The following is a 56570-nucleotide window of genomic DNA, read 5'->3' on the forward strand; positions in this document are numbered from 1 at the left end:
CCTTGCTGTCTTCGATGAAACCGGCGGCGCCTGCCTGCTGCGCCATAACCCCAACGGCCACAGCCAGGGCCAAGGTGGACTTGTTCATGTATCGCTCCTCTCGTTCTAATTCTTGTGTTCCTGGTTCGGGGTCGATTTGCCCTGAATCCTAAGATTCGCGATTAGCGCCAGACCGTGACTGCCAAGTCAATCGTAACCTTGTATGTCTACGACCATCGTCTAATCGCTAGTGATTTGGTCCCTGCAGCGTAAAGACTTCCTGATAATCCCAAAAAGAATTTATTCATTCTTTTTCATACCATTCGGGTATATGGCCCATTAATGGCCATACGCGCCGGGAAACAGCGTATCGGCGCCTAAGCTCATTCCTAAATGGTATTTGTTGACCTTTTTTTAGATCGATTAGCTTTGCCGTACTCCCAACACGGCAAATCCCATCGAAAAGGCGACGCATCATGGCGAAACGCGCACTATCAAGTCAATTTGTTACAGTTTGTGTGTCGGCACTGTTTTGTTTTTCCGCACAGGCCGCCGGTCTGACTGTGGGCTATCAAACCGGCATCGACCCGAGCAAGGTGCCGCAGGCCGATGGCGTCTACGAAAAAACCATTGGCGAGAAGATCGACTGGCGCCGCTTCAACAGCGGCCCGGAAGTCGTCACAGCCATTGCCTCCGGCGACGTGCAGATCGGCAACCTCGGCTCCAGCCCTCTGGCTGCGGCGGCCTCACGTAATCTGCCCATCGTGGCGTTCATTGTTTCGGCGCAGATCAATGCCGCCGAAGCCCTGGTGGTGCGCAACGGCAGCGGCATCGACACGCCGCAGGACCTGATCGGCAAGACCATCGCCACGCCGTTCGTGTCGACCTCGCACTACAGTCTGCTCGGCGCACTCAAGCACTGGGGCCTGAATACTTCGCAAGTCAAAGTGGTCAACCTGCAACCGGCGGAAATCGCCGCCGCGTGGAAGCGTGGCGACATCGACGGGGCGTTTGTCTGGTCGCCGGCGCTAGGCGAGATCCGCAAGACCGGCAAGACCCTGACCGACGCCGCCCAGGTCGGCCAGTGGGGTGCGCCGACCTTTGAGGTATGGGTAGCGCGCAAGGATTTTGCCGAGAAGCATCCCGAGGTCGTGGCCAGGTTTGCCAGGGTCACCCTGGAGTCGTTCGCTGATTACGCCGCACACAAAGACAGCTGGACGGCTGACTCGGTGCCTGTGCAGAAAATCGCCAAATTGACCGGTGCCAATACAGCAGATGTGCCGGAACTGCTGGCCGGTTCGGCGTTCCCGGATGCCAAGGCGCAGCAAAGCACGGCGCTGCTGGACGGCGGCACCGCCAAGGCCATTGCCGAAACGGCGAAATTCTTGAAGGAACAGGGCAAGGTCGAGACGGTGCTGGCGGATTATTCGCCGTACGTCAGCGCCAAGTTCATCACTGACTGAATGCAACCCCGTGGCGAGGGGATTTATCCCCGCTGGACTGCGCAGCAGTCCCCTTGCGTTTCCAAGTGAAAACATAGGGGGCCGCTATGCGACCCAGCGGGGATGAATCCCCTCGCCACAGGACACCTCGCTGTTGTTCAGAGGGTCTTTTCGAAGATCTTCGAGTTGCGCTGATAGTTGTACAGCGACGCCCGTGCCGCTGGCAGGCGTTCCACGCTGCTAGGCTCGAACCCACGCTCGCGGAACCAGTGCGCAGTACGCGTGGTGAGCACGAACAGGGTTTTCAAACCCTGCGCCCGCGCCCGGGTCTCGATGCGTTCGAGCAATTCGTCACCGCGACCGCCGTGGCGGTATTCCGGGTTCACCGCCAGACACGCCAGCTCGCCGGCATCGGAATCGGCAATCTGATACAGCGCCGCACAGGCGATGATCATCCCTTCACGCTCGACCACGCTGAACTGCTCGATCTCGCGCTCCAGCACTTCCCGCGAACGGCGCACCAGAATGCCCTGCTCTTCCAGCGGACTGATCAGGTCGAGCAGGCCACCGACGTCTTCAATCGCCGCCTCGCGCACCAGTTCGAACTGCTCCTGCGCCACCAGCGTACCGCCACCGTCACGGGTGAACAGTTCGGTCAGCAGTGCGCCGTCTTCGGCGTAACTGACGATATGACTGCGCGCCACGCCGCCACGGCAGGCTTCGGCGGCGGCATCGAGCAACTCCGCTTGATAGTTGCTCATGCCCAGACGCTGCAAATGTGCCGGCACTTGCTGCGGGCGCAGTTCGCGCACCAGTTTGCCGTTCTCGTCGATCAGGCCGAGCTCGGCGCCGAACAACAGCAGCTTGTCCGCGCCCAGATCAATCGCGGCGCGGGTGGCGACATCTTCGCAGGCGAGGTTGAAGATTTCGCCGGTCGGCGAATAGCCCAGCGGCGACAGCAATACGATCGAGCGTTCATCGAGCAGGCGATTGATGCCCTTGCGGTCAACCCGCCGCACTTCACCGGTGTGGTGATAGTCGACACCTTCCAGCACACCGATCGGCCGCGCGGTGACGAGGTTGCCGCTGGCCACGCGCAGGCGCGAGCCCTGCATCGGCGACGAAGCCATGTCCATCGACAGGCGCGCTTCGATGGCGATGCGCAACTGGCCGACCGCATCGATCACACATTCCAGCGTCGCGGCATCGGTGATGCGCATACCGTGATGGTAATGCGGGGTCAGGCCACGGGCGGCGAGGCGGGTTTCGATCTGCGGGCGCGAGCCGTGCACCAGCACCAGACGCACGCCCAGACTGTGCAGCAAGACCAGGTCGTGGACGATATTGCCGAAATTCGGATGCTCGACGCCGTCGCCGGGCAGCATGACGACGAAGGTGCAATCGCGGTGGGCATTGATGTAGGGAGACGCGTGGCGAAGCCAATTGACGTATTCGGGCATGAACCTGGGCCTGTAATAAAGAGCAGCCGAAAAAAGGGGCGAAACGAAAAACGCACAGCGGGCTGATGGTTATCGTCGGAACAGGCTTGGCGACACGCGCGCTCTCCTCATGAATACGGGTTAGATTCCCGGTAATTTAACTGTGCCCTGTCGGAGCTGCCGCAGGCTGCGATCTTTTGATGTTGCTTTAAAGATCAAGATCAAAAGATCGCAGCCTTCGGCAGCTCCTACGAGGAATGCGTTCAATCCTTCAGGCAGTAATGTTCAATCAACTGCCGAATCAGATGCACGGTAGGCTGCAAACGTGACATTTCAAGGTACTCGCCGGGTTGATGCGCGCAGGCAATGTCGCCGGGGCCGAGGACGATGGTTTCGCAGCCGAGGCGCTGAAGATAAGGCGCTTCGGTGCCGAACGCTACTGCTTCGGCGCAATGGCCGGTGAGCTTTTCAGCGATGCGCACCAGTTCGGCATCCTCGGACTGTTCGAACGGCGGTACTTCCGGGAACAGCGGTCGGTAATCGATCTTCACCTTATGCCGCTCGGCCACCGGATTGAGCTTGCGCAGGATTTCCGCGCGCAGCAGGTTCGGGTCCATGCCCGGCAGCGGCCGCAGGTCGAACTCCAGCGAACACTGGCCGCAGATGCGATTGGGATTGTCGCCGCCATGAATGCAACCGAAGTTCATCGTCGGTTGCGGCACGCTGAATTGTGGATTGCTGAATTCGCGCTGCCACAACAGGCGCAAACCACGCAGTTCGCCGATGGCATCGTGCATCGCTTCAAGCGCGCTGTGGCCCAGACGCGGATCAGACGAGTGGCCGCTCTGCCCGAGGATGTCGATGCGCTCCATCATGATGCCTTTGTGCATGCGAATCGGCTTGAGCCCGGTCGGCTCGCCGATCACCGCCGCGCGGCCCAACGGTTGCCCGGCCTCGGCCAGTGCGCGGGCGCCGGACATCGAGCTTTCTTCGTCGCAGGTGGCGAGGATCAGCAGCGGTTGCTTGAACGGCTGATCGAGCAGCGGCCGCACGGCTTCGATGATCAGCGCGAAGAAGCCCTTCATGTCACAACTGCCCAGCCCGACCCAGCGACCGTCGACTTCGGTGAGCTTCAGCGGATCGGTCTGCCACAACGCATCGTCGTACGGCACGGTGTCGCTGTGCCCGGCCAGCACCAGGCCGCCGGGGCCGCTGCCGAAACTGGCGAGCAGATTGAATTTGCCGGGGCTGACCTGCTGGATATCGCAGCTGAAACCCAGGTCACCGAGCCAGCCCGCCAGCAGATCGATGACGGCGCGGTTGGACTGATCCAGGTTCGGTTGGGTACAGCTGACCGATGGCGCGGCAATCAGCGCGGCGAACTGGTCTTGCATGGACGGCAATGGCATCACTGACTCCAGGTCCCGGATTGAGGCCCACTATAGAACCATCCGGCGCGCGGAATAAACCGCCGCAGGGCGTAGGAAGTTTGACTCCTGTACACTGCACGGCCTTGGCAGCCACCCATTCCCCCGGCTGCGCTCCCGATTCTGGATGTTCCGGCCATGCAAAAAGAAACTGAAATCAAACTCCGCGTCAGCCGCGAAACCCTCGCCGCCCTGCGCGAGCACCCGCTGCTGAAGAAACGCAACAAAAGTGGCTGGGAACGCCGTGAGTTGATGAACCAGTACTTCGACACCCCCGAGCGCGACCTCGCCCAGGCCAAAGTCGCCCTGCGCCTGCGCAAGGACGGTGACGAAGTGATTCAGACCCTAAAGACCCGTGGCCAGAGCGTCGCCGGTCTGTCCGAGCGTAACGAGTACGACTGGAAACTCCCGAAAGCCAAGCTCGACGTAAAGAAACTCGACGGCGAATGCTGGCCCGAGGCACTGGCCGAGCTGGACAAGAAAACCCTCAAGCCGATCTTCACCACCGATTTCGTCCGCGAGCGCGCCGAAATCGCCTGGGGCCGTGGCAAGACCAAAGTGGTCATCGAAGCCGCGCTGGACCTCGGTCACGTGGTGGTTGGCAAGCAGAAGGAAGAAATCTGCGAGCTCGAACTGGAGCTGCGCGAAGGCGAGCCTGCCGCGTTGCTGGAACTGGCTGCCGAACTGGCCGAAACCCTGGCGCTGATGCCATGCGATATCAGCAAGGCCGAGCGTGGTTATCGCCTGCACGACGCCAACAGCTACTCGCTGAGCCTGCCAGCGCCGCAGCTGACCACTGAAACCCGTCTCGACGACGCCTTCGCCGCGCTGAGCTGGCATCTGCTCGGCAGCAGCCAGCGTCTGGCCGAACAATATCGCTTCAACGGCCACTGGCGTCTGCTGCAGGACTGGGTCGAGAACCTCGCGGAAATGCGCGCCCTGCTCAGCAGCCTCGGCCAGGCGGCGCCGCGTCAGTCGACCCACGATTTGCGCGTGGCCCTCGATGCCTTGCTGGAAGACTGGCGCCCGTTGGTACAGGTCGGCATCGAAGACGAAGATGTGCGCAAAGCCGCGCCTGAGCAGTTCCTCGAAGAGTTGGAAGACCCGCGCTGGGGCCAGTTCTCGCTGAACGCTTCACGCTGGCTGCTGGCCCGCACCTGGACCGCCGAACGCAATACTCGCGGTAATCGTCAGGGGGACGCGCAACTGCACAGCTGGTTGCCGCGTCTGCTGGGCGAAGAAGCCACTGCTCTGCAGCTGCAACGCTATCAGCAGCAGCCGGAAGATCTTGCTGAACAACTGCCGCGTATCGAACGCATTCAGGTCTGGTTGCACCATGCGCGCAACGTGCTGGACATCCCGGAAATGGATCGCCTGTACGGTGAGCTGAACAAACTGGCGCAACTGGCCAACGAGCCGACCATCACCGACGAACTGCTCGATGCGCGCAAGCATCAGGCGATTGCGGTGTACCAGAACCGCGCCTGGAAAATCCTTCTGCGCATGTGATGCCCCTGTGGCGAGGGGATTCATCCCCGCTGGGTCGCAAAGCGGCCCCGCTCTTGAAAAAGCGGGGACTGCTGCGCAGTCCATCGGGGATAAATCCCCTCGCCACAGTAAATACCCCCGCCACAGTAAAATCCCCTCGGCACAAAGGCCATCCGCACTAGACCGGCAGGCTGGTGGTGGACTTGATCTCCGACAGCGCCACGATCGAATTCACTTCCTGTATCCCCGGCACCAGCGACAGCTTCTCGAAAAAGAACCGCTCGTACGCCTCGATATCCGCCGCGACAATGCGCAGCATGAAATCCACCGCCCCCATCAGCACATAACACTCCAGCACTTCCGGAAAGCCGCGAATCGCCTCGGTGAACTCGGTGAAGTTCGAGCGGCCGTGGGCGTTGAGTTTGATTTCGGCGAAGATCTGCGTGTTCAGGCCGATCTTCTTGCGATCCAGCAAGGTCACCTGGCCGCGAATGATGCCCTCCTCCTTCATCCGCTGAATCCGCCGCCAGCACGGCGATTGCGACAGGCCCACCTGCTCGGCGATCTGCGCGCTCGACAGCGAAGCGTCTTCCTGGAGCAAGGCGAGAATCTTGCGGTCGTAGGCGTCCAGCTCGCTGTGCATAAAAAATCCTCAAAGATCGACTTCAGCGAATCATATCTTTCGATATTTCGCTTTGGACGCCGATCATAGCCAAGAAATACCCCACGCCGAATGTAAAAATTTCTCCAGTGACTTTGGAGACTCGCCATGCCGCACCTTGAAGCCGTGAACAGCCCCGCCGCCCGCGCTGATGTCTGGAACGTCAATAACGCCCACTGCCGGGCGCAGTACCAGATCCTCGCCGAGGCGGAGCCGGATCTGCTGGTGCGGGTGCTGAATCTGTTCGCCTTGCAGTTTCTGACGCCGGAGCAGGTCAACGTCCAGCGCCAGGACGATCTGCTGTCGATCGATCTGCTCATGAGCGGCCTGAGCTGGCATCGCGCGCAAGTGATCGCGGAAAAACTGCGCAACCTGATCAGCGTCTGCGCGGTGGATCTGCACAACGCCGACGCGGCGTGGCAGGCGCCCGCACAGGCTGCCGGCTGACAAATCCGGCAACGGCTTCGTCGGGTAGTGGCCCAACGGTCAGCGGGGCCACGACTATCCTTTTGCGCATGACGCTCAAAAAGGAAAGCCACATGTCCGTTCAATTTGTCACTCAGGACCGCTGGCTGGACCTCAACGATGTATTACGGGAACTGGTCGCCCAAGGCTTCATCTGCCAGGACGCGGCGGAACAGGCGCTCAATGCCCGCCGTCGCCATGCTGCTCACGGGCAGATGCATCCGCTGGAATTCATCGCCAGCCAGCAACTCGACGACCTCAGCCGTCCGGGCAAACATCTGGATCTGGAAAGCCTGACCCTGTGGCTGGCGCAACAGGCCGGTCAGCCGTATTTGCGCATTGATCCGCTGAAAATCAATGTCGCGGCGATCACGCCGCTGATGTCCTATGCCTTCGCCCAGCGCCACAAGATTCTCGCCGTCGCCGTGGACCGCGACTCGGTCACCGTGGCCAGCGCTCAGCCCTACGTCAGCGGTTGGGAAGCTGACCTGACCCACGTATTGAAGCTGCCGATCAAACGTGTCGTGGCCAACCCGGTCGACATCCAGCGCTTTAGCGTCGAGTTTTTCCGGCTGGCCAAATCGGTCAGCGGTGCCAGCAATGCCGACGCCCAGGGCGGCAATCTCGGCAATTTCGAACAACTGCTCAATCTCGGTGCCAGCGATCAGGAGCCGGACGCCAACGACGCGCACATCGTCAACATCGTCGACTGGCTGTTCCAGTACGCCTTCCAGCAGCGCGCCAGCGATATCCACATCGAACCGCGCCGCGAGCACGGCACCGTGCGCTTTCGCATCGACGGCGTGCTGCACAACGTCTATCAATTCCCGCCGCAGGTGACCATGGCGATCGTCAGCCGCCTGAAAAGTCTTGGCCGCATGAACGTCGCGGAAAAGCGCAAACCCCAGGATGGCCGGGTCAAGACCAAGACTCCGGATGGCGGCGAAGTGGAGCTGAGGCTATCGACCTTGCCGACCGCGTTCGGCGAAAAAATGGTCATGCGGATTTTCGATCCGGAAGTGCTGCTGAAGAATTTCGACCAGTTGGGTTTCAGCGCCGACGACCTGCGCCGCTGGCAGGACATGACCCGCCAGCCCAACGGCATCATTCTGGTCACAGGGCCGACCGGCTCGGGCAAGACCACCACCCTGTACACCACGCTGAAAAAACTGGCGACGCCGGAGGTTAACCTCTGCACCATCGAAGACCCGATCGAAATGGTCGAGCCGGCCTTCAACCAGATGCAGGTGCAGCACAACATTGAGCTGACTTTCGCCGCCGGGGTGCGCGCGCTGATGCGGCAGGACCCGGATATCATCATGATCGGCGAGATCCGCGATCTGGAAACTGCGGAAATGGCGATTCAGGCCGCGCTCACAGGGCACTTGGTCCTGTCCACTCTGCACACCAACGATGCGCCGAGCGCCATCAGTCGCTTGCTCGAACTGGGCGTACCGCATTACCTGATCAAAGCCACCGTGCTCGGCGTCATGGCTCAGCGTCTGGTGCGCACGTTGTGCCCGCACTGCAAGGCGCCGCTGACGCTCGAAGATGAAGACTGGCAAACCCTGACCCGGCCCTGGCAGGCGCCGCTGCCGAGCAATGCGCAACGGGCGATCGGGTGCCTGGAATGCCGCGACACCGGCTATCGCGGCCGCGCCGGCGTGTACGAAATCATGCAACTGAGTGACAGCCTCAAGGCGCTGATCACCCCGGATACCGACCTCACCGCGATCAGGCGCCAGGCGTTCAAGGAAGGCATGCGCAGCCTGCGCCTCTCCGGCGCGCAGAAAGTTGCGGCGGGGCTGACCACGGTGGAGGAAGTGCTGCGGGTGACACCGCAAAGTGAGTTGAAATGAGTCGGCACGGAACTGGATTGGGGATCGGCTATCCAACGCCGTAGTCAATCCCAGGAGTCACCTCATCATGCGTCTCAAACTCGCTGTCGCCACCTTGGCCCTGCTGTCGCTTCCCGTTGGTTCGGCCATGGCGGACAGCTTTTGGCGTAACGTCATCTCCTCCGGTGCCACCACCGGTTCGACCTACCTGACGTTCAAGGATCACAAGCTGATCGTCGCCGCCCAGGACGACGCCGGCAGCTTCGTCGCCAGCGACGGCGGCATCCGTGGCCCGTACCTGGAAGCAGCCATGCAGAAAGTCCGCGCCGACAACCCGGGCCTGCAGGCTTCGGACATGGAACTGGCGAACGCAATCCTGGCGAAGAACGCCGTGGCTTCCGAGTAAGGCTCGCGCCATGAAAAATGCCGCTCGATCGAGCGGCATTTTTTTGCCCGGATTACCGCCTCACCACCATCCCTTGTGGGAGCGAGCCTGCTCGCGAAAGCGGTGAGCCAGTCACCGAAAATGCTGGCTGGACGATTGCTTTCGCGAGCAGGCTCGCTCCCACACGGACGGTGGTGGATTTAGAGATCAGCGGTAATCCTCCACCGGGACACAGGCGCAATACAGATTGCGATCGCCATAAACGTTATCCACCCGATTCACCGCCGGCCAATATTTGTGCAATCGAGTGTGCGCATCCGGGGTGATGCCCTGTTCGATGCTGTAGGGCCGTTCCCAGATTCCAGTGACATCGGCCAGGGTATGCGGCGCGCGTTTGAGCGGGTTGTCTTCGCCCGGCCAGTTGCCCTTCTGCACTTCATTGATCTCGGCGCGAATGCTCAGCATCGCCGCGATGAAACGGTCGAGTTCTGCCTTGGATTCGCTCTCGGTCGGCTCGACCATCAACGTACCCGGTACCGGGAAGGACATGGTCGGCGCGTGGAAGCCGTAATCCATCAGCCGCTTGGCAACGTCTTCCTCGCTGATGCCGGTCTGCGCCTTCAGTGGGCGCAGATCAAGAATGCACTCATGGGCCACGCGGCCATTGCGCCCGGTGTAGAGCACCGGGAACGCGCCGGATAAATGCTGCGCCAGATAATTCGCCGCCAGAATCGCCACCTCGCTGGCGTCCGCCAGTTGCGGGCCCATCATGGCGATGTACATCCAGCTGATCGGCAGAATGCTCGCACTGCCCCACGGTGCTGCGCTGACTGCGCCGTTCTGTGCCAGCGGTCCGTCAATCGGCACCACCGGATGGTTGGCGACGAACGGCGCCAGATGCGCGCGAACGCCGATCGGGCCCATGCCCGGCCCGCCGCCGCCATGGGGAATGCAAAAGGTCTTGTGCAGATTCATGTGCGACACGTCGGCGCCAATGTCCGCCGGCCTGGCCAGGCCGACCTGGGCATTGAGATTGGCGCCATCCATATACACCTGGCCGCCATGCTGATGGATCACTGCGCAGATTTCGCTGATGCCTTCCTCGTAAACGCCGTGGGTCGACGGATAGGTTGCCATCAGGCACGACAACTTGTTCCCGGCCTCGGCGGCTTTCAGCTGCAAATCATCCAGATCAACGTTGCCCGCCTCATCGCATTCGACAATGACCACACGCATCCCGGCCATCTGCGCCGAGGCCGGATTGGTGCCGTGGGCCGACGACGGAATCAGACAGATATCCCGCGCGCCCTCCCCTCGGCTCTCGTGGTATTTACGGATCGCCAGGAGCCCGGCGTACTCGCCCTGGGCGCCGGAGTTGGGCTGCATGCAGATCGCGTCGAAACCGGTAATCGCACACAGCCAACGCTCAAGTTCGCCGATCATCAGCGTGTAGCCGACAGCCTGCTCCCTGGGCACGAACGGGTGCAGATTGGCGAACTGCGGCCAGGTGATAGGGATCATCTCGCTGGTGGCGTTGAGTTTCATCGTGCACGAACCCAGCGGGATCATCGATTGGTTGAGCGCCAGATCCTTGTTTTCCAGCTGTTTGAGGTAACGCAGCATCTCGGTTTCGCTGTGGTGAGCGTTGAACACCGGATGTTGCAGGTACGGCGTACTGCGCTGGAGTTCGTCGGGAATTCCCGAGGCGATGTCCTGCGCATCAAGCGCATCCACGCTCAGGCCGTGATCGGCGCCGAGCAGCACATCGAACAGTTTCGCCACGGTGTGTTCATCACAGGTCTCGTCCAGACTCAGACCGACGCGGCCGCGCCCAAGAATGCGCAGGTTGATCTGCGCTGCCTGAGCACTTTCGATGATCGCCGTTTGCGCACCGCCGACCTCCAGCGTCAGCGTGTCGAAGAACTGCCTGTTGAGCCGTTTGATGCCGTTGCGCTCAAGGCCGGCGGCGAGGATGCAGGTCAGGCGATGCACGCGCTGGGCGATACGCTTCAAACCCTCGGGGCCGTGATACACCGCATAACAACTGGCGATATTGGCCAGCAGCACCTGCGCGGTGCAGATGTTCGAATTGGCTTTCTCGCGGCGAATATGTTGCTCGCGGGTTTGCAGGGCCATGCGCAGCGCCACGTTGCCGCGAGCATCTTTCGACACACCGATGATCCGCCCCGGAATCGCTCGTTTGTATTCCTCGCGGCTGGCGAAGAACGCCGCGTGCGGGCCGCCATAACCCATCGGCACACCGAAACGCTGGGACGAACCGAGCACCACATCGGCACCCAACTCACCCGGCGGAGCCAGCACCAGCAGGCTGAGCAAATCGGTGGCGACACAGGCCAGCGCCTGTTGCGCGTGCAGGTGGTTGATCAAGGGTTTGAGATCGCGGATTTCGCCGTGGGTGTCGGGGTATTGCAGCAGCGCGCCGAATACCTCGTGCTGCGCCAGGTTATCCACCGTGTCGACGATCAGCTCGAAGCCGAAACCTTCGGCGCGGGTCTGTACCACGGAGAGAGTTTGCGGATGGCAATTTTCATCCACAAAAAACAGATTGCTCTTCGACTTCGCCACGCGCTTGGCCAAAGCCATGGCTTCGGCCGCTGCGGTAGCCTCATCGAGCAGCGAGGCGTTGGCCAGTTCCAGGCCGGTGAGGTCGATGGTCAGCTGCTGAAAATTCAGCAGGGCTTCGAGCCGGCCCTGGGCGATCTCTGGTTGGTAGGGGGTGTACGCGGTGTACCAGCCGGGATTTTCCAGCACGTTGCGCAAGATGACGGTCGGCGTGACAGTGCCGTGATAACCCATGCCGATCAGGCTGGTGAACAGCTGATTCTGCTCGGCATAACCGCGCAGCTTCGCCAGTGCAGCCTGTTCGTCCAGAGCCGGCGGCAGATCCAGTGCGCGATTGAAGCGAATGCCCGGCGGCACGGTCTGCTCGATCAGCTCGGCGCGACTGCCAAGGCCAAGGCTGTCGAGCATCGCCTGCTGCTCGGCGGCATCCGGGCCGAGGTGGCGGCGCAGAAAGGCTTCGGGATCGCGTAACTGGCTCAGGGACGGCGACTGGGACATGACGGGCTCTCCTGGCTGGCGCTTGGCGTCAATCGACACGGTCAAACCAGCATAGCAGGCGAATTTTCAAGATCACGCCGCCCCTGTGGGAGCGAGCCTGCTCGCGAAAGCAGTGTTTCAGACACATTGGCATCGACTGATATGGCGCTTTCGCGAGCAGGCTCGCTCCCACAAAGGGATATTCGTCGCCCATAAAAAAGCCCCGACGAATCGGGGCTTTGGGTGTTGCCGGCGACTTACTCGCCGATTGCAGCCTTGTACCCAGCAGCATCCAGCAGCTTGTCCAGCTCGGCCTTGTCGCTTGGCTTGAGCTTGAAGATCCACGCGCCGTACGGGTCGGAGTTCAGCAGTTCGGGCGAGCCGCCCAGCTCTTCGTTGATCGCGATGACCTCACCGCTGACCGGGGCGTAGATGTCGGAGGCGGCTTTCACCGACTCGACCACGCCGGATTGGTCACCGGCGGCGAACACCTTGCCGACTTCGGTCAGTTCGACGAACACCACGTCGCCCAGCGCTTCCTGCGCATGATCGCTGATGCCCACGGTGACGGTGCCGTCGGCTTCCAGACGCGCCCATTCATGACTTTCGGCAAATCGCAGTTCGGCAGGGATATCGCTCATCTTCGGTTCCTCGGAAATTGGTCAGCGGTCATGCCCGCCAGAAAAGGTTAGATCAAGGTTTTGCCATGGCGCACGAAGGTCGGTTTGACCACCCGTACCGGGTACCACTTGCCACGGATTTCCACTTCGGCGCGGTCGGCGGTTGCCATCGGTACACGCGCCAGGGCAATCGATTTGCTCAGCGTAGGAGAGAAACTACCACTGGTGATCTCCCCTTCGCCAACATCGGCGATGCGAACCACTTGGTGAGCGCGCAAAACGCCGCGCTCTTCCAGTACCAGACCGACCAGTTTGTGCGCCACACCGGCGGCTTTTTCCGCCTCCAGCGCCGCGCGGCCGATGAACTGCCGCGAGGCCGGCTCCCAGGCGATGCTCCAGGCCATGTTCGAGGCCAGTGGTGAAACGTCCTGATGAATGTCCTGACCGTACAGGTTCATTCCGGCCTCGACGCGCAAGGTGTCGCGAGCACCGAGGCCGATTGGCGAAATACCCGCACCGACCAAGTCGTTGAAGAAGCCCGGCGCCTGATTCGCCGGCAGGCAGATTTCCAGGCCATCCTCGCCGGTGTAACCGGTGCGAGCGATGAACCAGTCGCCGTCGATGGCGCCTTCGAAAGGTTTGAGTTGCTGGATCAGCGTGGCGCGCGACTGGGTGACCAGTTCGGCGATCTTGTGCCGGGCCTGCGGGCCCTGGATGGCGAGCATCGCCAACTCGGAGCGCTCGTGCAGTTGCACCTCGTAATTGCCGAGCTGGGCGTTCATCCAGGCCAGATCCTGATCGCGGGTCGAGGCGTTGAACACCAGCCGGTACGCGTCCTCGAGGCGATAGACGATCATGTCGTCGACGATGCCGCCGCGCTCATTGAGCATGGTGCTGTACAACGCCCGGCCGGGGCGGTGCAGACGTTCGACGTCGTTGGCCAGCAAATGCTGGAGCCAGGCCTTGGCCTGAGCGCCGGTGACATCGATCACGGTCATGTGGGAAACATCGAACACCCCGCAATCGCGGCGCACTTCGTGGTGCTCCTCGACCTGCGAGCCGTAATGCAGTGGCATGTCCCAACCGCCAAAATCGACCATCTTCGCGCCGAGCGCGAGGTGCAGGTCATACAGAGGCGTACGCTGTCCCATGGGTTTCTCCTTCCGGGCGTGGCGAGGGTGCGGACCGCCGCTATACGGCGGAAAGCCTTGATGAATAAGGCTTGCAGCCGATTCCAGCGCACGGGTCTGTCAGACGAACCGCACCGAATGCCGCGCATTGTAGCCGCATGATGTAGGACTCACTACTAAGTGTTTCGGTGCGCCGAACGTCGAATCAATCCGATCACCGGCAACAACCCGACCAGCACCAGCGTCAATGCCGGCAAGGACGCCCTCGCCCATTCGCCTTCACTGGTCATTTCAAAAATGCGCACCGCCAGCGTGTCCCAGCCAAACGGGCGCATCAGCAGGGTCGCAGGCATTTCCTTGAGCACATCGACGAACACCAGCAACGCGGCGCTCAAGGTGCCGGGCAGCAGCAGCGGCAGATACACTTTGAAAAACAGTCGCGGCCCACTGACACCCAGGCTACGTGCCGCTTCGGGCAAAGATGGCCGTATACGCGCCAGACTGCTTTCCAGCGGCCCATACGCCACGGCAATGAAGCGCACCAGATACGCCATCAGCAACGCCGCGAGACTGCCAAGCAACAACGGTTTGCCCGCACCGCCGAGCCATGACGAAAGCGGAACCACCAGCTCACGATCCAGATAACTGAAGGCGAGCATGATCGACACCGCCAGCACCGAACCGGGCAAGGCGTAGCCGAGATTGGCCAGACCGACGCCGGAGTTGATGGCTGGGGTCGGCGCCAGACGCCGGGCAAATGCCAGCAACAGCGCAACGCTGACGGTGATCAGCGCGGCCATCGCCCCCAGATACAGGGTGTGCAGGATCAGCCCGGCGTAGCGCTCGTCCAGATCGAAGCGTCCGCGCTGCCAGAACCACACGATCAGTTGCAGCACCGGGATAAGGAAGGCGCAGGCGAACACCAATCCACACCAGCCTGTCGCCGCGAACGCCTTGAGCCCGCGCAGGTGATACAGCGCCTTCACCCGTGGCCGCTCGTTGCTGGCCCGATTCGCCCCGCGTGCCCGGCGCTCGCCGTACAGCACCAGCATCACTACCAGCAGCAACAGACTGGCCAGTTGCGCAGCGCTGGGCAGGCTGAAGAAGCCGTACCAGGTTTTGTAGATGGCCGTGGTGAAGGTGTCGAAGTTGAACACCGACACCGCGCCAAAATCGGCGAGGGTTTCCATCAGCGCCAGCGCCACGCCCGCGCCAATCGCCGGACGCGCCATCGGCAGCGCAACCCGCCAGAACGCCTGCCACGGCGACTGGCCGAGCACCCGCGCCGCTTCCATCAAACCTTTGCCCTGCGCCAGGAACGCGGTACGCGCCAGCAGATAAACGTAGGGATAAAACACCAGCACCAGTACCACGATCACCCCACCGGTGGACCGCACTCGCGGCAGGCGCAGGCCGCTGCCGAACCATTCGCGCAGCAGGGTTTGCACGGGGCCGGCGAAATCGAGCAGGCCGACGAAGACGAACGCCAGTACATAGGCAGGGATGGCGAAGGGCAGCATCAGCGCCCAGTCGAGCCAGCGCCGACCGGGAAATTCGCAGAGGCTGGTCAGCCACGCCAGGCTGACACCCAGCAGGGTCACGCCGACACCGACGCCGAGGATCAGCGTCAGGGTATTGCCGAGCAGACGCGGCATCTGGGTTTGCCACAGGTGCGACCAGATCTGCTGATCGATGGTCTGCCACGACAGCAGCAGCACGCTCAGCGGCAACAGCACCAGCGGGGCGATGGCGAAGACGATGGGGTACCAGCGGCGTTGGGCGGGGTGGGCCACTTTTGGGTCTCTGGAGGGATTGGGGTGTTCTTGGATTGCGTATTTCAGGTTGGGATTGCTGCCCTCACCCTAGCCCTCTCCCGGAGGGAGAGGGAACTGACCGAGGTGCTCATGCAAACTACATCGACCTGAGATATTGAGTCGAACTCAAGTTTCGAAAGAAACACAAGTTGGCTCCCTCTCCCTCCGGGAGAGGGCTGGGGTGAGGGAGCGATCTTGAAAGATCAACAGTTACACGAAACGCCTCAGTTCCACCCCGCCCGATCCATCATCCGGATCGCCTCCGCCTGACGCTTGCCCGCCACTTCTACCGGCAAGGTATCGGCAACAAACTTGCCCCACGCCGCCACTTCTTCCGAAGGTGGCACCGTCGGGTTGGCCGGGAATTCCTGGTTCACATCGGCAAAAATCTTCTGTGCCTCAGGCGTGGTCATCCATTCAACCAAAGCCTTCGCGGCTTCCGGGTGCGGCGCGTGTTTGGTCAGGCCGATGCCCGACAGGTTCACATGCACACCACGATCGGCCTGATTTGGCCAGAACAGCTTCACCGGCAGTTCAGGCTTCTGCTTATGCAGGCGACCGTAATAGTAAGTGTTGACGATGCCGACGTCGCACTGCCCGGCGTTGATCGCTTCCAGTACTGCAACGTCATCGGAGAACACGTCGGTGGACAGGTTGTTGACCCAGCCCTTGAGGATTTTCTCGGTCTTCTCGGCGCCGTGAACTTCGATCATGGTCGCAGTCAGCGACTGGTTGTAGACCTTCTTCGCCGTGCGCAGGCACAGGCGGCCTTCCCAATTCTTGTCGGCCAGCGCTTCGTAAGTGGTCAGTTCGCCCGGTTTCACCCGCTCGGTGGAATAGGCGATGGTCCGCGCGCGCAGGCTCAGGCCGGTCCAGGCGTGGGTGGACGAGCGATACTGCGCGGGAATGTTGGTGTCGATGGTTTTCGAGGTGAATGGCTGGAGGATGCCCATCTGCTCGGCCTGCCACAGGTTGCCGGCATCGACGGTGAGCAGCAGGTCGGCGGTGGCGTTTTCACCTTCGGCCTTGATGCGCTGCATCAGCGGCGCTTCCTTGTCGGTGATGAACTTGATCTTCACCCCGGTCTTGGCGGTGTAGGCATCGAATACCGGTTTGATCAGCTCATCGATACGCGACGAGTAAACCACCACCTCATCGGCGGCCTGGGCAGTGGTGCTGCCGATCAGGGTCAAGGCCAGTGCGGTCAGAAGACGCTTGGGTGCCAACATGGGAGTGGTCTCACGGTCGGGAAAGGTGGGCCAAATGATAAGGACTCACATTTACCACCACAATCGAACACTGGGGGAAGGCGTTACCAGATGTTGCACGGCTCAAAACTGGGGTAAGTGGGCGGACGCTTTCGCGAGCAGGCTCGCTCCCACATTGGAATGCATCTCAACAGTGGGAGCGAGCCTGCTCGCGAAGGGGCCATCAGCCTCAATGAGGCGGTCAGGGCTTTGCCAGAGCTGGAAGATCCCCAGTCAACCCCAGCGCCTCGCGCACAAACAACGCCTTCGCCTCGGGCATCTGCTCGACCAGCTTCAACCCGGCATTGCGCAACCAGCGCAGTGGCAGCGGGTCGGCCTGGAACAACCGCTCGAAGCCTTCCATCGCCGCCATCAGCGCCAGATTGTGTGGCATGCGCCGGCGCTCATAACGGCTCAACACTTTGACATCCGCCAGTCGCTCACCACGCTCAAGCGCTTGCAGCAGCACTTCCGCCAGCACGGCGGCATCGAGGAAGCCAAGGTTCACACCCTGCCCCGCCAACGGGTGAATGGTGTGCGCTGCATCACCGATCAACGCCAGGCCCTCTGCGACATAACGCTTGGCGTGACGCTGACGCAGCGGTACGCACAACCGCGGATCAGAGCTGATGACCTCACCGAGGCGTCCCTCGAAGGCTCGCTGCAGCTCAGCGCAAAACGCAGTCTCTTCCAGCGCCATCAAGCGCTCGGCTTCAGCCGGTGTGGTCGACCAGACGATCGAGCACCAGTCCTGCTGACCATCACGCTCCAGCGGCAAAAACGCCAATGGCCCGTGATCGGTAAAGCGCTGCCAGGCGGTTTTGCGGTGCGGCTGGCTGCAGCGCACGCTCGTCACGATGGCGTGATGCAGATAATCCCACTCGCGGGTCGCCACCCCAGTGAGACGGCGCACCGCTGAATTGGCGCCGTCCGCCGCGATCACCAGCGGCGCGCGCAAGGTGCGGCCATCGGCCAGGGTCAGCAGCCAGTCGTCGCCGGAGCGACGCATCTGCTCCAGCCGCGCATTGGCCAGCATGCCGAGGTCGCAGTCATGCAAACGCTCGAGCAGCGCATCCTGGACCACGCGGTTTTCGACGATGTGGCCGAGCACCTCGGCATGTACGCTGCTCGCCGAGAAATGAATCTGCCCGGTGCCGCTGCCGTCCCAGACGTGCATGTCGGTGTACGGGCTGCTGCGCCGTTGGGCGATGCCCACCCAGACGCCGAGGCGTTCGAGGATGCGCTGGCTCGCCGCCGACAATGCACTGACGCGCGGTTCGAACGCCGCTTCGATATCGAACGGTTTCACGCTCAACGGGCTGCCGTCGAGCAGCAGCACTTCCAGCCCACTGTCCTGTAGCGCCAGCGCCAGGGCGCTGCCGACCATTCCGGCTCCGACAATCAGCAGATCTGCGCGCATTTCCATGCTTTAGGCCTGTCTCGCTTGCGGCTTGCGCCGCATGTAAAGGGTTTTACCGAGCGCGCCTGTTGGTGGCGCGATCCTGAAAATGAAAATGCCGGCCAGCCACTCAAGCATCCGGACGGGTTCCCAGACCCATCGCCTGCCGCGCGAACCAGCGCTTGGCCGGTGGCAGCAGGTCGAGGCCGAGCAGGCCGAGGTTGCGCCCCAGCGACACCAGCGGTTGGCTGCTGCCGAACAGGCGCGTGACCTGATCGGAGAAGCCCACCGTCATGTCCTGATCAAGGCGCTGCCGCTCGCGATAGGCCTGCAACGTGGCGAAGTCGCCCAGCGGCTTGTCGCTGGCCAGCAGCGCAGCAGCCAGGGCGTCGGCGTCACGCAGCGACAGGTTGAAGCCCTGGCCGGCGATCGGGTGCAGGCTGTGTGCGGCGTTGCCGAGCACGGCCAGATGCGAGCGCACCTGTTCTTCAGCTTCGATCAGTGACAGGGGATAAAGATGCCGTGCGCCGACCTGTTTCAAAGTGCCGAGGCGGTAACCGAACACGCCTTGCAGCTCGCTGAGAAAATCACGCTCGCTCAACTCGGTCAGACGCTTTGCGTCCATGCCCAGCCGCGTCCACACCAGTGCGCAGCGATTGTCCGGCAGCGGCAGCAGGGCCATCGGCCCCTCATCGGTAAAGCGCTCGAAGGCCATGCCGTTGTGCGCTTCACTCGGGGTGATGTTGGCGATCAGTGCGCTCTGGTTGTAAGGGCGCGTGCGCACGTTGATGCCCAACTGTTCGCGCAGCCCGGAACGGCCGCCATCGGCGAGCACCGCGAGGTCGCATTCCAGCGTGGTTTCATCGTTGAGGGTCAGGCGATAGCCCTCGGCCAACGGTTCCATGCGCGTGACTTCCGCCGGGCAGCGCCACGTGATCACGTCTTTGTCCAGGTGTTGCCACAGGCACTGGCCGAGCCAGGCGTTTTCCACCACGTAACCGAGCGCTGGAACCCCTTCTTCCATCGCCGACAAACGCGCGGTGGAGAAGCGGCCACGGTCGGAGACGTGAATCTGTTTGATCGGCTCGGCGCGGCGGGAAATTTCCTGCCACACGCCCAGGCGCTGATAAATCTGCCGCGAGCCGAACGACAGTGCCGAGGAGCGGGCGTCGTAGCTCGGTTGCCAGCTGTCGCCGGGGGCGAACGGTTCGATCAGGACGATCTTCCAGCCCTGCGCCTTGGCCCCGGCCTGCAACGCCAACGCCAGACTGGCGCCGACCAGACCGCCACCGATGATTGCCAGATTGACTCGACTCATGCTGCGTGTGTCCTTGCTTGTGCCATCAGCGCTTCGATCTCGGCGACGGTTTTCGGCACGCCGCTGGTGAGGATTTCACAGCCGGACCGGGTCACGACCACGTCATCCTCGATGCGCACGCCAATGCCACGCCATTTCTTCGCCACGTTCTGATTGTCCGCCGCGATGTAGATGCCCGGCTCCACGGTCAGCGCCATGCCGACCTCCAGCACGCGCCATTCGCCGCCGACCTTGTACTCGCCGACGTCATGCACATCCATACCCAGCCAGTGGCCGGCACGGTGCATATAGAAAGCCTTGTAGGCTTCGCTGGCGATCAACTCGTCAACCTCACCGTGCAACAAACCAAGCTTGACCATACCCGTAGTGATCACCCGCACCGTGGCTTCGTGCGCCTGGTTCCAGTGCTTGTTGGGGGCGATCTCGGCGAACGCCGCTTCCTGCGAAGCCAGCACCAACTCGTAGATCGCCTTCTGCTCCGGCGAAAACTTGCCGTTGACCGGCCATGTGCGGGTGATGTCGCTGGCGTAGCAGTCGATCTCGCAACCAGCGTCGATCAACACCAGATCGCCATCCTTGAGCAGCGCGTCATTCTGCTGGTAATGCAGGATGCAGCTGTTGCGCCCGGCGGCGACGATCGAACCGTAGGCCGGCATCTTCGCCCCGCCCTTGCGGAATTCGTAATCCAGTTCGGCTTCGAGGCTATATTCATACAGCCCCGGACGACTGGCCTGCATCGCGCGGATATGCGCTTGCGCCGAGATCCGCGCGGCTTCGCGCATCACCTTCACTTCTGCCGCCGATTTATACAGGCGCATGTCGTGCAGCAGATGATCCAGGGCAACGAATTCATTCGGCGGCTGCGCGCCGAGGTGCGCCTTGGAGCGGATCACGTTGATCCAGTCCATCAGGTGCCGATCGAATTCGGGATTGCTGCCCATCGCCGAATACACCCGGTCGCGGCCTTCGATCAGGCCCGGGAGGATGTCGTCGATGTCGGTAATCGGAAAAGCATCGTCGGCGCCGTACTCGCGGATCGCGCCTTCCTGCCCTGCGCGCAGGCCATCCCACAATTCGCGTTCGGCGTTGCGTTCACGGCAGAACAGGATGTACTCACCGTGCTCGCGACCGGGCATCAGGACGATGACGGCTTGTGGCTCGGGAAAACCGCTGAGGTACTGGAAGTCGCTGTCCTGGCGGTAGACATGCTCGACGTCGCGGTTGCGGATGGCCACCGCGGCGGCGGGCAGGATCGCGATGCTGTTGGGTTCCATCTGCGCCATCAGGGCCTTGCGGCGACGGCTGTATTCCGCTTTGGGGATATGGGTCATGGGCAGATGGCTTTCCCTGGCACGCGATTAATGCAACGACGGCTTGGCGGCTGGCGGCACATCGGCTTTTTTGGTTTCCGAGAACAGCAGCAACGGCGCGACGCGCAGGTATTCCATGACTTCCATGTAGTCGGATTCGCCGTCTTCGGATTCTTCCAGCGCGTCCTGCACCTGGGAAATGGCGGCCAGATCCTGCAGCACTTCGGTGGCTTCGGTGCTGAGCATGCTGCTGTCGCGGCAGTTCAGGCCGAAACCGCTGAGGAAGCCCCGGCACCATTCGCCCAGTGCAGCAGCGCGGTCGGCCAGCGGCGCATCGTCGGTCGGCAGCAGCAGCACGACAGTGACGTCGTCGCCGGTCAGCTCGCCTTTGACCATCTCCTGCAGGCCGATCAGGGCGTTGCGGACGTTGTCCTGGATCTCGCCTTCGAGCAGTTCGGCGGCGTCGATCAGCCAGCCTTCGTGATCGAAGCCGGCCCCGGCGCAACTGCGCCCGAGCAGCACGCCGTGCAGTTCGGCAGGCGAGACGTTGTGGCCGCTGGCAGTCAGCAGGGTGGCAAAGGCTTGGTACGGGGAATTCGCAATGGTCATGGGCAGCTAGGCGCCAGACGGCGCTATGTCTAGAATGAAGGCCTTGTATCCTACATCGACAGCCCAGCCAAGACCATTAAAGGCTGTCCGCCAGTCACCACCCATCAGACGAACACGTGGACCCAATGGAAGACACCGACCTGCAAGCGCTGATGGCCAGACTCGAACTGCTGATTGGCCGAGTCGAGCAACTTAAGAGTCAAAACGCACTCTTACTAGCTCAGGAAAAAACCTGGCGCGAGGAACGCGCTCACCTCATTGAAAAAAACGAAATCGCCCGGCGTAAGGTCGAATCGATGATTTCGCGCCTCAAGGCCCTGGAGCAAGACTCATGAGTTCAAGCAATAGCGTTACCGTGCAGATCCTCGACAAAGAGTATTCGATCATCTGCCCGCCGGAAGAACGCAGCAATCTGGTCAGCGCCGCCCGCTACCTGGACGGCAAGATGCGCGAGATCCGCAGCAGCGGCAAAGTCATCGGCGCCGACCGCATTGCCGTGATGGCCGCGCTGAACATCACCCACGACCTGTTGCACAAAGAAGAGCGCCCGGACATCCAGGCCAGCGGTTCGACCCGCGAACAGGTGCGCGACTTGCTTGATCGTGTCGATCTGGTCCTGGCCGACGATCAGAACACCGCCAAGGGCTGATTCGACTGGCAGCTTGAGGTATACTCGCGGCACTCCCTGGGGTGCTTGCCAGTTGACGATGTCCCGGAGCCGATTCGCACTACCCTGGAAGTTGCACGTTGGGCTGGTGTGCATGTCCGCTAGACGGAAAGCCTTAAAGTCTACTGCTTCTTCCACCTTGAACTTTCGGGTTCAAGGGCTGAGTTGACAGCGGTTCATCCGGGGAGCCTGATTCGAATCCGATGTCGGTGTATGCCGACATCGGATTTTTTATGCGTACGTTTTTGCATCCACCTGCCGAAGCCGAACCATGACCGAACCCGCGCTGCTGCCCCGCCCGCAACTCCGCCGCCTGCTGCGCAAGTCGCGCCGCGCACTGACGCCAGGCGAACAACGCCAGGCTGCCAAAGGCCTGTTCCGGCAATTGGCGCAAGACCCGCACTTTCGACGGGCAAAACATATCTCTCTGTATTTGCCCACCGACGGTGAAATCGATCCGCGCCTGCTCCTGCGCGAAGCCCAGCGTCGCGGCAAGGCGACTTATCTGCCGGTACTCAGTGCCTGGCCAAGAACGAAAATGGTCTTCCAGCGCATCCGCCCCGGCGAAAAGCTCATGCCCAATCGTTTCCGCATCCTTGAGCCCCGGGCCAATCTGGCTCGGCAACGCAAGGTCTGGGCGCTGGATCTGGTGCTGTTGCCGCTGGTGGGGTTTGACGATGTCGGCGGGCGCCTGGGCATGGGCGGCGGATTTTATGACCGCAGCCTCGCCTATCTGGCCCGGCGCAAAAACTGGCGCAAGCCGACGCTGCTGGGCCTGGCCCATGAATGTCAGAAGGTCGAGCGTTTGGCGCAGGCGAGCTGGGATGTGCCGTTACAAGGCACGGTCACCGACAAGGCGTGGTATTTCGCAGAGTAGACGCCGCACGGAACAGCGGCGTCGAAGATACAGGTTCAGCGTTTGAAAGCGGTCGACTGTTGCACCTGTTGCGCCACTTCAATCGGCGCATCGGTCTTGTTGGCCCACAGGCTCTGCGCGTAACCGGTGGTTACCACGCCCAGGCCAAACAAAATTACCAAAGTCCATAGCAAATCCGGTTTGCGTTTCATCGATTGCCCCCCTCAAGGCACATCATCACGATGACAGCAGCGGTTTCCGTTCGTAGGCCGTGCAGCAGCGTCAAGCTTTAAAGGCCGGCATTTTGCGGCAACGTGAACCTGTGCGCAAACGCTGACGTCAACCGACTGTCGGTTTGTCATAAAATTGCCCGACAACCTGCCCAATGACCGTTTCAGGAGCACAAGACATGGCCTACTGGCTGATGAAATCAGAGCCCGACGAACTCTCGATCAAGGGCCTGGAAAAGCTCGGCAAGGCGCGCTGGGACGGGGTTCGCAACTATCAGGCGCGCAATTTCCTGCGGGCGATGGCGGTCGGCGACGAGTTCTTTTTCTACCATTCCAGCTGCCCGGAGCCGGGGATTGCCGGGATCGGCAAGATTATTGAAGCGGCCTATCCCGATCCGACGGCGCTGGAGCCGGACAGCCATTACTTCGATCCGAAGGCTACAGCAGAAAAAAATGCCTGGAGCGCGATCGATGTCGAGCATGTCGAGACGTTCAAACGGGTGTTGAAGCTGGATTATCTGAAGCAGCAGACGGCGCTCGCGGAGCTGCCACTGGTGCAGAAGGGCTCGCGGTTGTCGGTGATGCCGGTCACACCAGAACAGTGGGCGGCGGTAATTGCGTTGCGTTGACGCGCAAAAAGATCGCAGCCTTTGGCAGCTCCTACAGGGGCTCGCGTTCCAAATGTAGGAGCTGCCGAAGGCTGCGATCTTTTGACTTTTATGACTTACTGAATGATCAGGTTGTTGAACAACAGATCCTCAACAACAGGCTTGCCGGTCTCGTCATTCATGACCTGCTGGGTCTGCTTCAACGCTTCCTGACGCAGCTTTTCCTTGCCCTCGATGCTGCCCATCGCCTCGGTCGACTGTTGAGTGAACAACGCCACCAGCTGATTGCGGATCAGCGGCTCGTTGGCCTTGACCAGTTTGGTCGCCTCTTCACCGGTTACGCGCAGGGCCACATCGGCCTTGTAGACCTTGAGCTTGGCGGTGCCGTCGAGGCCATAGTTGCCGACGAACGGCGGGCTCAGGGTGATGTAATTGACCTTCGGCGCCTCGCCTTCTTTGGCTTCTTCGGCCAGTGCTGCCACAGGCAGAGACAGGGCCAGCAACAACATGATCCACGCTTTCACAATTCGCTCCTTATCCGGTTTGCGGCCTAGCATAACGACCCGCCGCGCAAGCACAAGCTTATGGCTGACTATCAGGGCCGGGCATGCTCGTTGACCCGTTGATTCACACACCTACACTTATCGGCCATCACTCCCAAAGGAATAGCCCTGATGAAAGCCGTGCTGTGCAAAGCCTTCGGCCCTGCCGAATCGCTGGTGCTGGAAGACGTCGCCAGTCCTGTCGCCAAGAAGAATGAAATCCTGCTGGACGTGCACGCTGCCGGAGTCAATTTCCCGGACACGCTGATCATCGAGGGCAAATACCAGTTCAAACCGCCCTTCCCGTTTTCGCCAGGCGGTGAAGCGGCGGGCGTGGTGCGCGAAGTCGGGGAAAAGGTCAGCCATCTGAAAGTCGGCGACCGGGTCATGGCGCTGACCGGTTGGGGCAGTTTTGCCGAGCAGGTGGCGGTGCCGGGCTACAACGTCCTGCCGATTCCGCCGTCGATGGATTTCAACGTCGCCGCTGCATTCAGCATGACCTATGGCACGTCGATGCACGCGCTCAAACAACGCGCCAACCTGCAAGCGGGCGAAACCCTGCTGGTGCTTGGCGCATCGGGCGGCGTCGGCCTCGCCGCAGTGGAGATCGGCAAAGCCATGGGTGCCCGCGTGATCGCTGCCGCCAGCAGCGCCGAAAAACTCGCGGTGGCCAAGGCTGCCGGCGCCGATGAGCTGATCAACTACAGCGAAGCCAGTCTGAAGGACGAGATCAAACGCCTCACCGATGGCCAGGGCGCCGACGTGATCTACGACCCGGTCGGCGGCGACCTGTTCGACCAGGCCATTCGCGCCATCGCCTGGAACGGCCGCCTGCTGGTGGTCGGCTTCGCCAGCGGACGCATCCCGGAACTGCCGGTCAACCTCGCCCTGCTCAAAGGCGCGGCGGTGCTCGGCGTGTTCTGGGGCTCCTTTGCCCAGCGCCAACCCCAGGACAACGCAGCAAACTTCCAGCAGCTGTTTGCCTGGTTTGCCGAGGGCAAACTCAAACCGCTGGTGTCGCAGGTGTATCCGCTGAGCAATGCCGCGCAGGCGATCGATGATCTTGGCCAGCGCAAGGCTGTGGGCAAGGTTGTCGTTCAGGTTCGTTAACAACATGGAGCGATCCGGAGCAACCATCCGGATCGCTTTACCGTTGAGGTCTGCCTCTTCCATACGTCAAACCGCAGAAACCCACCCGAGCCACCATCCCCTCAGCGCCGCCTTCTTATCTCAGAGCGACATGTTCATAAAGGAACGCTCATCTGCCCAAATTTCCGCTGTTTTGCCGACGTGAAGCGATGCTATTTTCGGTAACGAAACTGTAACATTCGCATCCGCAGTCAAAACAAGAAAACTGGAGCTCTTGAATGTTTGCTTTCTTTCGTCCTGCCGCACATCAGGCTCCATTGCCTGAAGAAAAAATAGACAGCACCTACCGCCGCCTGCGCTGGCAGATCTTCGCCGGTATCTTTATCGGCTACGCCGGTTACTACCTGCTGCGCAAGAACTTCTCCCTGGCCATGCCGTACCTGATCGACGAAGGCTACAGCCGTGGCGACCTCGGTCTGGCGATGTCGGCGATCGCCATTGCTTACGGTCTGTCGAAGTTCCTCATGGGCCTGGTGTCCGACCGTTCCAACCCGCGCTTCTTCCTGCCGTTCGGTCTGCTGGTCTCGGCCGGGGTGATGTTCATTTTCGGTTTCGCGCCGTGGGCAACGTCCAGCGTGACGATGATGTTCATTCTGTTGTTCATCAACGGCTGGGCGCAGGGCATGGGCTGGCCGCCGAGCGGGCGGACCATGGTGCACTGGTGGTCGCAGAAGGAACGCGGCGGCGTGGTGTCGGTGTGGAACGTGGCGCATAACGTCGGCGGCGGTCTGATCGGCCCGCTGTTCCTGATCGGCATGGGCCTGTTCAACGACTGGCACGCGGCGTTCTACGTCCCGGCAGCGGTCGCGCTGGGCGTGGCGGTATTCGCCTTCATCACCATGCGTGACACCCCGCAATCGGTCGGCCTGCCGCCGATCGAGCAGTACAAGAACGACTACCCGGAAGGCTACGACGCCAGCCACGAAGACGAATTCAGCGCCAAGGAAATCTTCGTCAAATACGTGCTGCGTAACAAAATGCTCTGGTACATCGCTCTGGCCAACGTTTTCGTCTACTTGCTGCGCTACGGCGTGCTGGACTGGGCGCCGACGTACCTGAAGGAAGCCAAGGGCTTCACCGTGGATAAGACCTCGTGGGCCTATTTCTTCTACGAGTGGGCGGGCATTCCGGGCACGCTGCTGTGCGGCTGGATGTCGGACAAGATCTTCCGTGGCAACCGTGGCCTGACCGGCATGGTGTTCATGGCCCTGGTGACTGTGGCGACTCTGGTGTACTGGCTCAATCCGGCCGGCAACCCGATGGTCGACATGATCGCCCTGTTGTCGATCGGCTTCCTGATCTACGGCCCGGTGATGCTGATCGGTCTGCAAGCGCTGGAACTGGCACCGAAGAAAGCCGCCGGTACCGCAGCGGGCTTCACCGGTCTGTTCGGTTATCTGGGGGGTTCGGTCGCGGCCAGTGCGGCGATGGGCTACACCGTTGACCACTTCGGCTGGGATGGCGGTTTCGTGCTGCTGGTCGGCGCTTGCCTGCTGGCGATGGCCTTCCTTGCGCCAACGCTGTGGCACAAGCAAGTCGCCAGTCAGAGCCGTGAAGCGGTCGCCTGATCGCTGTGTGATTTACAGCGCTTGAGCCGCGCCTCCAGATTTCGATCCGGCATGGCGTGGCTGCGCAGGGCGTGCGCGGTCTGCTCGACATAATCGCGAGTGGTGCCGTAGCGCCCGCTGGCGCTGGCGAATACCTGGCTGAGCACATGATCCGGCAAGTTGCCGGCGTAGCTCGGCAGGTGACGCTCCAGAACGAAGCCCAAGGCCTGCACCTGAGTGCCATCTTCGAGCCGGCAATTGAGCCAGTGCGGGCGATACGACGGAAACGGCATCTCACGTTTCCACAGGGCATACAGCGCGGTATCGAGATTGTCTTCCGGCAAGCGGTAGGCAAAGCCACTGCACGAACCGCCGCGATCCAGACCGAACACCAGGCCGGGCATTTCCGGTGTACCGCGGTGCTCGTGGGACCACAGGTACAAGCCGCGATGGTAGCCGTGCACGCGACCGCGCATGCGCTCGACTGCCGTGCACTCCGGCCGCCAGATCAGCGAACCATACGCGAACAGCCACACCGGCCCGCCCTTGTGGCGCGCCATGGTCGATTGCATGGAAGCGAGAAGTTGTTCGTGCGTCAGCTGCGGCCCAAGATCGAGCCGCGGAGGGTAAGCCAGGTTCAGAATTGCGTTTTCAATGGCGCTCATGGCGAATAGCGTTCAGCTCCCCGCGGGTGAAGAATTACTTAATAGAACGCACCGCTGTAACAATAAGGCACATATGTTTTAAGGCAAATTAAGTGCCATCACACCGGCGGTGATTAATTGCCTGATTGATATATAACCTAGCGGTATTTATTCAATTACATAAATACCGATCGGCTATAAGCGGAGTTATAACGCATAAAACCAATGTGGGAGCGAGCTTGCTCGCGAAAGCAATCTGTCAGGCGACGTCAATGGTGACTGAAAAACGGCATTCGCGAGCAAGCTCGCTCCCACATTTTCAAGAGCGCGGCGCATAGGCGAACACATCGGCGCGCATCTGATGCGCATCCATGCCCGCCTCGACCAGCGCATCCAGGGTGCCGTAAACCATCGCTGGCGAACCGCTGGCATAGACATGTAGCGGCTTCAGATCAGGGAAATCTTCGCAAACCGCCTCGTGCAGCATGCCGCAGCGCCCTTCCCAGCCGCACTGGTCACTGACCACTTTGTGCAGGAACAGATTGGGCAGCTTCAGCCATTCGTCCCAGTGTTCGATCTGATAGAAATCTTCCGGGCGGCGCACGCCCCAGTACAGATGCACCGGATGCTTGAAACCTTCAGCGCGGCAATGCTCGATCAAGGCATGAATCTGGCCCATGCCGGTGCCAGCGGCGATCAGCACCAGCGGACCGTCAGGCAATTCGGCCAAGTGGGTATCGCCAAAGGGCAGCTCGACACGCACCAGCGGGTTGCGTTGCAGCTGTTCGATCAGGCTCAACGCACTGGCTTCGCGCGCCAGCACGTGAATTTCCAGATCACGCCCGCCGTGGGGTGCCGAAGCCATCGAGAAGGCGGATTTCTCGCCGCTCTCGCGCTCGATCATCAAATACTGCCCGGCGTGATAACGCGGCGGCTTGCCGGCCGGTGCACGCAGACGCACGCGCCAGGTGTCGCCACCGACCTCGCGACACTCGATGACCTGACACGACAGGCTGCGCACCGGCAGCTCACCCAATGCGAGTACGCCATCCCACAGCAGCACGCAGTCTTCCAGCGGTGCGGCGATGCAGGTGTAGAACTCGCCATGATCGTGGACTTTGCCGGCCTGCTCGACGCGGCCCTCCACCAGCAGCGCTGCACACACATGGCAATTGCCGTTGCGGCAGCTTTGCGGGCAGTCATAGCCCAGGCGCCGCGCACCGTCGAGAATCCGCTCACCGGGCTGTATCTCGAGCACTGCTCCGGAAGGCTGCAGGGTTACACGCATCAATCTATTCCTAACTGGTTCCAGATGGCATCGATCCGTTGGGTGACGGCGGCGTCCTTGACGATCACGCGGCCCCACTCGCGGGTGGTTTCGCCCGGCCACTTGTGGGTGGCATCCAGGCCCATTTTCGAGCCCAGGCCGGAAATCGGCGAGGCGAAGTCGAGGTAGTCGATCGGCGTGTTGTCGATCATCACCGTGTCGCGCTTGGGGTCCATGCGCGTGGTGATGGCCCAGATCACGTCGTTCCAGTCGCGGGCGTTGATATCGTCGTCAGTGACGATAACGAACTTGGTGTACATGAACTGTCGCAAAAACGACCAGACGCCGAGCATCACGCGCTTGGCATGCCCCGGATACGACTTCTTCATTGTCACCACAGCCATGCGGTACGAGCAACCTTCCGGCGGCAGGTAGAAGTCGGTGATCTCCGGAAACTGCTTCTGCAGGATCGGCACGAACACTTCGTTCAGCGCCACGCCGAGAATCGCCGGCTCATCCGGCGGACGGCCGGTGTAAGTGCTGTGATAGATCGGTTTGATCCGGTGGGTAATGCGCTCGACGGTGAACACCGGGAAGCTGTCGACTTCGTTGTAGTAACCGGTGTGGTCGCCATACGGGCCTTCGTCGGCCATCTCGCCCGGATGAATCACGCCTTCAAGAATGATTTCGGCGGTGGCCGGCACTTGCAGATCGTTGCCACGGCACTTGACCAGTTCGGTGCGGTTACCCCGCAGCAGACCGGCGAAAGCATATTCCGAAAGGCTGTCCGGCACCGGCGTCACGGCACCGAGAATCGTCGCCGGATCGGCGCCCAGGGCCACGGACACCGGGAACGGCTGGCCCGGGTGCTTCTCGCACCACTCGCGGAAATCGAGGGCGCCGCCACGGTGGCTGAGCCAGCGCATGATTACCTTGTTGCGGCCGATCACTTGCTGGCGGTAGATACCGAGGTTCTGGCGTTCCTTGTTCGGGCCTTTGGTGACGGTCAGGCCCCAGGTGATCAGCGGGCCGACGTCGCCGGGCCAGCAGGTCTGCACCGGCAACATCGCCAGATCGACATCGTCGCCTTCGATGACCACTTCCTGGCACACCGCGTCTTTGACCACTTTCGGCGCCATCGAAATGATCTTGCGGAAGATCGGCAGTTTCGACCACGCGTCCTTCAAGCCCTTCGGCGGCTCCGGCTCCTTGAGAAAGGCCAGCAGCTTGCCGATTTCGCGCAGCTCGCTGACCGACTCGGCGCCCATGCCCATGGCCACGCGCTCGGGGGTGCCGAACAGATTGCCGAGCACCGGAATGTCGTAACCGGTGGGCTTCTCGAACAACAGTGCCGGGCCTTTGGCCCGCAGCGTGCGGTCGCACACCTCAGTCATCTCCAGCACCGGCGAGACGGGAATCTGGATGCGTTTCAACTCTCCGCGCTGCTCAAGCTGCTGCACGAAATCCCGAAGATCCTTGAATTTCATTGACGATGGCACCCTCAAAATAGGCGTACATCCTACCTGCTCTGACGGGCAAACAGCAGCCCGTCATCGCTCGATTGTGGCCCCCGCGCTGCGGCGAAGGCGCAGGCCTTGAACTCGGGAGTGCGCTGCCGACGCCGCAAAAATCGGCCCATCAACAGATATCCGTGATGGCCGCGAGATTTTTCGGGGCAAAAAAAACGCCCCCTTGCGGGAGCGTCCTTTGTTGAAACGCCAGCGTATTACTTGCGCTTCATCGACAAGAAGAACTCGTCGTTGGTCTTGGTCGTTTTCAGCTTGTCGACCAGGAACTCGATGGCGGCAACTTCGTCCATCGGGTGCAGCAGCTTGCGCAGAATCCACATGCGCTGCAGTTCGTCGTCGGCGGTCAGCAACTCTTCGCGGCGGGTGCCGGAGCGGTTGATGTTGATAGCCGGGAACACACGCTTCTCGGCGATCTTGCGATCCAGAGGCAGCTCCATGTTGCCGGTACCCTTGAACTCTTCGTAGATCACTTCGTCCATCTTCGAGCCGGTTTCAACCAGCGCGGTGGCGATAATGGTCAGCGAGCCGCCTTCTTCGATGTTACGCGCGGCACCGAAGAAACGTTTCGGCTTCTCGAGGGCATGGGCATCGACACCACCGGTCAATACCTTGCCGGAGCTCGGGATCACGGTGTTGTAGGCACGGGCCAGACGAGTGATGGAGTCGAGCAGGATCACCACGTCTTTCTTGTGTTCGACCAGGCGCTTGGCCTTCTCGATCACCATTTCAGCAACCTGCACGTGACGGGTCGGCGGCTCGTCGAAGGTCGAGGCAACCACTTCGCCGCGCACGGTGCGCTGCATTTCGGTCACTTCTTCCGGACGCTCGTCGATCAACAGCACGATCAGGTGAACTTCAGGATTGTTACGGGCGATGTTCGCTGCGATGTTCTGCAGCATGATCGTTTTACCGGCTTTCGGCGGTGCGACGATCAGGCCACGCTGGCCTTTGCCGATCGGCGCGCACAGGTCGATCACGCGACCGGTCAAGTCTTCGGTGGAACCGTTGCCGGCTTCCATCTTCATGCGCACGGTCGGGAACAGCGGCGTCAGGTTCTCGAAGAGAATCTTGTTTTTCGCGTTCTCCGGACGATCGAAGTTGATCGTGTCGACCTTGAGCAGGGCGAAATACCGCTCGCCTTCCTTCGGAGGGCGGATCTTGCCAACGATGGTGTCACCGGTGCGCAAGTTGAAGCGGCGGATCTGGCTCGGCGAGACGTAGATGTCGTCAGGGCCGGCGAGGTAGGAAGCGTCTGCGGAGCGCAGGAAGCCGAAGCCGTCCTGGAGAATCTCCAGCACGCCATCACCGGAGATTTCCTCGCCGCTTTTCGCGTGCTTTTTCAGCAGGGAGAAAATCACGTCCTGCTTGCGCGAACGGGCCATATTTTCTATGCCCATCTGTTCGGCCAATTCGAGCAGTTCGGTAATCGGCTTTTGCTTGAGTTCAGTCAGATTCATATAGGAATGACGTAATCATTTATGGAGGGGGGGAAATTAAGCTTTTGGCTTAATGAGGCCGCGCCGCGGAGAAGGCGACAGGATCGCGAACTAATTCGAAAAGGAGTGCGTCGGCGACGGCTAGCAGGGGGCATTGGAGAAACCAGTGCGGGGCCGAATGTACCACCTGAGTTTCGGAGCGTCTAGCCCTGAATACGCAAAAAGCCCCGCGATTTGCGGGGCTTTTTTTCAGCGTTTTACTGCGACGCTCAGATGTTGGCGTCGAGGAACGCCGCCAGCTGCGACTTCGACAGTGCGCCGACCTTGGTCGCTTCAACGTTGCCGTTCTTGAACAGCATCAGCGTCGGGATACCACGCACGCCATGCTTGGCCGGGGTTTCCTGGTTTTCGTCGATGTTCAGTTTGGCGACGGTCAGCTTGCCTTTGTAAGTCTCGGCAATCTCGTCCAGAACCGGTGCGATCATTTTGCAAGGGCCGCACCATTCAGCCCAGTAGTCGACCAGGACAGCGCCTTCGGCCTTGAGTACGTCGGCTTCGAAGCTAGCGTCGCTAACGTGTTTGATCAGATCGCTGCTCATGGAATTCTCCAGGTTGTAAGCAAAAAAACGTGGCCCATCATAGCCGCCCTTCCCTTGTTCAGGAAGCCGCAGATGATTGAGTGTTGCTATGGCCCTTGATGAGTTTGGGTATAGCTCAACTCACGCCGTGGCGGGAGCGATGAAGGCGATTCCGGTACGCAGGGCGGCGTTGCGCACATGTTCCTGCATGGCTTTTTGCGCTGCTCCCGACGCACGGCGGGCCAGTGCGCGGAGGATCTTGCGGTGTTCCTGCCAGGTTTCCATGGCGCGCTCGGCGCGGATGAACGGCAGTTTCTGGCTCTCGAGAAAAATCTCGGCGCTGGCGGTGAGGATGCTCAGCATCGCCTGATTGCCGCTGGCGAGGAGGATGCGCCGGTGAAATTCGAAGTCGAGTTTCGCCGCCGCTTCAAAGTCGCCGCCGCGCAAGTGCTCGCGCATCGCCGCGACGTTGTCCTCCAGCGCATCCAGATCGAACGTGCTCAAGGTTGTGGCGGCGAGCCCGGCGGCAAAGCCCTCCAGCGCATAGCGCAATTGAAAGATATCCAGCGGTGATGCCTGCGCCGCAAACGACCAGCCTGGCGCGTTGTCGCCGCGCGACAATTCGACCGGTGACTGCACGAACACGCCCTTGCCCGGCTGAATGCTGACCACGCCCAGTGCACTGAGCGACGACAACGCTTCACGCAACGATGCCCGGCTGACGCCCAGTTGCAGCGCCAGATCCCGTTGCGAAGGCAACGCGTCGCCGGCACCGAAGCCCTGCTCGGTGATCAGTTTGCGGATCGCTTGCAGCGCCACTTCGGGTACGGCGCGGGAGATCGAATTCATGATGTGCGGACGCGTCAGGGCCAAGGTGCGGCTAGTTGTAAAGCTATTCGTCGAGTCCGGCAAGTCGTGCCCCAGCGGGGTTCGGCGCGTGCAGCCGATGCGCCATCGCAGTGCGAAAACCGAGCTGACTGTTCAGACCAGTAAGACCGAACCAAGCCGCTGATGCCGCGGCCTGCCGGGGCGAAATCTGCCTCTTGGCACGGCCCATGCTCTGTCCGATCGCAGCAACCACTTCCCGCCGATCCGGAGATAGTCCATGACCCAGCGTTACAGCGCCCTCCTCGCTTCCCTGTTTGCCGGCCTGCTGCTGTGCCAGGCCCCCGCTCACGCCGACGGTCTGGACGACGTGGTCAAACGCGGCACGCTGAAAGTTGCCGTGCCCCAGGACTTCCCGCCGTTCGGCTCGGTCGGCCCGGACATGAAGCCGCGCGGCCTGGATATCGACACGGCGAAACTGCTCGCGGATCAACTCAAGGTCAAACTCGAACTGACCCCGGTCAACAGCACCAACCGCATCCCGTTCCTCACCACTGGCAAGGTCGATCTGGTGATTTCCAGCCTCGGCAAAAACCCCGAGCGCGAGAAGGTCATCGACTTCTCCCGCGCCTATGCGCCGTTCTATCTCGCCGTGTTCGGCCCGCCCGACGCTGCGATCACCAGCCTCGACGACCTCAAGGGCAAGACCATCAGCGTCACCCGTGGCGCCATCGAAGACATCGAGCTGAGCAAAGTCGCCCCCGAAGGCGTGACCATCAAACGTTTCGAAGACAACAACTCGACCATCGCCGCTTATCTGGCAGGCCAGGTCGATCTGATCGCCAGCGGCAACGTGGTAATGGTGGCCATCAGCGAGAAGAACCCCAAGCGCGTACCGGCGCTGAAAGTGAAGCTCAAGGATTCGCCGGTCTACGTCGGTGTGAACAAGAACGAAGCGGCGTTGCTGGCCAAGGTCAACGACATCCTCAACACCGCCAAGGCTGACGGCGCACTGGAAAAGAACTCGCAGACCTGGCTGAAAGAGCCGCTGCCGGCCGATCTCTGATCGACTGCGCGGGAGACCTTCATGGCTTATCAGTTCGATTTTTTGCCGGTGGTGGAAAACACCGACCTGCTGCTGCGCGGCGCTTTGTTCACGCTGGAGCTGACCGCCATCGGCGCGCTGCTCGGGGTCGGCGTGGGCATTGTCGGCGCGCTGGTGCGGGCTTGGCAGATTCGCCCGTTCTCGGCGATCTTCGGCGTCTACGTCGAGTTGATCCGCAACACGCCGTTTCTGGTGCAGCTGTTCTTCATCTTCTTCGGCCTGCCGTCGCTCGGCGTACAGATTTCCGAGTGGCAGGCGGCGGTGCTGGCGATGGTGATCAACCTTGGCGCCTATTCAACCGAGATCATCCGCGCCGGCATCCAGGCGATTCCGCGCGGGCAACTGGAAGCGGCTGCGGCACTGGCGATGACCCGCTTCGAAGCGTTCCGCCACGTCGTCCTGCTGCCAGCGCTGGGCAAGGTCTGGCCGGCGCTGAGCAGCCAGATCATCATTGTCATGCTCGGTTCGGCGGTGTGTTCGCAGATCGCCACGGAAGAATTGAGCTTCGCCGCCAACTTCATTCAGTCACGCAACTTCCGCGCCTTTGAAACCTACGCGCTGACCACCCTGATCTACCTGTGCATGGCGCTGCTGATCCGCCAATTGCTCAACTGGTTCGGCCGGCGGTTCATTGCGAGGAGCAGCCAATGAGCGATTTCACTTTCTGGGACATCCTGCGCAACCTGCTCACCGGCCTGCAATGGACGCTGGCGCTGTCGCTGGTGGCATTCATCGGCGGCGGCCTCGTCGGCCTGCTGATTCTGGTGATGCGCATTTCGAAGAACACCCTGCCAAGCAGCATCGCCCGCACCTGGATCGAGCTGTTTCAGGGCACGCCACTATTGATGCAACTGTTTCTGGTGTTCTTCGGTGTGGCGCTGGCCGGGATCGAGATTTCGCCGTGGATGGCCGCCGCGATCGCTTTGACCTTGTTCACCAGCGCCTATCTGGCAGAGATCTGGCGCGGCTGCGTCGAGGCCATTCCCCACGGTCAGTGGGAAGCCTCGTCGAGCCTGGCGCTCAATCCGCTGGAGCAGCTGCGCTACGTAATTCTGCCGCAAGCGCTGCGCATCGCCGTGGCGCCGACCGTGGGCTTCTCGGTGCAAGTGGTCAAAGGCACAGCGGTGACCTCGATCATCGGCTTCACCGAACTGACCAAGACCGGCGGCATGCTCGCCAATGCCACGTTCGAACCGTTCATGGTTTACGGCCTCGTCGCCCTCGGCTACTTCCTGCTCTGCTACCCCTTGTCCCTCAGTGCGCGCTACCTGGAAAGGAGACTGCATGCCTCTGCTTAGAATTTCCGCCCTGCATAAATACTACGGCGATCACCACGTACTCAAAGGCATCGACCTCAGCGTCGAGGAAGGCCAGGTCGTGGCGATCATTGGCCGCAGCGGCTCGGGCAAATCGACCCTGTTGCGCACGCTCAATGGCCTGGAGTCGATCAACGACGGTGTGATCGAAGTCGACGGCGAATACCTCGACGCCGCCCGCGCTGATCTACGCAGCCTGCGACAGAAGGTCGGCATGGTCTTCCAGCAGTTCAACCTGTTCCCGCACCTGACCGTCGGGGAGAACGTCATGCTCGCGCCGCAAGTGGTGCAAAAAGTACCCAAAGCCAAGGCTGCCGAACTGGCGCGGGAAATGCTCGAGCGAGTCGGGCTCGGGGAGAAATTCGATGCCTTTCCGGATCGCCTGTCCGGCGGGCAGCAACAGCGGGTGGCGATCGCCCGGGCTTTGGCGATGTCGCCGAAGGTGCTGCTGTGCGATGAAATCACTTCGGCACTGGACCCGGAACTGGTCAATGAAGTGCTCAGCGTGGTGCGGCAGTTGGCCAAGGAAGGCATGACGCTGATCATGGTCACCCACGAGATGCGCTTTGCCCGCGAGGTGGGGGACAAACTGGTGTTCATGCACCATGGCAAAGTGCATGAAGTGGGCGATCCGAAGGTGTTGTTTGCCAATCCGCAGACGGCCGAGCTGGCGAACTTTATTGGCACGGTGGAAGCGACAGCCTGAAGATTTTCTGAAGCAGTGATGCCGTCTTCGCGGGCAGGCTCGCTCCCACAGGGGAATGCGCTCATCTGTGGGAGCGAGCCTGCTCGCGAATGGCCGCGCCGCGATCCCCAGACTTTCTGCGCTGAATCAACGGTTTGAACCATGCGCGTTGGCGCCAGCGTTTGATCGTGGCACGATGTCGGGGTTATCGACCGAGACCCCCTGACCATGCCGCAATCCCAAGCCAAGAATCTGTCCCTGATCGCCGCAATCGACCTGGGCTCCAACAGCTTTCACATGGTCGTGGCCAAGGCCCAGAACGGCGAAATCCGCATTCTCGAGCGCCTCGGCGAGAAGGTGCAACTGGCCGCTGGCATCGACGATGCGCGCCAGCTCAACGAAGAATCGATGCAGCGCGGCCTCGATTGCCTCAAGCGCTTTGCGCAACTGATCAACGGTATGCCGCTCGGTGCCGTGCGCATCGTCGGCACCAACGCCCTGCGTGAAGCGCGCAACCGTGGCGAGTTCATCCGCCGCGCCGAAGAAATCCTCGGCCACACGGTAGAAGTCATCTCCGGCCGTGAAGAAGCGCGCCTGATCTATCTCGGCGTTTCGCACACACTCGCCGACACCCCAGGCAAACGTTTGGTCGCCGACATCGGCGGCGGCAGTACCGAGTTCATCATCGGCCAGCGCTTCGAGCCGTTGCTGCGCGAGAGCCTGCAGATGGGCTGCGTGAGTTTCACCCAGCGCTACTTCAAGGACGGCAAGATCACTCCGGCGCGCTACGCCCAGGCTTACACGGCGGCGCGCCTGGAAATCATGAGCATCGAGCACGCCCTGCATCGCCTGACCTGGGATGAAGCCATCGGCTCCTCCGGTACGATTCGCGCCATCGGCCTGGCCCTGAAGGCTGGCGGCCACGGCAGCGGCGAGGTCAACGCCGAAGGCCTGGCATGGCTCAAGCGCAAGCTGTTCAAGCTGGGCGACGCCGACAAGATCGATTTCGAAGGCATCAAGCCTGATCGTCGGGCAATTTTCCCGGCGGGCCTGGCGATTCTCGAAGCGATCTTCGACGCCCTCGAACTGCAACGCATGGATCACTGCGAAGGCGCGCTGCGTGAAGGCGTGCTGTATGACCTGCTCGGACGTCATCATCACGAAGACGTTCGCGAACGCACCCTGACCTCGCTGATGGAGCGCTATCACGTCGACCTGGAACAGGCGGCGCGGGTCGAGCGCAAGGCCCTGCACGCCTTCGATCAGGTCGCCGTGGACTGGGAACTGGACGACGGCATCTGGCGCGAACTGCTCGGCTGGGCGGCGAAAGTGCACGAAGTCGGCCTCGACATCGCTCACTATCACTACCACAAGCATGGCGCCTACCTGATCGAGCACTCGGACCTGGCCGGCTTCTCCCGCGAAGATCAGCAGATGCTCGCGCTGTTGGTGCGCGGCCACCGGCGCAACATTCCCAAGGACAAGTTCGCCGAATTCGGTGATGACGGCATCAAACTGATTCGCCTGTGCGTGCTGCTGCGGTTCGCCATTCTGTTCCATCACATTCGCGGAACCCAGGCGATGCCGCAGGTGGTGCTGCATGCCAATGGCGACCATCTCGATGTGGAATTCCCGGAGAACTGGCTGGATGAAAATCAGCTGACTCAGGCGGATTTCGGCCTGGAGGCGGACTGGTTGACGCGGGTTGGCATTGTCCTCACCGTTCACTGAGTTAAATCTCAGGTGCAAAAAAGGCGATCCCTAAGGATCGCCTTTTTATTGGCTGTACGGCTGGATTTGGTGGTGCGCTTTGGATCGATCCCCCTCACCCCAGCCCTCTCCCCCAAGGGGTAGAGGGGGAAAGGGAGCCGACCGCACACTGTTCAAAACCTGAGTTCGACTCGGTAGCTCAGGTCGATGTATAGCGCGAGACACCTCGGTCAGTCCCCTCTCCCTCCGGGAGAGGGCTAGGGTGAGGGGCTTTTGCTCTTGGCTTTGCTTTAGCTGCTGACAGGCAAGATCGGGCTGCCCAACCGCTCCAGCAACGTCGCCTGCGCACTGCGCGGGTTCTGGTTGCCGGTGGGGGTGTTGCGGATGTAGCGGCCGTCCGACTGCAGACTCCAGCTGTGGGTGTTGTCGGTCAGGTACAGCTCCAGCTCTTTCTTCACTCGGGTCAGCAGCTTCTTGCCTTCCACCGGGAAGCAGGTCTCGACACGCTTGTCGAGGTTGCGCTCCATCCAGTCGGCGCTGGAGAGGAACATCTGCTCGTCGCCGCCGTTGAGGAAGTAAAACACCCGCGTGTGCTCGAGGAAGCGGCCAATGATCGAGCGCACATGAATGTTGTGCGAAACCCCGGCGATGCCCGGACGCAGGCAGCACATGCCGCGCACCACCAGATCGATGCGCACGCCGGACTGGCTGGCCTTGTACAGCGCGCGGATGATCTTCGGATCGGTCAGCGAGTTGAACTTGGCGATGATGTGCGCCGGTTTGCCTTCGAGGGCGAACTGGGTTTCGCGGGCAATCATGTCGAGCATGCCCTTCTTCAGGGTGAACGGCGCATGCAGCAGCTTTTTCATGCGCAGCGTCTTGCCCATGCCGATCAACTGGCTGAACAGTTTGCCGACGTCTTCGCACAAAGCGTCGTCGGAGGTCAGCAGGCTGTAGTCGGTGTAAAGCTTGGCGTTACCGGCGTGGTAGTTGCCGGTACCGAGATGCGCATAACGGACGATCTCGCCAGCCTCACGGCGCAGGATCAGCATCATCTTGGCGTGGGTCTTGAAGCCGACCACACCGTAGATCACCACCGCACCGGCCGCTTGCAGACGGCTGGCCAGTTGCAGGTTGGATTCTTCGTCGAAGCGCGCACGCAGCTCGATCACCGCGGTGACTTCCTTGCCGTTACGCGCGGCATCCACCAGCGCATCGACGATCTCGGAGTTGGCCCCGGAGCGGTACAGCGTTTGCCGTACGGCGAGTACGTGCGGGTCTTTCGCGGCCTGACGCAGCAGGTCGACCACCGGCGTGAACGACTCGAACGGGTGCAGCAGGAGGATGTCCTGCTTGCTGACCACACTGAAGATGTTTTCGCTGTTCTGCAGCAGTTTCGGGATCTGCGGGGTGAACGGCGTGTATTGCAGCTCCGGATGGCTGTCCAGACCGGTGATGCTGAACAGGCGCGTCAGGTTGACCGGGCCGTTGACCTGATACAGCTCGGTCTCGCTCAGGTTGAACTGCTTGAGCAGGTAGTCCGATAGGTGTTTCGGGCAAGTGTCGGCGACTTCCAGACGCACCGCGTCACCGTAGCGCCGCGAGAACAACTCGCCACGCAGAGCGCGGGCCAAGTCTTCGACGTCTTCGGAATCGAGCGCCAGGTCGGCATTTCGGGTCAGACGGAACTGGTAGCAGCCTTTGACCTTCATGCCCTGGAACAGGTCATCGGCGTGGGCGTGAATCATCGACGACAGGAACACATAGTTGTCGCCGGCACCGCCGACTTCTTCCGGGACCTTGATGATCCGTGGCAGCAGGCGCGGCGCCGGGATGATCGCCAGACCGGAATCGCGCCCGAAGGCGTCGATGCCTTCGAGCTCGACGATGAAGTTCAGGCTCTTGTTCACCAGCAGCGGGAACGGGTGCGTCGGATCGAGGCCGATCGGGGTGATGATCGGCGCGATCTCGTCGCGGAAATAGCGGCGAACCCAGGTCTTGAGCTTGGTTGTCCAGTTGCGCCGACGGATGAAGCGCACCTGATGCTTTTCCAGCTCCGGCAGGAGGATGTCGTTGAGGATCGCGTACTGGCGGTCGACGTGACCGTGGACCAGCTCGCTGATCCGCGCCAGCGCCTGATGCGGCTGCAAGCCGTCAGCGCCGGCCTGTTCGCGGGCGAAGGTGATCTGCTTTTTCAGCCCGGCGACGCGGATCTCGAAGAATTCGTCGAGGTTGCTGGAGAAGATCAGCAGGAACTTCAGCCGCTCCAGCAACGGGTAGGACTCGTCCAGCGCCTGTTCCAGCACGCGGATGTTGAACTGCAATTGCGAAAGCTCGCGGTGGATGTACAGGCTGCTGTCATCCAGGCCGGGAATGGCGATCGCCGGTACCGCCACAGCGGTTTCGGCAACCGGCGCGGGTGGCGCAGGCTCCAGTTCCGGCGGGGTTTCGGTGATTTGCTCGACCACCGGCTGAGCTTCTTTTACGGCAACTTCAGTGAGTCCTTCGGTATTCATGGAATGTTCCTGGGAGGGCTATTTCTGCTCTCGTAACAATTGAGCGGCACGAACGGCAAAGTAAGTCAGGATGCCATCTGCACCGGCACGTTTAAAGGCGGTCAGTGACTCGAGGATCACCGCTTCGCTCAACCAGCCATTCTGGATAGCGGCCATGTGCATGGCGTATTCGCCACTGACCTGATAGACGAAGGTCGGCACCTTGAAGGCATCTTTGACCCGAAAAAGAATGTCCAGGTAGGGCATGCCCGGCTTCACCATGACCATGTCCGCGCCTTCAGACAAGTCGGCACCGACTTCATGCAGCGCTTCGTCACTGTTGGCCGGGTCCATCTGATAAGAAGCCTTGTTGGCCTTGCCCAGGTTCGACGCCGAACCCACCGCATCGCGAAAAGGCCCGTAATAGGCGCTGGCATACTTGGCCGAGTAGGCCATGATGCGCACGTTGACGTGACCGGCAATTTCCAGCGCCTCACGAATCGCCTGGATGCGACCGTCCATCATGTCCGATGGCGCCACCACCTGCGCGCCGGCTTCGGCATGGGACAGCGCCTGACGCACCAGCGCATCGACAGTGATGTCGTTCTGCACGTAGCCGTCTTCGTCGAGAATGCCGTCCTGACCATGGGTGGTGAACGGGTCCAGCGCGACGTCAGTAATCACGCCCAGCTCCGGGAAGCGCTCACGCAACGCGCGCGTGGCACGCTGGGCGATGCCTTCAGGGTTCCACGCTTCGGCAGCATCAAGGGATTTCAGCTCAGGCGGGGTGACCGGGAACAGAGCCAGCGCCGGAATGCCCAGCTCGACCCATTTCGCCGCTTCTTCAAGCAGCAGATCAATGCTCAGTCGCTCGACGCCCGGCATCGAGGCCACGGCTTCGCGGCGGTTTTCACCGTCGAGCACGAACACCGGCAGGATCAGGTCATCGACCGTCAATACGTTTTCACGCACCAGGCGCCGCGAAAAATCATCACGACGATTGCGGCGCAGACGAGTGGCAGGGAACAGACGATTGGCGGGGGTAAAGCTCACGGCAGACTCCTGAGCCCGGGCAAACGGGCGAGCGTGACAGTTATAGACGGCCATTATGACTAACAGATGACAGTTATGTGTGCTCTGTGACAGGTAGCCGCAATCCATTGTCGATGTAGGAAATGTTCACGTCGAGACACATTTGGACACTTTCATGAATGTGCCCGAAGGGTTAGGCTGCGCGTTCATTTCGCCAGCACCCAGACAATGCTCCAACAATTTCTGCACGACTTTGGCTACTTTGCCCTGTTTCTCGGCACGTTCTTCGAAGGCGAAACCATTCTGGTGCTCGCAGGCTTCCTTGCGTTCCGTGGATACATGGACATCAACCTGGTGGTGGTCGTGGCGTTCTTCGGCAGTTATGCCGGTGATCAGCTGTGGTACTTCCTGGGGCGCAAGCACGGGCGCAAATTGCTTGCGCGCAAACCGCGCTGGCAGATGATGGGCGACCGCGCACTGGAGCACATCCGCAAACACCCGGACATCTGGGTCCTGAGCTTCCGCTTCGTTTATGGCCTGCGCACCGTGATGCCGGTGGCGATCGGCCTGTCCGGTTATCCACCGGGACGTTACTTGCTGCTCAACGGCATCGGCGCGGCGATCTGGGCCACCGCGCTGGCTGCGGCGGCTTACCACTTCGGCGCAGTGCTGGAAGGCATGCTCGGCAGCATCAAGAAGTACGAGCTGTGGGTGCTCGGCGCCTTGCTTATCCTCGGGCTGGGCCTGTGGCTGCGGCGCCGCTTCAAGAATGCGCAACTGGCGAAGAAAATCTATCAGGACGAGCAGCTCGCCAAGGCCGCCGAGGCAGAGCAGTTGCGCCAAGCCGAAGCGACCCCTCCTGCCGGCCCGAAAACGCCAGCCGAATAAGCCATTCGCTGGCGGCTGCCATGCGCAGTCCAGGCAAATAATGAACACCCCGCCGCCGTTGCGATCCATTGAGAGAGCGCTCTGTTCCCGCGCGCGTCAGCCATGCCCCTATGGCCACGCGCGACGATTTAAGGGACATTGAGCGCCATGAATCTGGAGAGAAGCCCATGAGCAAAAAAGTTGCAGTGATCCTGTCCGGCAGTGGCGTGTACGACGGCGCCGAAATCCAGGAAAGTGTCATCACCCTGCTGCGCCTCGACCAGCGCGGCGCACAGGTGCAGTGCTTCGCGCCGAACATCGCGCAATTGCATGTGATCAATCACCTGACCGGCGAAGAAATGCCGGAATCGCGCAACGTGCTGGTGGAGTCGGCGCGCATTGCCCGGGGCAACGTCAAGGATATCCGCGATGCCGACGTCGAGGACTTCGACGCACTGATCGTGCCCGGCGGATTTGGCGCAGCGAAGAACCTGTCGAACTTCGCCATCGAAGGCGCCGGCTGCACCGTGCAACCCGAAGTGCTGGCCCTGGCCGAAGCATTTGCCGAAGCGGGCAAACCGGTCGGGCTGATCTGCATCTCCCCGGCGCTGGCGGCGAAAATCTATGGCCCGGGGGTGACCTGCACCATCGGCAACGACGCCGACACCGCTGCGGCCATGAACAAGATGGGCGCCACCCACGAAGAGTGCGCCGTGACCGAAATCGTCGAAGACAAGGCGCGCAAACTGGTCACCACCCCGGCGTACATGCTGGCGCAGACCATCAGTGAAGCAGCTTCGGGGATCAACAAACTGGTCGACCGCGTGCTCGAACTGACTCACGAAAACGACGCTTGATCCCTCGCCGTACGTGAAACAAATGTGGGAGCGAGCCTGCTCGCGAATGCGTTGTATCAGCCAACATCAGGTTGTATGACACACAGATTTCGCGAGCAGGCTCGCTCCCACAGCGATTGTGCAAGACTCAGGGCTTGCGAGTGAGTCGGGTCAGAATCCGATCCAGCGCATTGGCAAACGCCTGCTTTTCACGCTCGCCAAACGGCGCCGGGCCGCCGCTCATCTGGCCCTGCTCCCTCAGATCGGTAAACAGGTTACGCACCGCCAGGCGTTCGCCCATGTTCTGCGCATCGAACTCCTTGCCGCGCGGATCCAGCGCCGCCACGCCCTTCTTCACCAGCCGATCGGCCAGCGGAATATCGCTACAGATCACCAGCTCGCCCGGCACCGCATGCTCGACCAGATAATCATCCGCCGCATCCGGCCCGCTCGGCACCACAATCAGTTTGACGATGGCCAGCCCCGGCTTGATCTGCGGCTGCCCGGCCACCAGCACCACTTCGAACCGGCGCTTGAGGGCGAACTTCACCACCAGATCCTTCGCCGCCCGTGGACAGGCGTCGGCATCGATCCATACACGCATGTTCTTGCCTCCAAAAAATTCGCGAGCAGGCTCGCTCCCACAGGATACATACCGAACCTGTGGGAGCGAGCCTGCTCGCGAATATGAGCGCAGCGAATGCCTTTATGCAGCCGAAACCCGACGCTTCTCCGCCACCCAACTGCGCCCATACAGCACAGCAATCGCCACAATCGCCACCACCTGCGCGGTCAGCGAATAGGCATCGGCATGGATCCCCAGCCAGTCGAATTCAAAGAACGCCACCGGCCGTGTGCCGAAGATCCCGGCTTCCTGCAAGGCCTTCACGCCATGCCCGGCAAATACCACCGACAACGCGCACAACAGCGCGGCGTTGATGCTGAAGAACAAGGTCAGCGGCAGTTTCGCCGAGCCGCGCAGAATCACCCACGCCAGGCCGACCAGCAGCACCAGCGCCGTCGCACCGCCGGCCAACACGGCGTTGTGCCCGGCAGGCCCGGCCTGCAGCCACAGGGTTTCGTAGAACAAGATCACTTCAAACAACTCGCGATAGACCGAGAAGAACGCCAGGATCGCAAAACCGAAACGACCACCGCCGCCGACCAGGCTGCTCTTGATGTAATCCTGCCAGGCCGCCGCGTGACGGCGGTCATGCATCCACACGCCGAGCCACAACACCATGACGCTGGCAAACAGCGCGGTGGCGCCTTCGAGCAACTCACGCTGCGAACCGCTGACATCGATGACATACGCCGCCAGCGCCCAGGTGCCCAAGCCTGCCAGCAAGGCCAGGCCCCAGCCAACGTTGACACTGCGCACCGCTGACTGCTGGCCGGTGTTGCGCAAGAAGGCGAGGATCGCCGCCAGCACCAGAATCGCTTCCAGGCCTTCGCGCAGCAGAATCAGCAGGCCGGAAATGTAGCTCAGCGACCAGCTCAGGCCATCGCTGCCCAGCAGACCGGCGGACTCCTTGAGTTTGGCCTTGGCTGCGTCCAGACGCTGTTCGGCCTGTTCGACCGGCAGACCGTCCTGCAGCGACTGCCGGTAAGCCATCAGCGATTTTTCGGTGTCCTTGCGCACGTTGGCATCGACGTTGTCCAGCGAGCTTTCGACCAGCTCGAAGCCTTCCAGATACGCCGCTACCGACAGGTCATAGGCCTGATCATGTTCACCAGCGCGGTAGGCCGCGAGGCTCTTGTCCAGCGTGGCGGCGGTGTAATCGAGCAACTGCGCCGGCCCGCGCTTGACCTGCGGTGGTTGTGCGCGCTGCGCCCGGAACGTCGCCGCAACCTCTGCGCCCTCCGCCGCCTGCACTTCGGCCGGGGTCTGGCGGGCCAGGTCGGCGATGTTGTAGACCTTGTCGGACTTGGCGGCTGCCGCATCGGCACTGAAGCCGGCGATGTAGGTGGCCAGATCCCAGCGCTGGCGATCATCGAGCTGATCGGCAAACGCCGGCATGTCGGTGCCTTCGACGCCCTGGCCGAGGGTGCTGTAGATCGCGTACAGGCTCAGGTGATCCATGCGCGCCGCATCACGAAGGTTGGCAGGCGCGGGGGTCAGACCGACACCGGCCGGGCCGTCGCCAGCACCTGTATCGCCGTGGCACACCGAGCAGTTCTGCGCATACAACGGCGCGCCGCGTGTCGGGTCCGGAGTGATGATCGGCGCCTGACTGACTTCATAAGCCACCGCCAGTTTCGCCCCCAACTGTCGGGCCTGACGGGCGACATCAGCACCGTCCTGCTTCGCACTGATGGCTGCGTGCAAAGACTCCACGCCCTGTTCCAGCGCGACTTTTTCCGGTTTGGCTGGCAATGCAGTGATCAAGCCTTGCAGAACCTGGGTGAATTCCAGCTGTTCGCGGTATTCGCCGTCGTCGATGACTTTGCCTGCCGCGACCGTCGGCGGGTAGTCGGCACTGATGTAATCGAGCAGGTGCAACGCTTGCGGCGCGCCTTCCACGGTATCGGCCAGCAGCGGCAGGCTGCTGAGGGACAATAACGGGAACAGCAGCCAGGCCAGCAATCGGGACGAGGCAGTCATGAACGAATCTCAAATGGAAATGCGAAGTTACATATTGTTCACTTCGCAGACGTTTCTCTCAAGCTTTGTCGGTGTCGGCAGGGAGTGATTCATAACGTTGAAGCGATGTGCCACCATCGACTCCAATAACGTGAATACTCCCCATTTGCTCAAGGAAGCCCCCTTTCAATGCGCCACTGCCTGCTGCTTCCCCTGCTGCTGACCACCATTACACAACTGGCGGGTTGCGCGGCTTATCGCAATTACGATCTGGAGCTGGAACAGACCACCGAGCAATTGAAGCAAGGCAATGTCGCCGGCTCACTGGCTTTGCTTGAAACACATAACCCGGACGAGCAAAAGGATCTGCTCTATTACTTCGAGAAAGGTGCGGTGTTGAGTGCGGGCGGCGAACTGCCCCAGAGTCAGGCGGCATGGCGCAGTGCCGAGCAAATGGTGGTCGAACGCCAGGACACCATTGAAACCACCGGCGACAAACTCTTGGCCGCCATGGGTAATCACTGGGGCAGCATCATCAATGACAAGCTGCGCCGCTACGACGGCTATGACTATGAAAAAGTCATGCTGACCACGCAGATGGCCCTCAACCAGCTGGCCGTGAACGACTTCGACGGCGCCCGCGCCGACATCAAGAAAACCCATGAGCGCGAAGCGCTGATCGCTCGGCAGCGCGAGCTCGAATATGAGCGCGTCGAAGAGGTAGCGAAAAAGCAGGGTGTGCGCGTGCATTACAAGGATTTGCAGGGTTATCCGGTAGTCATGCTGGACGCGCCGGCGGTGATCGCCTTGAAGAACGGCTACCAAAGCGCGTTCAGTCACTACCTCGCGGGCTTTACATATGAAGCGCTGGGGGAAAAGAATCTCGCCGCGCCAGGCTATCGCCAAGCCATCGAATTACGCCCGGATCTGCCGTTCTTCCAGCAGGCATTGCGTGACCTCGACAGTCCCGGCCTCAAGGGTGACGAAAGCGACGTGCTGATCATCGTGCAAAGCGGCCTCGCTCCCGCACGCAGTTCGCTGCGTGTGCCGTACCCGGTGAAGCTGGCAGACGGTCAGGTCATTGTCGCCAACATCTCGTTCCCTGTGATGGTGCCCGACACTTCAACGCCGTCGTTCAATCAGATCGGCATCGATGGACTGCAGAAGAAACTGATACCGGTCAACAGCATCACCGACATGTCCTTGCGTACGCTGCGCGATGACATGCCCGGCATCATCCAGCGCACCACCTACCGAGCCTTTCTGGCCGCCGATGTGCAAGCCACCGACAACCGACGCGACCCGAGCAAAGCATCGTACGTGACCCATTGGGATGGTTTCGAACAAGCCGATACGCGTATCTGGCGCACCCTGCCCAATCTGACTCAGGTAATGCGCCTGCGCCTGAAGAAAGGTGAACATGCGATCACCCTGCCCCACGTCAATAACGCCGCGCCGCTGACTATCCGGATCGATCAGAACCGCCAGGTCATCACCCTGCGCGCCCTGGGCGATCGAGTTTTCGCCAATGGCAGCGCGTTCGCGCCCGGCAAAACAGCGGCCGAACGCGTCGTGAACAACTTGACCAAATGATGGCACGAGCCTTCGCTAGGCCACTAAAAAGACATTACATCGCCATCACCCCGCGCTTATAATGCCGCGCCCTCGCCCAACGAGCCGGCATCAAAAGCTCCTCACGCATGAGGAATTGGCAGGAGGCCAGCGCCGCCGTCGATAGGTCACACCAGCCCGACCAGCACACGCGGCTGCAAGTTTTGTTACTCAGGGAAGAAGTACCCATGGCATTCCGCGCTCCCATGCTGCTCGCGCTCAGCGCCGTCACGCTGCTGTCCGGCTGCGCAGCGTTTCGCAACTACGATTCCGAACTGGCCCAGACCAATCAGCAACTGGCTTCCGGCAACGTCGACGCGGCGCTGACCCTGCTGGAAAAGAACAACACCGGCACCGACAAAGACCTGCTCTATTACTTCGAGAAAGGTGAACTGCTGCGCGCCAAGGGCGATCTGTCGGGCAGCCAGAACGCCTGGGGCAGTGCCGACCAGGTAGTCGGTCAGTGGGAAGACGCGGTCAAGCTTGACTCGGCCAAGTACCTGGCGCAGTTCGGCAGCTTCATCGTCAACGACAAGGTGCGTCGCTACGAAGGCTATGACTACGAAAAAGTCATGCTGACCACGCAGATGGCCCTGAACCTGTTGGCAGTCAACGATTTCGATGGTGCCCGCACGGCGATCAAAAAGACCCACGAACGCGAAGCGGTGATCGCTGACCTGCGCGACAAGGAATACCTCAAGAGCGAAGAACAGGCCGAAAAAGAAGGCATCAAGACCCAGTACAAGGATCTGCAGGGTTATCCGATGGCCAGCCTCGACGCACCGGAAGTGGTCGGCCTGAAAAACAGCTACCAGAGTGCGTTCAGCCATTACCTGGCCGGTTTCGTTTACGAAGCCCTGGGCGAGAAGGATCTGGCCGCGCCGGGTTATCGCAAGGCTGCCGAACTGCGCCCGAACACGCCGCTGCTCGAGCAGGCGCTGGTCAATCTCGACAAGCCTTCCAAATCCGATGACAGCGACATTCTCATCGTCGTGCAGAGCGGTCTGGCCCCGGCCCGCGACTCGATTCGCGTACCGCTGCCGCTGCCGATTTCCAACAACGTGGTGATCACTCCGCTGTCGTTCCCGATCATCAAACCGGACACCTCCACCGCGCCTTTTGCGCAGATCGGCGTCGACGGCAAGCAGGTCGACCTGACCGCGCTGAACAGCACCACCGCCATGTCCCGCCGCGCTCTACGCGATGACATGCCGGGGATCATCGTGCGCACCACCGTGCGCGCAATCACCAAAGGCGTGGCGCAAAAGCAGATCAACGAGACCAATCCGCTGGCCGGTCTCGCCGTGGGTATTTCTTCAGCGGTGCTTGAAGGTGCCGATACCCGTACATGGCGCACCCTGCCGGACAACACCCAAGTGGTGCGTCTGCGCCTGAAAAAAGGTGAGCATCAGGTTACCCTGCCGAGCGCCGTCGGCGGCTCGGTGGTCAAGGTCACTGTCGACCAGCGCTACCAAGTGATCAGCCTGCGTGCCGTGGGCAACCAGGTATTCGCTGGCGGCATCGCTGCTCACGTAATGCCGAGCGCTGCCGCGACCAACGTCGCCAGCCTCAAACAACCTTAAGAACGGAGTCTTTGCAATGCGCTTGAAGATCATCGCCGTCGCCGCCCTCGCCTTGCTGGCAGGCTGCGCCACCCCGCCACCGCCGGAGCCGGGCAGCGCCGCGAGCAAAGTCGTGGCCATGGGCCCGCAGAAACACATCGTCGTCGGCGCCATGCGCGTGGCTCGTGAAAACGGCTTCATGACCGTCAACGTGCAGTTGAGCAACACCCTCAACAGCAACAAGATTTTCTACTACCGCTTCGCCTGGCTTGGCGCCGAAGGTTTCCCGGTTGCCGAAGAAGAAGTGTGGAAAAGCCAGATGATGTACGGCGCCCAGACCAGCTTCATTCAGGCCATCGCGCCGACCCCGAAAGCCGTGGATTTCCGTCTGGAAATCAAGACGCCGTAAACCCGCCACCCTATTTCTGATTGAGAGAGCTTTCTCATGTTTGCACGCTTTTCCTGCATCGCCGTCATCGCCCTGCTCGCCTCCGGTTGCGCCAACACCTCGCCGACCCTGGGCAGCAAGAACATCAGCTACGGCGACACCAAAGCGGTTGAAACCGTGACCAACGAATTCGGTTCGACCGACCTGCAAATGATCGCCGAGTCGATGACTCGCTCGCTGGCCCAGTCCGGCATTCTGCAGGGCCGTCCGGTGGTTCAGGTCTACGATGTGAAGAACAAGACCAGCGAGTACATCGACACCCGCGAAATCACCACCAGCATCAAGACTCAGTTGATGAAGACCGGTGTTGCGCGCTTCGCCAGCGACAACAATGCGATGCAGAGCCAGGTTGACCAGCTCAAGCTGCAAAACCAGAGCGGCCTGTACAAGAAAAGCACCGTGGCCAAGACCGGCAACATGGTTGCCGCCAAGTACCGCATCGAAGGCTCGATCAGCTCGATCGTCAAGCGCAGCAGCGACTACAAGGACGTCTTCTACAAATTCAGCCTGCAGTTGATCGACGTCGAAAGCGGTCTGGCCGAGTGGATGGACGAAAAAGAGATCCGCAAAACCACGGAGCGTTAATCAATGCGCACATGGATTGGCATGATGGCCCTGGCTTGCGCGTTCAGCGCGCAGGCGGCCCCGAAGGTAGCGGTGACGGATCTGGCGTATCAGGAGCGCGTGGAGCAATACATCCACATCGTTTCGGCGCAGAGCAATCACCGCGAGAGTTACTACAGCGCCAGCGGTTCTTCGAGCTACAACGAGATCGAAGCGACCACCAGCTACATCGAACAGGGCGAGTTGCGCAAATTCACCGGCGACATCAAGGGTGAAATCCTGCGTACCGGCATGTTCCAGCTGGTGCAGGGCACGCCGTATACCGCCTCATCCAAAGGCGATGTGTATGACGTGATCAAGCGCATCAAGGCCGGCAACTTCAAAGGCGCCGACTACGTGCTGTTCGGCACCGTGTCCGACATCGACTTCACCCAGGACATCAACGAGCTGGCGCACACCGACAGCTACTCGGCGGTGCTGAGCCTGACGCTGGTGGCGGATTTCAGTCTGATCAACACCAAGACCTACGAGATCACCTCGGCCTTCACGGCGATGGGCGAAGCGCAGGACACCAAACTGGTGAACCATCGCGACATCAAGATCTCGCTGAACCGTCCGCGGGTGGTGCGTGAGGTGTCGAAGGCCTTGGGCGAAGACGTGGCCGGGCAACTGAGCATGCAGCTCGGTGGTGGTGACGGTTATGAGCAGCCGCGTGAAGCGCCGCAGCGCAACAATCTGCCGCGTGACACGGCGCCGGTGATTTTACGCTGAGCCGGATCTGAGGACTTTTGTGGCGAAGGGCTCTGTGGCGAGGGGATTTATCCCCGTTGGGTCGCGAAGCGGCCCTCGCTATTGATGCAAGACGATTGGGACTGCTGCGCAGTCCAACGGGGATAAATCCCCTCGCCACAAAAGCTCGCTTGCCCCGATGTCTCGGTAGAAATGAAAAAGGCGACCTCTTGAGGTCGCCTTTTTTTTTGCCCGAGCGGTTTACGCCGCCGCTTTGCGCAACGTCGCCATGAATGCCGCCGCGCCGATGAACAGCCCGGCAAAGGTGCGGTTCATGCGTTTCTGCTGCTTGGGCGTGCGCAACAGGCGCAGCACCTTCGACGCCAGCCCGGTGTAGCCGGCCATGACAATCAGGTCGACGAACACCATGGTCACGCCGATCACCAGATACTGAATCAGCAGCGGCGCATGCGGGTTGATGAACTGCGGCAACACCGCGAGCATGAACACCAACGCCTTGGGGTTGCTGATATTCACCAGAAAGCCGCGAAACACCAGGGCCAGTGGCTTGCCGATCGGCCGCACTGCGGCGTCATCGCTCATGTCCATGGGCAGCGCGCGCCATTGCTTGATCGCCAGATAAACCAGATAGGCGACGCCGAACCATTTGATCGCATGGAATGCCGTGGCCGAAGCGGTGAGCACAGCGCCAACACCCGCGCCGACAATCGCGATCTGCACCGCCAGACCGATCTGCAGGCCCAGTGCGTTCCAATAGCCGCGCCAGAATCCGTATTGCAGACCGCTGGACATCGACGCGATGGCGCCCGCGCCCGGGGACAGGCTGATCACCCAGCAGGCGGCAAAGAATGCCAGCCATGTTTGAAGCTCCATCGCATACCTCGGCCGATGCTTGTGACAAATGCCTAAGCTAATGCGGCTTCGTGTGGATGACTACCAGTTTTTTGCTAAATATTGCGGGAAGCTGAGGGCCCCTTCGCGAGCAGGCTCGCTCCCACAGGAGGAACGCATTCCAATGTGGGAGCGAGCCTGCTCGCGAAGGCGTCGGAACAGACGACGTAGAAATTACTTCTCAAACCCGCTGGAAGGAAACACATCGGTCCCGCGCCAACGCCGCACCGAACGCTGGAAGAACAGGCTGTTCGGCACCTGCACCATGGCGCTGCCGGTACCGAGTTCTTCGGCCTCGACCAGCGTGGTGTAGAGCAGATTGATCGCGATCACCCGGCCTTTGACGCCAGGCTTGTCGGTGGTGTCCACCAGCTCGACCACGTCGCCGAGGCGGAACGGCCCGACGGTGAAGATCAGAATGGCGCAGAGCAGGTTCGACAGCACACTCCACATGGCAAAGAACGCCACCGCAGCCACCGCGACAAATCCCGACAGCGCCGTCCACAGCACCGTGGCCGAAACACCGAGGCGCTCAAGCACGAAGAGCAGCGCGCTGCCCATGATCAGCCAGCGCAACACGCCACGCAGCGGCATCAGCAACTGCGGCGGAAACGGATAGCGCTCACCCAGGCGAGTGAGGCCTTTGGCGACGAAACGCTGGGTCAGGTAACCGGCCAGCAGAATCAGCAGAATCTGCGCGGTGAACCAGAGCGGTTCGACCCACACCGCCGCAAAGGGCAGCTTGAAGGCTTCCATCAGGACAACGCCTCCAGCTCCGCCTGCATGCTTTCCAGGGTTTCCAGCGCTTCCATCCAGGCTTCTTCCAGCTCGGCTTCACGCACCTTCAACTTGGCCTGTTCGGCGAGCAGATCACGCAATTCATTCTTGCGTGCCGGCTCGTAGATATCGCTGTCACCCAGGCTGGCATCGACCTTGGCCAGTTTCTCGTGCAGCTTGCCCAGTTCGGCTTCGAGCTTGTCGGCCTCGCGCTTGTGCGGCGCCAGTTGCTGACGCAACGCTGCCGCCGCTTGGCGTTGCGCTTTCTTGTCGGTCTTGTCCGGGTTGATCGGCGTGTTGCTGACCGGCGCATTGCGCTGACGGTATTCCACCAGCCAACGTGCGTAGTCTTCGAGATCGCCATCGAACTCTTCGACCTTGCCGTCAGCAACCAGATAGAAGTTGTCGGTGGTGCTCTTGAGCAAGTGCCGATCGTGAGAGACCACCAGCACCGCACCGCTGAATTCCTGCAGGGCCATGGTCAGCGCCAGGCGCATTTCCAGGTCGAGGTGGTTGGTCGGTTCGTCGAGCAGCAACAGGTTCGGCCGCTCCCAGGCGATCAGCGCGAGGGCCAGACGGGCCTTCTCGCCACCAGAGAAATTCAGCACCGGCTCATCGATGCGTGCGCCCCGGAAGTCGAAGCCGCCGAGGAAGTCGCGCAGGGTCTGCTCGCGCTCACCCGGCGCCAGACGCTGCAAATGCAACAATGGGCTGGCCTTGGCGTCGAGCGAGTCGAGCTGATGCTGGGCAAAGTAGCCGACCACGGTGTTTTCGCCACGGGTCAGGCGCCCGGCAAGCGGTTCGAGCTCGCCGGCGAGGTTCTTGATCAGCGTCGATTTACCCGCACCGTTCGGCCCAAGCAGACCGATCCGCGCACCCGGGGTCAGTTGCAGCTTGACCTTCTCGAGGATGGTCTTGTCGCCATAACCCAAGCGCGCATCGGACAGGTCGATCAGCGGACTGGAGATCTTGGTCGACTCGCGGAAGACGAAGTCGAACGGCGAATCGACGTGGGCCGCCGACAATTCTTCCATGCGCTCCAGCGCCTTGATCCGGCTCTGCGCCTGACGGGCCTTGGTCGCTTGCGCCTTGAAGCGAGCGATGTAGCTCTCCATGTGCGCACGCTGCGCCTGCTGCTTCTCGTAGGCTTGTTGCTGCTGGGCCAGACGCTCGGCGCGGGCGCGCTCAAACGCGGTGTAGCCGCCCCGGTAGAGGGTCAGTTTGCGCTGATCAACATGGGCGACGTGATCGACCACTTCGTCGAGGAAATCCCGATCGTGGGAAATAAGCAGCAAGGTGCCCGGATAACTCTTCAGCCACTCTTCGAGCCAGATGATCGCGTCGAGATCCAAGTGGTTGGTCGGTTCATCGAGCAGCAGCAGATCCGACGGGCACATCAGTGCCTGCGCCAGATTCAGACGCATCCGCCAGCCACCGGAGAAATCGCCTACTTGACGATCCATCTGCTCATTGGTGAAACCAAGACCGGCGAGCAGCTTGCGCGCCCGCGCATCGGCGGTGTAACCGTCGGCGCTGTCGAGTTCAGCGTGCAGGCGCGCCAGTGCGGTGCCGTCGTGGGCCTCCTCGGCGGCGGCAAGCTCGCGCTGCACCTCGCGCAGACGCAGGTCGCCATCGAGCACATAATCAACCGCCAGGCGCTCAAGAGTGTCGACCTCCTGGCGCATATGCGCGATACGCCAGTCGGCCGGCAGCAGGCAGTCGCCCGAATCCGGGTGCAACTCGCCGCGCAGCAGGGCGAACAGGCTGGATTTGCCGGCACCATTGGCGCCGATGAGGCCGGCTTTGTGGCCGGCGTGCAGGGTCAGCTCGGCGTCTTCTAGCAGACGTTGCGGGCCACGCTGTAAAGTCAGGTTCTGAAGTCGGATCATAATGGCGGCGGAGTCTACCAGCTTCGCTCACAACTGGCGCGAGTAGCACGATGTCCTCTGACCTGTGGAGCTTTGCCCTTGATGTCTACGCCCGACCGGGCGTGGAAGATGCCTGCCTGCAATTGCAAACGGCGGGCGCCAATGTCTGCCTGTTGCTTTGCGGTTTATGGCTGGAGCAGCGTGCGGTGACCTGCGATGAACCGCGCGTGCGCTTGCTCAGGGCCTTGACCGCGCCGTGGGATGTCGAGGTGGTGCAGCCTCTGCGAACCCTGCGCATGCAATGGAAAGCGCGGGCCGTCGATGATGCGGTGGTGGCAGGCATGCGCGAGCAGATCAAGTCACTGGAGCTTGAAGCTGAGCGAACCTTGCTGTCACGGCTGGAAGGTGTGGCGCAGGAGTGGACGCGCAACGATGCAGGTTCGGTGACCTGGCTTGAGGGCTTGGCCGGCAATGCCGCCAGCCTGAGCCGCGACGCGCTGCAAGTGCTGCGCGTCGCGGCGACCGGCACTTAGGAAGCGCTGGTCGGGGTGCTGCTGACATTCGACGAGGCGGCTGGCGCTGGCGCAGTCGAAGGGGTCGAGTGAGTGGCGGACGACGGTGCCGAGGCAGCTGGGGCAGCCGGGGTCGCCACAGGTGCAGGCTTGGCTGCTGGAGCGGCAGCCGGTTTGGTCGCGGCTGGCTTGGCAGCTGCAGGCTTTTTCACCGCTGGTTTTGCGGCTGGCTTGGCGGCCGGCTTTGCAGCAGCGGTCGCAGGCTTGGCAGCAGCGGGTTTCGCAGCTGGCTTGGCGGCCGGTTTCGCAGCGGTTTTTGCCGCAGGTTTTGCTGCCGATGTTGCGGCTGGTTTGGCAGCCGGTTTTACCGCCACTTTCGCAGCAGGTTTGGCGGCGGCCGGCTTGGCCGCAGTCTTGGCAGCAGGCTTCGCAGCGGCGGTCTTCGCAGCAGGTTTTGCTGCTGGTTTCGCTGCTGCTTTGGCAGCAGGTTTGGCGGCTGCGGTTTTTGCCGGTGCAGCTTTGCTCGCGGCCGGTTTTGCCGCGGCTTTGGCAGGGGTGGCTTTCACTGCTGGCTTGGCTGCAGCAGGTTTGGCTGCGGTGGTTTTAGCCGCCGGTTTTGCCGCGCTCGCCGCCGGCTTCTTCGCTGCAGTTTTTGCCGCTGGTTTGGCAGCCGCTTTCACTGGCGCCTTGGCCGCTGGTTTGGCGGCGGTTTTCGCAACAGCAGGTTTCGCCGCAGCGGTCTTCGCCGGGGCTTTGCTTGCAGCAGGCTTGGCAGCGACTTTCTTCGCTGGTGCTGCTGCCGGTTTGGCCGAACGCGACGACAGAACCTTGCCCACTGCTTCCTGCACGCGACCAACACCTTGGGCCAGTTTCAGGCTTTCCTGGGCATCGCGCTTGAGCTGCAGAATGTAGCTGCGGGTCTCGGACTGACGATCTTTCAAAGCGTCGAGCAAGTCTTCGAGTTCTTTCACGGCAGCCTTGGCCTTGTTCTGTGCCTTGGCTTTGCCGGCGGTGGCGGCGTCCTGCAATTTGGTGCGCGATTTGTGCAGTTTTTCCTGCGCCTTGCCACGCTGTTTTTCCAGCTTGGCGAGCAGTTTTTCAGCATCAGCCAAGGCTTGCGAGCAAGCGTTTTCCAAATGCTCGAGCAGGCTGCCCGACAACTGTTGGAGTAAGTGCAACGGAGTATTTACAGGCTTCTTGGTGGCCGACATGGTTTACCTCCTGGCTGACGTGAGTGCGGCTCATACTAGACCTCTGCTGATACCGCCGCTAGGGCATGTTGACAGTATCTGCACCGTTGCGTTGCACCGAAGCCGAAATGTTCTGCGCGCGGGGAAAAGCAGTTCACCGATGCAGACGTTTGCACTGGCATAATCCCCCGCATCCCAGGTCGGAGAGTGCCCATGTCGCGCTACTTTATTTTGTCCCTCTGCGTGTTTTTTTCGACG

The 56570-nt window shown here is 61.3% G+C and carries 54 protein-coding genes and 1 other RNA gene (2 of these 55 cut by a window edge); 26 read left to right on the forward strand and 29 right to left on the reverse strand.

The window, feature by feature from the left end; genetic code table 11:
- Positions 1–88 carry the 5' portion of an OprD family porin gene (locus tag ND528_RS06320; protein ID WP_137214357.1) on the reverse strand. It extends 1271 nt beyond the left edge of the window, so 88 of the gene's 1359 nt are visible here — the first part of the coding sequence; its start codon is at positions 86–88; its stop codon lies off the left edge, out of view.
- 364 nt (positions 89–452) lie between these two features.
- On the opposite strand from ND528_RS06320, the gene tauA reads away from it, so the two are divergent.
- On the forward strand, positions 453–1442 hold the full coding sequence (tauA, locus tag ND528_RS06325; protein WP_263470093.1) for a taurine ABC transporter substrate-binding protein: 990 nt from the start codon (positions 453–455) through the stop codon (positions 1440–1442).
- Between the two features lie 137 nt (positions 1443–1579).
- Here the strand turns inward: tauA and argA are convergent, their stop codons facing one another.
- Together argA and argE are read right to left on the reverse strand one after the other, a co-directional pair.
- Positions 1580–2881 carry an amino-acid N-acetyltransferase gene (gene argA, locus ND528_RS06330; RefSeq protein ID WP_016772647.1) on the reverse strand — a complete coding sequence of 434 codons (1302 nt, stop codon included), beginning with the start codon at positions 2879–2881 and terminating at the stop codon, positions 1580–1582.
- A 242-nt stretch (positions 2882–3123) separates the two neighbouring features.
- Complete coding sequence (gene argE, locus ND528_RS06335; protein ID WP_263469933.1) at positions 3124–4269, reverse strand: acetylornithine deacetylase; 1146 nt, start codon at positions 4267–4269, stop codon at positions 3124–3126.
- Between the two features lie 156 nt (positions 4270–4425).
- Between argE and ND528_RS06340 the strand changes: the two genes are divergently transcribed.
- Positions 4426–5796 (forward strand): CYTH domain-containing protein, encoded by a 1371-nt coding sequence (locus ND528_RS06340; protein ID WP_122692352.1) that lies wholly within the window; start codon positions 4426–4428, stop codon positions 5794–5796.
- 157 nt (positions 5797–5953) lie between these two features.
- On the opposite strand, the gene ND528_RS06345 is transcribed toward ND528_RS06340, so the two are convergent.
- Complete coding sequence (locus ND528_RS06345) at positions 5954–6418, reverse strand: Lrp/AsnC family transcriptional regulator (protein ID WP_024014730.1); 465 nt, start codon at positions 6416–6418, stop codon at positions 5954–5956.
- A 126-nt stretch (positions 6419–6544) separates the two neighbouring features.
- Between ND528_RS06345 and ND528_RS06350 the strand changes: the two genes are divergently transcribed.
- From ND528_RS06350 to ND528_RS06360, 3 genes are all read left to right on the forward strand, one after another.
- Entirely contained in the window at positions 6545–6883 is a 339-nt protein-coding gene (locus ND528_RS06350; RefSeq protein WP_130909952.1) for a hypothetical protein, read from the forward strand.
- 92 nt (positions 6884–6975) lie between these two features.
- A complete protein-coding gene (locus tag ND528_RS06355; protein WP_024014732.1) occupies positions 6976–8760 on the forward strand; it encodes a GspE/PulE family protein in 1785 nt (594 codons plus the stop codon).
- A 64-nt stretch (positions 8761–8824) separates the two neighbouring features.
- Positions 8825–9145, forward strand: coding sequence for a DUF2388 domain-containing protein (locus ND528_RS06360; protein ID WP_172667868.1), 321 nt, complete (start codon positions 8825–8827; stop codon positions 9143–9145).
- A gap of 186 nt (positions 9146–9331) precedes the next feature.
- Here the strand turns inward: ND528_RS06360 and gcvP are convergent, their stop codons facing one another.
- From gcvP to ND528_RS06405, 9 genes are all read right to left on the reverse strand, one after another.
- Positions 9332–12205: an aminomethyl-transferring glycine dehydrogenase gene (gcvP, locus tag ND528_RS06365; RefSeq protein WP_263469934.1), complete on the reverse strand. Its 2874-nt coding sequence runs from the start codon at positions 12203–12205 to the stop codon at positions 9332–9334.
- A 236-nt stretch (positions 12206–12441) separates the two neighbouring features.
- A complete protein-coding gene (gene gcvH, locus ND528_RS06370; protein ID WP_125925399.1) occupies positions 12442–12825 on the reverse strand; it encodes a glycine cleavage system protein GcvH in 384 nt (127 codons plus the stop codon).
- A gap of 47 nt (positions 12826–12872) precedes the next feature.
- Positions 12873–13955 carry a glycine cleavage system aminomethyltransferase GcvT gene (gene gcvT, locus ND528_RS06375; protein WP_263469935.1) on the reverse strand — a complete coding sequence of 361 codons (1083 nt, stop codon included), beginning with the start codon at positions 13953–13955 and terminating at the stop codon, positions 12873–12875.
- Between the two features lie 155 nt (positions 13956–14110).
- Positions 14111–15727 carry an ABC transporter permease gene (locus ND528_RS06380; RefSeq protein ID WP_263469936.1) on the reverse strand — a complete coding sequence of 539 codons (1617 nt, stop codon included), beginning with the start codon at positions 15725–15727 and terminating at the stop codon, positions 14111–14113.
- A gap of 245 nt (positions 15728–15972) precedes the next feature.
- Positions 15973–16977: an extracellular solute-binding protein gene (locus tag ND528_RS06385; protein WP_263469937.1), complete on the reverse strand. Its 1005-nt coding sequence runs from the start codon at positions 16975–16977 to the stop codon at positions 15973–15975.
- A 220-nt stretch (positions 16978–17197) separates the two neighbouring features.
- Positions 17198–18415 (reverse strand): 2-octaprenyl-3-methyl-6-methoxy-1,4-benzoquinol hydroxylase, encoded by a 1218-nt coding sequence (locus ND528_RS06390; protein ID WP_263470094.1) that lies wholly within the window; start codon positions 18413–18415, stop codon positions 17198–17200.
- A gap of 109 nt (positions 18416–18524) precedes the next feature.
- Positions 18525–19712 carry a 2-octaprenyl-6-methoxyphenyl hydroxylase gene (gene ubiH / locus ND528_RS06395; RefSeq protein WP_263469938.1) on the reverse strand — a complete coding sequence of 396 codons (1188 nt, stop codon included), beginning with the start codon at positions 19710–19712 and terminating at the stop codon, positions 18525–18527.
- Complete coding sequence (gene pepP, locus ND528_RS06400) at positions 19709–21043, reverse strand: Xaa-Pro aminopeptidase (protein ID WP_130911328.1); 1335 nt, start codon at positions 21041–21043, stop codon at positions 19709–19711. The genes ubiH and pepP overlap by 4 nt, the downstream gene beginning before the upstream one ends.
- Before the next feature lie 27 nt (positions 21044–21070).
- Positions 21071–21631: a YecA/YgfB family protein gene (locus ND528_RS06405; protein WP_130911327.1), complete on the reverse strand. Its 561-nt coding sequence runs from the start codon at positions 21629–21631 to the stop codon at positions 21071–21073.
- Between the two features lie 125 nt (positions 21632–21756).
- Here ND528_RS06405 and ND528_RS06410 point away from each other — a divergent pair, with 125 nt between their 5' ends.
- The 4 genes from ND528_RS06410 to ND528_RS06425 all read left to right on the forward strand — a co-directional run bounded on the left by ND528_RS06410 (position 21757) and on the right by ND528_RS06425 (position 23175).
- Positions 21757–21966, forward strand: coding sequence for a TIGR02449 family protein (locus ND528_RS06410; RefSeq protein WP_007911197.1), 210 nt, complete (start codon positions 21757–21759; stop codon positions 21964–21966).
- Complete coding sequence (locus ND528_RS06415; protein WP_016772632.1) at positions 21963–22280, forward strand: cell division protein ZapA; 318 nt, start codon at positions 21963–21965, stop codon at positions 22278–22280. The genes ND528_RS06410 and ND528_RS06415 overlap by 4 nt, the downstream gene beginning before the upstream one ends.
- 30 nt (positions 22281–22310) lie before the next feature.
- A non-coding RNA gene (gene ssrS / locus ND528_RS06420) (6S RNA) lies at positions 22311–22489 on the forward strand.
- A gap of 80 nt (positions 22490–22569) precedes the next feature.
- Positions 22570–23175, forward strand: coding sequence for a 5-formyltetrahydrofolate cyclo-ligase (locus ND528_RS06425; RefSeq protein WP_263469939.1), 606 nt, complete (start codon positions 22570–22572; stop codon positions 23173–23175).
- A gap of 35 nt (positions 23176–23210) precedes the next feature.
- On the opposite strand, the gene ND528_RS06430 is transcribed toward ND528_RS06425, so the two are convergent.
- Positions 23211–23366, reverse strand: coding sequence for a hypothetical protein (locus ND528_RS06430; RefSeq protein WP_024014743.1), 156 nt, complete (start codon positions 23364–23366; stop codon positions 23211–23213).
- Between the two features lie 197 nt (positions 23367–23563).
- Here ND528_RS06430 and ND528_RS06435 point away from each other — a divergent pair, with 197 nt between their 5' ends.
- Positions 23564–24013 (forward strand): EVE domain-containing protein, encoded by a 450-nt coding sequence (locus ND528_RS06435; RefSeq protein ID WP_263469940.1) that lies wholly within the window; start codon positions 23564–23566, stop codon positions 24011–24013.
- 95 nt (positions 24014–24108) lie between these two features.
- Here ND528_RS06435 and ND528_RS06440 read toward each other — a convergent pair whose 3' ends face one another.
- Positions 24109–24516: a flagellar basal body-associated protein FliL gene (locus tag ND528_RS06440; RefSeq protein ID WP_056791694.1), complete on the reverse strand. Its 408-nt coding sequence runs from the start codon at positions 24514–24516 to the stop codon at positions 24109–24111.
- Positions 24517–24666: 150 nt separating this feature from the next.
- Between ND528_RS06440 and ND528_RS06445 the strand changes: the two genes are divergently transcribed.
- Both ND528_RS06445 and glpT read left to right on the forward strand, forming a co-directional pair.
- Entirely contained in the window at positions 24667–25644 is a 978-nt protein-coding gene (locus ND528_RS06445; protein ID WP_212617405.1) for an NADPH:quinone oxidoreductase family protein, read from the forward strand.
- Positions 25645–25901: 257 nt separating this feature from the next.
- Positions 25902–27251, forward strand: a complete 1350-nt coding sequence (gene glpT / locus ND528_RS06450) for a glycerol-3-phosphate transporter (protein ID WP_024014747.1) — start codon at positions 25902–25904, stop codon at positions 27249–27251.
- Here the strand turns inward: glpT and ND528_RS06455 are convergent.
- The 6 genes from ND528_RS06455 to ND528_RS06480 all read right to left on the reverse strand — a co-directional run bounded on the left by ND528_RS06455 (position 27227) and on the right by ND528_RS06480 (position 33533).
- Positions 27227–27895, reverse strand: a complete 669-nt coding sequence (locus ND528_RS06455) for a gamma-glutamylcyclotransferase (protein ID WP_024014748.1) — start codon at positions 27893–27895, stop codon at positions 27227–27229. The two genes, glpT and ND528_RS06455, sit on opposite strands and share 25 nt — an antisense overlap.
- Positions 27896–28193: 298 nt before the next feature.
- On the reverse strand, positions 28194–29162 hold the full coding sequence (locus tag ND528_RS06460; protein WP_137214370.1) for a CDP-6-deoxy-delta-3,4-glucoseen reductase: 969 nt from the start codon (positions 29160–29162) through the stop codon (positions 28194–28196).
- Complete coding sequence (ubiD, locus tag ND528_RS06465) at positions 29162–30628, reverse strand: 4-hydroxy-3-polyprenylbenzoate decarboxylase (RefSeq protein ID WP_212617407.1); 1467 nt, start codon at positions 30626–30628, stop codon at positions 29162–29164. The genes ND528_RS06460 and ubiD overlap by 1 nt, the downstream gene beginning before the upstream one ends.
- A gap of 239 nt (positions 30629–30867) precedes the next feature.
- The gene (gene rho / locus ND528_RS06470) at positions 30868–32127 is read right to left on the reverse strand and encodes a transcription termination factor Rho (protein ID WP_003229334.1); all 1260 of its coding nucleotides are present in this window, start codon (positions 32125–32127) and stop codon (positions 30868–30870) included.
- 248 nt (positions 32128–32375) lie between these two features.
- Positions 32376–32705, reverse strand: a complete 330-nt coding sequence (trxA, locus tag ND528_RS06475) for a thioredoxin TrxA (protein WP_003206727.1) — start codon at positions 32703–32705, stop codon at positions 32376–32378.
- A gap of 120 nt (positions 32706–32825) precedes the next feature.
- Entirely contained in the window at positions 32826–33533 is a 708-nt protein-coding gene (locus ND528_RS06480; RefSeq protein WP_263469941.1) for a FadR/GntR family transcriptional regulator, read from the reverse strand.
- Positions 33534–33789: 256 nt separating this feature from the next.
- On the opposite strand from ND528_RS06480, the gene ND528_RS06485 reads away from it, so the two are divergent.
- The 5 genes from ND528_RS06485 to ppx all read left to right on the forward strand — a co-directional run bounded on the left by ND528_RS06485 (position 33790) and on the right by ppx (position 38346).
- Complete coding sequence (locus tag ND528_RS06485) at positions 33790–34575, forward strand: transporter substrate-binding domain-containing protein (protein WP_041476905.1); 786 nt, start codon at positions 33790–33792, stop codon at positions 34573–34575.
- A gap of 21 nt (positions 34576–34596) precedes the next feature.
- On the forward strand, positions 34597–35265 hold the full coding sequence (locus ND528_RS06490; RefSeq protein ID WP_122612308.1) for an amino acid ABC transporter permease: 669 nt from the start codon (positions 34597–34599) through the stop codon (positions 35263–35265).
- Complete coding sequence (locus ND528_RS06495; protein WP_016772621.1) at positions 35262–35912, forward strand: amino acid ABC transporter permease; 651 nt, start codon at positions 35262–35264, stop codon at positions 35910–35912. The genes ND528_RS06490 and ND528_RS06495 overlap by 4 nt, the downstream gene beginning before the upstream one ends.
- Positions 35899–36636, forward strand: coding sequence for an amino acid ABC transporter ATP-binding protein (locus tag ND528_RS06500; protein WP_007911148.1), 738 nt, complete (start codon positions 35899–35901; stop codon positions 36634–36636). Before ND528_RS06495 ends, ND528_RS06500 begins: the two co-directional genes overlap by 14 nt.
- A 207-nt stretch (positions 36637–36843) precedes the next feature.
- Positions 36844–38346 carry an exopolyphosphatase gene (ppx, locus tag ND528_RS06505; protein WP_101161519.1) on the forward strand — a complete coding sequence of 501 codons (1503 nt, stop codon included), beginning with the start codon at positions 36844–36846 and terminating at the stop codon, positions 38344–38346.
- Between the two features lie 269 nt (positions 38347–38615).
- Here the strand turns inward: ppx and ppk1 are convergent, their stop codons facing one another.
- Together ppk1 and hemB are read right to left on the reverse strand one after the other, a co-directional pair.
- Positions 38616–40841: a polyphosphate kinase 1 gene (gene ppk1, locus ND528_RS06510; protein ID WP_016772619.1), complete on the reverse strand. Its 2226-nt coding sequence runs from the start codon at positions 40839–40841 to the stop codon at positions 38616–38618.
- 18 nt (positions 40842–40859) lie between these two features.
- The gene (gene hemB, locus ND528_RS06515; protein ID WP_016772618.1) at positions 40860–41873 is read right to left on the reverse strand and encodes a porphobilinogen synthase; all 1014 of its coding nucleotides are present in this window, start codon (positions 41871–41873) and stop codon (positions 40860–40862) included.
- Positions 41874–42080: 207 nt separating this feature from the next.
- Between hemB and ND528_RS06520 the strand changes: the two genes are divergently transcribed.
- Positions 42081–42740, forward strand: coding sequence for a DedA family protein (locus tag ND528_RS06520; RefSeq protein ID WP_056791681.1), 660 nt, complete (start codon positions 42081–42083; stop codon positions 42738–42740).
- A 167-nt stretch (positions 42741–42907) separates the two neighbouring features.
- Positions 42908–43576 (forward strand): isoprenoid biosynthesis glyoxalase ElbB, encoded by a 669-nt coding sequence (gene elbB, locus ND528_RS06525; protein WP_016772616.1) that lies wholly within the window; start codon positions 42908–42910, stop codon positions 43574–43576.
- Between the two features lie 127 nt (positions 43577–43703).
- Here elbB and ND528_RS06530 read toward each other — a convergent pair whose 3' ends face one another.
- On the reverse strand, positions 43704–44159 hold the full coding sequence (locus tag ND528_RS06530; RefSeq protein ID WP_186630659.1) for a YaiI/YqxD family protein: 456 nt from the start codon (positions 44157–44159) through the stop codon (positions 43704–43706).
- Between the two features lie 102 nt (positions 44160–44261).
- On the reverse strand, positions 44262–46160 hold the full coding sequence (locus ND528_RS06535; protein ID WP_122603419.1) for an FTR1 family protein: 1899 nt from the start codon (positions 46158–46160) through the stop codon (positions 44262–44264).
- 168 nt (positions 46161–46328) lie between these two features.
- On the opposite strand from ND528_RS06535, the gene ND528_RS06540 reads away from it, so the two are divergent.
- The 5 genes from ND528_RS06540 (at position 46329) to ND528_RS06560 (ending at position 51095) form a co-directional block, all read left to right on the forward strand.
- Positions 46329–47732 (forward strand): COG3014 family protein, encoded by a 1404-nt coding sequence (locus ND528_RS06540; RefSeq protein WP_263469942.1) that lies wholly within the window; start codon positions 46329–46331, stop codon positions 47730–47732.
- Between the two features lie 206 nt (positions 47733–47938).
- Positions 47939–49333, forward strand: coding sequence for a COG3014 family protein (locus tag ND528_RS06545; RefSeq protein ID WP_263469943.1), 1395 nt, complete (start codon positions 47939–47941; stop codon positions 49331–49333).
- 16 nt (positions 49334–49349) lie between these two features.
- A complete protein-coding gene (locus ND528_RS06550; protein ID WP_016772611.1) occupies positions 49350–49721 on the forward strand; it encodes a YcfL family protein in 372 nt (123 codons plus the stop codon).
- 36 nt (positions 49722–49757) lie between these two features.
- On the forward strand, positions 49758–50345 hold the full coding sequence (lpoB, locus tag ND528_RS06555; protein WP_016772610.1) for a penicillin-binding protein activator LpoB: 588 nt from the start codon (positions 49758–49760) through the stop codon (positions 50343–50345).
- 3 nt (positions 50346–50348) lie between these two features.
- Complete coding sequence (locus tag ND528_RS06560; RefSeq protein WP_263469944.1) at positions 50349–51095, forward strand: penicillin-binding protein activator LpoB; 747 nt, start codon at positions 50349–50351, stop codon at positions 51093–51095.
- A 219-nt stretch (positions 51096–51314) separates the two neighbouring features.
- Here the strand turns inward: ND528_RS06560 and rhtB are convergent, their stop codons facing one another.
- The 3 genes from rhtB to ND528_RS06575 form a co-directional block, all read right to left on the reverse strand.
- Positions 51315–51947: a homoserine/homoserine lactone efflux protein gene (rhtB, locus tag ND528_RS06565; RefSeq protein WP_016772608.1), complete on the reverse strand. Its 633-nt coding sequence runs from the start codon at positions 51945–51947 to the stop codon at positions 51315–51317.
- Between the two features lie 192 nt (positions 51948–52139).
- Complete coding sequence (locus ND528_RS06570; RefSeq protein ID WP_024014760.1) at positions 52140–52721, reverse strand: mechanosensitive ion channel family protein; 582 nt, start codon at positions 52719–52721, stop codon at positions 52140–52142.
- Complete coding sequence (locus tag ND528_RS06575) at positions 52721–54631, reverse strand: ATP-binding cassette domain-containing protein (RefSeq protein ID WP_130910605.1); 1911 nt, start codon at positions 54629–54631, stop codon at positions 52721–52723. Before ND528_RS06575 ends, ND528_RS06570 begins: the two co-directional genes overlap by 1 nt.
- A gap of 50 nt (positions 54632–54681) precedes the next feature.
- Between ND528_RS06575 and ND528_RS06580 the strand changes: the two genes are divergently transcribed.
- Positions 54682–55143 (forward strand): TIGR02444 family protein, encoded by a 462-nt coding sequence (locus ND528_RS06580; RefSeq protein WP_130910604.1) that lies wholly within the window; start codon positions 54682–54684, stop codon positions 55141–55143.
- Here ND528_RS06580 and ND528_RS06585 read toward each other — a convergent pair.
- Positions 55140–56333: an AlgP family protein gene (locus tag ND528_RS06585; RefSeq protein WP_130910603.1), complete on the reverse strand. Its 1194-nt coding sequence runs from the start codon at positions 56331–56333 to the stop codon at positions 55140–55142. The two genes, ND528_RS06580 and ND528_RS06585, sit on opposite strands and share 4 nt — an antisense overlap.
- A 192-nt stretch (positions 56334–56525) precedes the next feature.
- Between ND528_RS06585 and ND528_RS06590 the strand changes: the two genes are divergently transcribed.
- Positions 56526–56570, forward strand: partial view of an FKBP-type peptidyl-prolyl cis-trans isomerase gene (locus ND528_RS06590; RefSeq protein ID WP_016772603.1) — the beginning only. It continues 621 nt past the right edge of the window; the window shows 45 of its 666 coding nt (coding positions 1–45); the start codon lies at positions 56526–56528; the stop codon falls past the right edge of the window.

This window comes from Pseudomonas mercuritolerans (genome assembly GCF_025706525.1).
In the GTDB taxonomy this organism is placed as follows: domain Bacteria; phylum Pseudomonadota; class Gammaproteobacteria; order Pseudomonadales; family Pseudomonadaceae; genus Aquipseudomonas; species Aquipseudomonas mercuritolerans.

Excerpts from the sequence above, each read along its gene's own strand:
- argA (WP_016772647.1), bottom strand. The coding sequence starts at position 2,881 with ATGCCCGAATACGTCAATTGGCTTCGCCACGCGTCTCCCTACATCAAT.
- argE (WP_263469933.1), bottom strand. The coding sequence starts at position 4,269 with ATGCCATTGCCGTCCATGCAAGACCAGTTCGCCGCGCTGATTGCCGCG.
- ND528_RS06340 (WP_122692352.1), top strand. The coding sequence starts at position 4,426 with ATGCAAAAAGAAACTGAAATCAAACTCCGCGTCAGCCGCGAAACCCTC.
- ND528_RS06345 (WP_024014730.1), bottom strand. The coding sequence starts at position 6,418 with ATGCACAGCGAGCTGGACGCCTACGACCGCAAGATTCTCGCCTTGCTC.
- ND528_RS06350 (WP_130909952.1), top strand. The coding sequence starts at position 6,545 with ATGCCGCACCTTGAAGCCGTGAACAGCCCCGCCGCCCGCGCTGATGTC.
- ND528_RS06355 (WP_024014732.1), top strand. The coding sequence starts at position 6,976 with ATGTCCGTTCAATTTGTCACTCAGGACCGCTGGCTGGACCTCAACGAT.
- gcvP (WP_263469934.1), bottom strand. The coding sequence starts at position 12,205 with ATGTCCCAGTCGCCGTCCCTGAGCCAGTTACGCGATCCCGAAGCCTTT.
- gcvH (WP_125925399.1), bottom strand. The coding sequence starts at position 12,825 with ATGAGCGATATCCCTGCCGAACTGCGATTTGCCGAAAGTCATGAATGG.
- gcvT (WP_263469935.1), bottom strand. The coding sequence starts at position 13,955 with ATGGGACAGCGTACGCCTCTGTATGACCTGCACCTCGCGCTCGGCGCG.
- ND528_RS06385 (WP_263469937.1), bottom strand. The coding sequence starts at position 16,977 with ATGTTGGCACCCAAGCGTCTTCTGACCGCACTGGCCTTGACCCTGATC.
- ND528_RS06390 (WP_263470094.1), bottom strand. The coding sequence starts at position 18,415 with ATGCGCGCAGATCTGCTGATTGTCGGAGCCGGAATGGTCGGCAGCGCC.
- ubiH (WP_263469938.1), bottom strand. The coding sequence starts at position 19,712 with ATGAGTCGAGTCAATCTGGCAATCATCGGTGGCGGTCTGGTCGGCGCC.
- pepP (WP_130911328.1), bottom strand. The coding sequence starts at position 21,043 with ATGACCCATATCCCCAAAGCGGAATACAGCCGTCGCCGCAAGGCCCTG.
- ND528_RS06405 (WP_130911327.1), bottom strand. The coding sequence starts at position 21,631 with ATGACCATTGCGAATTCCCCGTACCAAGCCTTTGCCACCCTGCTGACT.
- ND528_RS06410 (WP_007911197.1), top strand. The coding sequence starts at position 21,757 with ATGGAAGACACCGACCTGCAAGCGCTGATGGCCAGACTCGAACTGCTG.
- ND528_RS06415 (WP_016772632.1), top strand. The coding sequence starts at position 21,963 with ATGAGTTCAAGCAATAGCGTTACCGTGCAGATCCTCGACAAAGAGTAT.
- ND528_RS06425 (WP_263469939.1), top strand. The coding sequence starts at position 22,570 with ATGACCGAACCCGCGCTGCTGCCCCGCCCGCAACTCCGCCGCCTGCTG.
- ND528_RS06430 (WP_024014743.1), bottom strand. The coding sequence starts at position 23,366 with ATGAAACGCAAACCGGATTTGCTATGGACTTTGGTAATTTTGTTTGGC.
- ND528_RS06435 (WP_263469940.1), top strand. The coding sequence starts at position 23,564 with ATGGCCTACTGGCTGATGAAATCAGAGCCCGACGAACTCTCGATCAAG.
- ND528_RS06445 (WP_212617405.1), top strand. The coding sequence starts at position 24,667 with ATGAAAGCCGTGCTGTGCAAAGCCTTCGGCCCTGCCGAATCGCTGGTG.
- glpT (WP_024014747.1), top strand. The coding sequence starts at position 25,902 with ATGTTTGCTTTCTTTCGTCCTGCCGCACATCAGGCTCCATTGCCTGAA.
- ND528_RS06455 (WP_024014748.1), bottom strand. The coding sequence starts at position 27,895 with ATGAGCGCCATTGAAAACGCAATTCTGAACCTGGCTTACCCTCCGCGG.
- ND528_RS06460 (WP_137214370.1), bottom strand. The coding sequence starts at position 29,162 with ATGCGTGTAACCCTGCAGCCTTCCGGAGCAGTGCTCGAGATACAGCCC.
- ubiD (WP_212617407.1), bottom strand. The coding sequence starts at position 30,628 with ATGAAATTCAAGGATCTTCGGGATTTCGTGCAGCAGCTTGAGCAGCGC.
- rho (WP_003229334.1), bottom strand. The coding sequence starts at position 32,127 with ATGAATCTGACTGAACTCAAGCAAAAGCCGATTACCGAACTGCTCGAA.
- trxA (WP_003206727.1), bottom strand. The coding sequence starts at position 32,705 with ATGAGCAGCGATCTGATCAAACACGTTAGCGACGCTAGCTTCGAAGCC.
- ND528_RS06480 (WP_263469941.1), bottom strand. The coding sequence starts at position 33,533 with ATGAATTCGATCTCCCGCGCCGTACCCGAAGTGGCGCTGCAAGCGATC.
- ND528_RS06485 (WP_041476905.1), top strand. The coding sequence starts at position 33,790 with ATGACCCAGCGTTACAGCGCCCTCCTCGCTTCCCTGTTTGCCGGCCTG.
- ND528_RS06490 (WP_122612308.1), top strand. The coding sequence starts at position 34,597 with ATGGCTTATCAGTTCGATTTTTTGCCGGTGGTGGAAAACACCGACCTG.
- ND528_RS06495 (WP_016772621.1), top strand. The coding sequence starts at position 35,262 with ATGAGCGATTTCACTTTCTGGGACATCCTGCGCAACCTGCTCACCGGC.
- ND528_RS06500 (WP_007911148.1), top strand. The coding sequence starts at position 35,899 with ATGCCTCTGCTTAGAATTTCCGCCCTGCATAAATACTACGGCGATCAC.
- ppx (WP_101161519.1), top strand. The coding sequence starts at position 36,844 with ATGCCGCAATCCCAAGCCAAGAATCTGTCCCTGATCGCCGCAATCGAC.
- ppk1 (WP_016772619.1), bottom strand. The coding sequence starts at position 40,841 with ATGAATACCGAAGGACTCACTGAAGTTGCCGTAAAAGAAGCTCAGCCG.
- ND528_RS06520 (WP_056791681.1), top strand. The coding sequence starts at position 42,081 with ATGCTCCAACAATTTCTGCACGACTTTGGCTACTTTGCCCTGTTTCTC.
- elbB (WP_016772616.1), top strand. The coding sequence starts at position 42,908 with ATGAGCAAAAAAGTTGCAGTGATCCTGTCCGGCAGTGGCGTGTACGAC.
- ND528_RS06530 (WP_186630659.1), bottom strand. The coding sequence starts at position 44,159 with ATGCGTGTATGGATCGATGCCGACGCCTGTCCACGGGCGGCGAAGGAT.
- ND528_RS06535 (WP_122603419.1), bottom strand. The coding sequence starts at position 46,160 with ATGACTGCCTCGTCCCGATTGCTGGCCTGGCTGCTGTTCCCGTTATTG.
- ND528_RS06540 (WP_263469942.1), top strand. The coding sequence starts at position 46,329 with ATGCGCCACTGCCTGCTGCTTCCCCTGCTGCTGACCACCATTACACAA.
- ND528_RS06545 (WP_263469943.1), top strand. The coding sequence starts at position 47,939 with ATGGCATTCCGCGCTCCCATGCTGCTCGCGCTCAGCGCCGTCACGCTG.
- ND528_RS06550 (WP_016772611.1), top strand. The coding sequence starts at position 49,350 with ATGCGCTTGAAGATCATCGCCGTCGCCGCCCTCGCCTTGCTGGCAGGC.
- lpoB (WP_016772610.1), top strand. The coding sequence starts at position 49,758 with ATGTTTGCACGCTTTTCCTGCATCGCCGTCATCGCCCTGCTCGCCTCC.
- ND528_RS06560 (WP_263469944.1), top strand. The coding sequence starts at position 50,349 with ATGCGCACATGGATTGGCATGATGGCCCTGGCTTGCGCGTTCAGCGCG.
- rhtB (WP_016772608.1), bottom strand. The coding sequence starts at position 51,947 with ATGGAGCTTCAAACATGGCTGGCATTCTTTGCCGCCTGCTGGGTGATC.
- ND528_RS06570 (WP_024014760.1), bottom strand. The coding sequence starts at position 52,721 with ATGGAAGCCTTCAAGCTGCCCTTTGCGGCGGTGTGGGTCGAACCGCTC.
- ND528_RS06575 (WP_130910605.1), bottom strand. The coding sequence starts at position 54,631 with ATGATCCGACTTCAGAACCTGACTTTACAGCGTGGCCCGCAACGTCTG.
- ND528_RS06580 (WP_130910604.1), top strand. The coding sequence starts at position 54,682 with ATGTCCTCTGACCTGTGGAGCTTTGCCCTTGATGTCTACGCCCGACCG.
- ND528_RS06585 (WP_130910603.1), bottom strand. The coding sequence starts at position 56,333 with ATGTCGGCCACCAAGAAGCCTGTAAATACTCCGTTGCACTTACTCCAA.